This is a genomic window from Streptomyces sp. MS19, from assembly GCF_047200595.1.
Classification (GTDB): domain Bacteria; phylum Actinomycetota; class Actinomycetes; order Streptomycetales; family Streptomycetaceae; genus Streptomyces.
On sequence record NZ_JBJZOH010000012.1, the window covers coordinates 1 to 57,671 of the forward strand.

General features: G+C 72.8%; 45 protein-coding genes (1 of these 45 running past the window's edge). 33 read left to right on the top strand and 12 right to left on the bottom strand.

Going from position 1 to position 57,671, the window contains the following annotated elements:
- Positions 1-16 precede the first annotated feature (16 nt).
- Together ACL02R_RS14490 and ACL02R_RS14495 are read right to left on the bottom strand one after the other, a co-directional pair.
- The gene (locus tag ACL02R_RS14490; protein WP_412797298.1) at positions 17-868 is read right to left on the bottom strand and encodes a glutamate ABC transporter substrate-binding protein; all 852 of its coding nucleotides are present in this window, start codon (positions 866-868) and stop codon (positions 17-19) included.
- A gap of 62 nt (positions 869-930) precedes the next feature.
- Complete coding sequence (locus ACL02R_RS14495) at positions 931-1,716, bottom strand: amino acid ABC transporter ATP-binding protein (protein WP_412797299.1); 786 nt, start codon at positions 1,714-1,716, stop codon at positions 931-933.
- 258 nt (positions 1,717-1,974) lie between these two features.
- Here ACL02R_RS14495 and ACL02R_RS14500 point away from each other — a divergent pair, with 258 nt between their 5' ends.
- Complete coding sequence (locus ACL02R_RS14500) at positions 1,975-2,664, top strand: response regulator transcription factor (RefSeq protein ID WP_412797300.1); 690 nt, start codon at positions 1,975-1,977, stop codon at positions 2,662-2,664.
- Positions 2,665-2,681: 17 nt separating this feature from the next.
- Positions 2,682-4,124: a sensor histidine kinase gene (locus ACL02R_RS14505; RefSeq protein ID WP_412797301.1), complete on the top strand. Its 1,443-nt coding sequence runs from the start codon at positions 2,682-2,684 to the stop codon at positions 4,122-4,124.
- On the opposite strand, the gene ACL02R_RS14510 is transcribed toward ACL02R_RS14505, so the two are convergent.
- Both ACL02R_RS14510 and ACL02R_RS14515 read right to left on the bottom strand, forming a co-directional pair.
- Entirely contained in the window at positions 4,104-7,136 is a 3,033-nt protein-coding gene (locus ACL02R_RS14510; protein WP_412797302.1) for an alpha-mannosidase, read from the bottom strand. The genes ACL02R_RS14505 and ACL02R_RS14510 overlap by 21 nt on opposite strands.
- A 210-nt stretch (positions 7,137-7,346) precedes the next feature.
- Positions 7,347-8,303 carry a TAXI family TRAP transporter solute-binding subunit gene (locus ACL02R_RS14515; protein ID WP_412797303.1) on the bottom strand — a complete coding sequence of 319 codons (957 nt, stop codon included), beginning with the start codon at positions 8,301-8,303 and terminating at the stop codon, positions 7,347-7,349.
- Positions 8,304-8,470: 167 nt separating this feature from the next.
- Between ACL02R_RS14515 and miaB the strand changes: the two genes are divergently transcribed.
- Both miaB and ACL02R_RS14525 read left to right on the top strand, forming a co-directional pair.
- Positions 8,471-9,964, top strand: coding sequence for a tRNA (N6-isopentenyl adenosine(37)-C2)-methylthiotransferase MiaB (gene miaB / locus ACL02R_RS14520; RefSeq protein WP_412797304.1), 1,494 nt, complete (start codon positions 8,471-8,473; stop codon positions 9,962-9,964).
- 13 nt (positions 9,965-9,977) lie between these two features.
- Entirely contained in the window at positions 9,978-10,688 is a 711-nt protein-coding gene (locus ACL02R_RS14525; RefSeq protein WP_412797305.1) for a class III extradiol dioxygenase subunit B-like domain-containing protein, read from the top strand.
- On the opposite strand, the gene ACL02R_RS14530 is transcribed toward ACL02R_RS14525, so the two are convergent.
- A complete protein-coding gene (locus ACL02R_RS14530; protein ID WP_412797306.1) occupies positions 10,664-10,834 on the bottom strand; it encodes a hypothetical protein in 171 nt (56 codons plus the stop codon). The genes ACL02R_RS14525 and ACL02R_RS14530 overlap by 25 nt on opposite strands.
- A gap of 170 nt (positions 10,835-11,004) precedes the next feature.
- Between ACL02R_RS14530 and miaA the strand changes: the two genes are divergently transcribed.
- The 7 genes from miaA to panD all read left to right on the top strand — a co-directional run bounded on the left by miaA (position 11,005) and on the right by panD (position 19,021).
- Positions 11,005-11,952: a tRNA (adenosine(37)-N6)-dimethylallyltransferase MiaA gene (miaA, locus tag ACL02R_RS14535; protein ID WP_412797307.1), complete on the top strand. Its 948-nt coding sequence runs from the start codon at positions 11,005-11,007 to the stop codon at positions 11,950-11,952.
- Positions 11,953-12,062: 110 nt separating this feature from the next.
- On the top strand, positions 12,063-12,608 hold the full coding sequence (locus ACL02R_RS14540; protein WP_412797423.1) for a hypothetical protein: 546 nt from the start codon (positions 12,063-12,065) through the stop codon (positions 12,606-12,608).
- A 28-nt stretch (positions 12,609-12,636) separates the two neighbouring features.
- Entirely contained in the window at positions 12,637-13,545 is a 909-nt protein-coding gene (gene dapF, locus ACL02R_RS14545) for a diaminopimelate epimerase (RefSeq protein ID WP_412797308.1), read from the top strand.
- Positions 13,546-13,780: 235 nt separating this feature from the next.
- Positions 13,781-15,925, top strand: a complete 2,145-nt coding sequence (locus tag ACL02R_RS14550) for a RelA/SpoT family protein (protein WP_412797309.1) — start codon at positions 13,781-13,783, stop codon at positions 15,923-15,925.
- 191 nt (positions 15,926-16,116) lie between these two features.
- Positions 16,117-17,601 carry a GTPase HflX gene (hflX, locus tag ACL02R_RS14555; RefSeq protein ID WP_412797310.1) on the top strand — a complete coding sequence of 495 codons (1,485 nt, stop codon included), beginning with the start codon at positions 16,117-16,119 and terminating at the stop codon, positions 17,599-17,601.
- Positions 17,602-17,774: 173 nt separating this feature from the next.
- The gene (locus tag ACL02R_RS14560) at positions 17,775-18,206 is read left to right on the top strand and encodes a cold-shock protein (RefSeq protein ID WP_412797311.1); all 432 of its coding nucleotides are present in this window, start codon (positions 17,775-17,777) and stop codon (positions 18,204-18,206) included.
- Positions 18,207-18,598: 392 nt separating this feature from the next.
- On the top strand, positions 18,599-19,021 hold the full coding sequence (panD, locus tag ACL02R_RS14565) for an aspartate 1-decarboxylase (protein WP_412797312.1): 423 nt from the start codon (positions 18,599-18,601) through the stop codon (positions 19,019-19,021).
- Positions 19,022-19,099: 78 nt separating this feature from the next.
- On the opposite strand, the gene ACL02R_RS14570 is transcribed toward panD, so the two are convergent.
- On the bottom strand, positions 19,100-20,353 hold the full coding sequence (locus ACL02R_RS14570) for a trypsin-like serine peptidase (RefSeq protein ID WP_412797313.1): 1,254 nt from the start codon (positions 20,351-20,353) through the stop codon (positions 19,100-19,102).
- A 282-nt stretch (positions 20,354-20,635) separates the two neighbouring features.
- Between ACL02R_RS14570 and ACL02R_RS14575 the strand changes: the two genes are divergently transcribed.
- The 4 genes from ACL02R_RS14575 to ACL02R_RS14590 all read left to right on the top strand — a co-directional run bounded on the left by ACL02R_RS14575 (position 20,636) and on the right by ACL02R_RS14590 (position 27,065).
- Positions 20,636-22,567, top strand: coding sequence for an IucA/IucC family protein (locus ACL02R_RS14575; protein ID WP_412797314.1), 1,932 nt, complete (start codon positions 20,636-20,638; stop codon positions 22,565-22,567).
- A gap of 25 nt (positions 22,568-22,592) precedes the next feature.
- Positions 22,593-23,180, top strand: coding sequence for a GNAT family N-acetyltransferase (locus ACL02R_RS14580; RefSeq protein ID WP_412797424.1), 588 nt, complete (start codon positions 22,593-22,595; stop codon positions 23,178-23,180).
- Positions 23,181-23,216: 36 nt separating this feature from the next.
- Positions 23,217-24,980 carry an IucA/IucC family protein gene (locus tag ACL02R_RS14585; RefSeq protein WP_412797315.1) on the top strand — a complete coding sequence of 588 codons (1,764 nt, stop codon included), beginning with the start codon at positions 23,217-23,219 and terminating at the stop codon, positions 24,978-24,980.
- Positions 24,981-25,067: 87 nt separating this feature from the next.
- Positions 25,068-27,065, top strand: coding sequence for an ATP-dependent DNA helicase (locus tag ACL02R_RS14590; protein WP_412797316.1), 1,998 nt, complete (start codon positions 25,068-25,070; stop codon positions 27,063-27,065).
- A gap of 20 nt (positions 27,066-27,085) precedes the next feature.
- On the opposite strand, the gene lexA is transcribed toward ACL02R_RS14590, so the two are convergent.
- The gene (lexA, locus tag ACL02R_RS14595; RefSeq protein ID WP_362960556.1) at positions 27,086-27,847 is read right to left on the bottom strand and encodes a transcriptional repressor LexA; all 762 of its coding nucleotides are present in this window, start codon (positions 27,845-27,847) and stop codon (positions 27,086-27,088) included.
- Positions 27,848-28,328: 481 nt separating this feature from the next.
- Between lexA and nrdR the strand changes: the two genes are divergently transcribed.
- The 6 genes from nrdR (at position 28,329) to ACL02R_RS14625 (ending at position 34,918) form a co-directional block, all read left to right on the top strand.
- Positions 28,329-28,835 carry a transcriptional regulator NrdR gene (gene nrdR / locus ACL02R_RS14600; protein WP_412797317.1) on the top strand — a complete coding sequence of 169 codons (507 nt, stop codon included), beginning with the start codon at positions 28,329-28,331 and terminating at the stop codon, positions 28,833-28,835.
- A gap of 177 nt (positions 28,836-29,012) precedes the next feature.
- Positions 29,013-31,913: a vitamin B12-dependent ribonucleotide reductase gene (locus tag ACL02R_RS14605; protein WP_412797318.1), complete on the top strand. Its 2,901-nt coding sequence runs from the start codon at positions 29,013-29,015 to the stop codon at positions 31,911-31,913.
- Positions 31,914-32,061: 148 nt separating this feature from the next.
- Entirely contained in the window at positions 32,062-32,847 is a 786-nt protein-coding gene (locus tag ACL02R_RS14610) for an SDR family oxidoreductase (protein ID WP_412797425.1), read from the top strand.
- Positions 32,848-32,881: 34 nt separating this feature from the next.
- A complete protein-coding gene (locus ACL02R_RS14615; RefSeq protein ID WP_412797319.1) occupies positions 32,882-33,490 on the top strand; it encodes a YdbC family protein in 609 nt (202 codons plus the stop codon).
- A gap of 44 nt (positions 33,491-33,534) precedes the next feature.
- Positions 33,535-34,200: a histidine phosphatase family protein gene (locus ACL02R_RS14620; protein ID WP_412797320.1), complete on the top strand. Its 666-nt coding sequence runs from the start codon at positions 33,535-33,537 to the stop codon at positions 34,198-34,200.
- Positions 34,201-34,213: 13 nt separating this feature from the next.
- Positions 34,214-34,918, top strand: a complete 705-nt coding sequence (locus ACL02R_RS14625; RefSeq protein WP_412797321.1) for a ribonuclease HII — start codon at positions 34,214-34,216, stop codon at positions 34,916-34,918.
- A 53-nt stretch (positions 34,919-34,971) separates the two neighbouring features.
- Here ACL02R_RS14625 and ACL02R_RS14630 read toward each other — a convergent pair whose 3' ends face one another.
- Positions 34,972-37,158, bottom strand: coding sequence for a RecQ family ATP-dependent DNA helicase (locus ACL02R_RS14630; protein ID WP_412797322.1), 2,187 nt, complete (start codon positions 37,156-37,158; stop codon positions 34,972-34,974).
- Positions 37,159-37,300: 142 nt separating this feature from the next.
- Here ACL02R_RS14630 and ACL02R_RS14635 point away from each other — a divergent pair, with 142 nt between their 5' ends.
- From ACL02R_RS14635 to ACL02R_RS14655, 5 genes are all read left to right on the top strand, one after another.
- Entirely contained in the window at positions 37,301-38,482 is a 1,182-nt protein-coding gene (locus tag ACL02R_RS14635; protein ID WP_412797323.1) for a DUF4192 domain-containing protein, read from the top strand.
- A 7-nt stretch (positions 38,483-38,489) separates the two neighbouring features.
- Positions 38,490-39,347, top strand: coding sequence for an NUDIX hydrolase (locus ACL02R_RS14640; RefSeq protein ID WP_412797324.1), 858 nt, complete (start codon positions 38,490-38,492; stop codon positions 39,345-39,347).
- Between the two features lie 96 nt (positions 39,348-39,443).
- Positions 39,444-41,375: an ATP-binding cassette domain-containing protein gene (locus ACL02R_RS14645; RefSeq protein ID WP_412797325.1), complete on the top strand. Its 1,932-nt coding sequence runs from the start codon at positions 39,444-39,446 to the stop codon at positions 41,373-41,375.
- A gap of 143 nt (positions 41,376-41,518) precedes the next feature.
- A complete protein-coding gene (locus tag ACL02R_RS14650; RefSeq protein WP_412797326.1) occupies positions 41,519-42,502 on the top strand; it encodes a FadR/GntR family transcriptional regulator in 984 nt (327 codons plus the stop codon).
- 299 nt (positions 42,503-42,801) lie between these two features.
- On the top strand, positions 42,802-44,427 hold the full coding sequence (locus tag ACL02R_RS14655; RefSeq protein WP_412797327.1) for an RNA polymerase sigma factor: 1,626 nt from the start codon (positions 42,802-42,804) through the stop codon (positions 44,425-44,427).
- Positions 44,428-45,010: 583 nt separating this feature from the next.
- Here ACL02R_RS14655 and ACL02R_RS14660 read toward each other — a convergent pair.
- Complete coding sequence (locus ACL02R_RS14660; protein WP_362960520.1) at positions 45,011-45,241, bottom strand: hypothetical protein; 231 nt, start codon at positions 45,239-45,241, stop codon at positions 45,011-45,013.
- 424 nt (positions 45,242-45,665) lie between these two features.
- Between ACL02R_RS14660 and ACL02R_RS14665 the strand changes: the two genes are divergently transcribed.
- The 7 genes from ACL02R_RS14665 (at position 45,666) to ACL02R_RS14695 (ending at position 56,131) form a co-directional block, all read left to right on the top strand.
- Positions 45,666-47,783, top strand: a complete 2,118-nt coding sequence (locus ACL02R_RS14665) for a DNA gyrase/topoisomerase IV subunit B (protein ID WP_412797328.1) — start codon at positions 45,666-45,668, stop codon at positions 47,781-47,783.
- Between the two features lie 151 nt (positions 47,784-47,934).
- Positions 47,935-48,945, top strand: a complete 1,011-nt coding sequence (locus ACL02R_RS14670; RefSeq protein ID WP_412797329.1) for a LacI family DNA-binding transcriptional regulator — start codon at positions 47,935-47,937, stop codon at positions 48,943-48,945.
- Positions 48,946-49,075: 130 nt separating this feature from the next.
- Positions 49,076-50,443 carry an ABC transporter substrate-binding protein gene (locus ACL02R_RS14675; protein WP_412797330.1) on the top strand — a complete coding sequence of 456 codons (1,368 nt, stop codon included), beginning with the start codon at positions 49,076-49,078 and terminating at the stop codon, positions 50,441-50,443.
- Between the two features lies 1 nt (position 50,444).
- Complete coding sequence (locus ACL02R_RS14680) at positions 50,445-51,329, top strand: carbohydrate ABC transporter permease (protein ID WP_412797331.1); 885 nt, start codon at positions 50,445-50,447, stop codon at positions 51,327-51,329.
- A gap of 10 nt (positions 51,330-51,339) precedes the next feature.
- The gene (locus ACL02R_RS14685) at positions 51,340-52,209 is read left to right on the top strand and encodes a carbohydrate ABC transporter permease (RefSeq protein ID WP_412797332.1); all 870 of its coding nucleotides are present in this window, start codon (positions 51,340-51,342) and stop codon (positions 52,207-52,209) included.
- Between the two features lie 19 nt (positions 52,210-52,228).
- Positions 52,229-53,845: a glycoside hydrolase family 13 protein gene (locus tag ACL02R_RS14690; RefSeq protein ID WP_412797333.1), complete on the top strand. Its 1,617-nt coding sequence runs from the start codon at positions 52,229-52,231 to the stop codon at positions 53,843-53,845.
- 54 nt (positions 53,846-53,899) lie between these two features.
- Entirely contained in the window at positions 53,900-56,131 is a 2,232-nt protein-coding gene (locus ACL02R_RS14695; protein ID WP_412797334.1) for a discoidin domain-containing protein, read from the top strand.
- Between the two features lie 275 nt (positions 56,132-56,406).
- Here the strand turns inward: ACL02R_RS14695 and ACL02R_RS14700 are convergent, their stop codons facing one another.
- The 3 genes in view from ACL02R_RS14700 to ACL02R_RS14710 are tightly spaced (at most 12 nt apart) and all read right to left on the bottom strand, a layout consistent with a single transcriptional unit that may run on beyond the window.
- On the bottom strand, positions 56,407-56,889 hold the full coding sequence (locus ACL02R_RS14700) for a hypothetical protein (RefSeq protein WP_412797335.1): 483 nt from the start codon (positions 56,887-56,889) through the stop codon (positions 56,407-56,409).
- Between the two features lie 12 nt (positions 56,890-56,901).
- On the bottom strand, positions 56,902-57,270 hold the full coding sequence (locus ACL02R_RS14705) for an ArsR/SmtB family transcription factor (protein WP_412797336.1): 369 nt from the start codon (positions 57,268-57,270) through the stop codon (positions 56,902-56,904).
- A protein-coding gene (locus ACL02R_RS14710; protein ID WP_412797337.1) for an SRPBCC domain-containing protein crosses the window boundary here: on the bottom strand, positions 57,267-57,671 show its 3' portion. 42 nt of this gene lie beyond the right edge of the window; the window shows 405 of its 447 coding nt (coding positions 43-447); the start codon falls outside the window, past its right edge; its stop codon occupies positions 57,267-57,269. The genes ACL02R_RS14705 and ACL02R_RS14710 overlap by 4 nt, the downstream gene beginning before the upstream one ends.

The following is a 57,671-nucleotide window of genomic DNA, read 5'->3' on the forward strand; positions in this document are numbered from 1 at the left end:
GGGGGACCTGGATGGGTCAGCTGGCCGCGGCGATCTCCGGCGCCGGCTCGGCGTCGTAGTTGGCCGGGCCGAAGTTGTCCTCCACGGCCTGGTCCCAGGAGCCGTCCTCCACCATCTGCTGGAGCGCGTCGTTGATCTGCGACTGCAGCTCGGTGTCGTCCTTCGCGACACCGATGCCGTAGTTCTCGTCGCTCAGCTCAAGGCCGGCCAGCTCGAACTTGCCCACGTTCTGGTCCTGCGCGGCGTAACCGGCCAGGATGGAGTCGTCCGTGGTCAGGGCGTCCACCTGCTCGTTCTCCAGGCCGGTCAGGCACTCGGAGTAGGTGCCGCGCTCCAGCAGCTGGGCGTCGGGAGCCAGTTCGTCCTTGACCCGCTGGGCCGAGGTCGAGCCGGTGACCGAACACAGGGTGAGGTCGTTGATCTCCTCCGGGGTGGAGACGGCCTCACCGGCGCGCATCAGCAGGTCCTGGTGCGCCAGGAAGTACGGGCCGGCGAAGGAGACGCTCTCCTCGCGCTCGGGGGTGATCGAGTAGCTGGCGACGATGAAGTCCACGTCACCGCGGGAGAGCATGTTCTCGCGCTCGGCGCTGGGGGACTCGACGAACTCGATGTTCTCGGGCTCGTAGCCCAGCACACCGGCGACATACGTGGCCACGTCCACGTCGAAGCCGGTGAAGTCGCCGTCCGGGGTCTTCAGGCCCAGGCCCGGCTGGTCGAACTTGATGCCGACGGTGATGGTGTCGCCACCGCCGCTGCCACTGCCCCCACCGCTGCTGCCGCCCTCGTCGTCATCGGAGCCGCACGCCGTGGCGGTCAGGGAGATGGCGAGGATGGAAGCGGCCAGCGCGCTTGCCTTGCGGAAGTTCATGAGTGATGTGTCCTTTTTGTGTCTGAAAGGTCGTGCATAAGAAAGTGCGAGCGGGTGCCGGCTCAGTGAGCGAGGATCTTCGAGAGGAAGTCCCGGGCCCGGTCGCTCTGCGGGTTGTCGAAGAACTGGTGGGGGTCGGCCTCTTCGACGATCCGCCCGTCAGCCATGAAGACCACGCGGTTGGCCGCGGACCGGGCGAAGCCCATCTCATGGGTGACGACAACCATGGTCATGCCCTCTTCGGCCAGCTGCTTCATGACCTCAAGGACCTCGTTGATCATCTCCGGGTCCAGCGCGGAGGTGGGCTCGTCGAAGAGCATCACCTTCGGCTTCATCGCCAGCGCGCGGGCGATGGCCACACGCTGCTGCTGCCCGCCGGAGAGCTGTGCGGGGTACTTCTCGCACTGGTTGCCGACGCCGACCCGCGCGAGCAGGTCGCGCGCCCGCTTCTCGACCTCGGCCTTGTTCTCCCTGCGGACCTTGATCGGGCCCAGCATGACGTTCTCAAGAACCGTCTTGTGCGCGAAGAGGTTGAACGACTGGAACACCATGCCGACCTCGGCGCGCAGCCGCGCCAGACCGCGGCCCTCCTCCGGGAGGGGCTGCTTGTCGATCGTGATGGTGCCGGAGTCGATCGTCTCCAGGCGGTTGATGGTCCTGCACAGCGTCGACTTGCCAGAACCGGAAGGACCGATCACGACGACGACCTCGCCGCGCTTGATGGTCAGGTTGATGTCCTGGAGGACGTGCAGCGCACCGTAGTGCTTGTTCACATCGCTCAGGACGACCAGGTCTTCCGCCAGGGGTGCGACATCCTGCGGTTTCTTGATCAGCGCCGCGTCGCTCATCGTGCGTTGCTCCGTCCTCGTCGGTTGGGACGGGACACTAGCCAGCGCGCCGACACAGCGTCAGCAGATCTGAGCGGAACTTGAGCATCACGATGTGATCGCGGTCTCGTAGCTCCGCGTGATCAAGAAGGGCCCTCGGGTGAGCACCGCATAACGGAAGCGTTCCCCTCCTCCTACCCCCCTTGACGCGGACCATGAACATCCGCGTGGATGCGTCTTACGGGAGCCGTGTACCAGGAAGAGGAGGGCACGGGGGAGATGAGACTGCTACTGGTCGAGGACGACGAGCACGTCGCAGCCGCCCTGGTCGCGGTACTGACGCGGCACGGTTTCGACGTGACCCGGGCCAGGGGCGGCGAGGAGGCCATCACCCACCTGCGCACCCGTACGTTCGGCGTCGTCCTGCTCGACCTCGGCCTGCCCGATCTGGACGGCTTCGAGGTGTGCGGACGCATCAGGCGCATCGCGGCCGTCCCCATCATCATGGTCACCGCGCGTGCCGACATCCGCTCCCGCATCCACGGCCTCAACCTCGGCGCGGACGACTACGTCGTGAAGCCCTACGACACCGGCGAACTGCTCGCGCGCATCCACGCCGTCGCCCGCCGCACCGGCCCCGAGGAGGAGCCGGCGGCTCCCGAGGCGCGGGAGGGCGTACTCTCACTCGGACCGATCACCGTCGAGCTGGCCACCCGCCAGGTGTCCGTGGACGGCCGGCAGGTCGCGCTCACACGCAAGGAGTTCGACCTGCTCGCCCTGCTCGCCCAGCGCCCCGGGGTCGTCTTCCGCCGTGAGCAGATCATCAGCGACGTGTGGCAGACGAACTGGAAGGGCACCGGCCGTACCCTGGAGGTGCACGTCGCCTCACTGCGGTCGAAGCTGCGGCGGCCCGAGCTCGTCGAGACCGTACGCGGCGTCGGCTACCGCCTGGCCGTTCCCGCCGCCTGACCCCGGGCCCTCACTCCATGCGCTCACGCCTCCTCCCGCTGCTCATCGTCCTGCTGGCCGGTGTCATGCTCGCCCTCGGCATCCCGCTGGCCGCCAGCCAGGCACGCGACGAGCAGCAGCGCGTCGTCGTCGACCGGATCGACGACACCGCCCGCTTCGCCTCGCTGGCCCAGTCCGTGACGGACCCCGACCCCGAGGACCCGTCGCCGCGGTCCACGCTGGCGGAGGAGCTGGCGATCTACCACGACGTCTACGGGATCAGGGCCGGGGTCTTCCAGCGCGACGGGAAGCCGCTGGCCACCGCGCCCGGCGACTGGGAGCCGCCCGGCGGCGGCACCGGCGCGGAGTTCTCCGAGGCCCTGGCCGGCCGCCGCAGCGAGGGCCCGAGCCAGGTCTGGCCCTGGGATCTCGACCGCACCCTCGTCGTCGCCTCCCCGGTGATCAGGGACGGCGACGTGATCGCGGTCGTCGTCACCGAGTCGCCCACCGGGCCGCTGCGCTCCCGCATCCTCGCGGGCTGGCTGCCCATCGCGCTCGGCGAGGCGGCGGCGATGCTGCTCGCCGTGCTGGCCGCCGTCCGCCTGACCGGCTGGGTCCTGCGGCCCGTCCGCGTCCTGGACAAGGCCACCCACGAGATCGCCACCGGCCGCCTCACCGCCCGCGTCGCCGCGGCGGGCGGGCCGCCCGAGCTGCGGCGGCTCGCCGACTCGTTCAACGAGATGGCCGACAACGTCGAGGAGGTCCTCGAACAGCAGCGCGCCTTCGTCGCCGACGCCTCCCACCAGCTGCGCAACCCGCTCGCCGCCCTCCTCCTGCGGATCGACCTGCTGGGCCTTGAGCTGCCCGAGGGCAACGAGGAGATCGCGTCCGTCAAGGCCGAGGGCAAGCGCCTGGCGAAGGTACTCGACGGGCTGCTCGACCTCGCCCTCGCCGAGCACACCCCGGCCGACGTGCGCGTGACCGACGTGGCCGCGCTGGTCGCGGAACGGGTCGCGTCCTGGCGGCCGGTCGCCGACCAGAAGGACGTGGACCTGATGCTCGCCGGCCCGGTCGCCGTCACCGGCTGGGCCGACCCCGTCGGGCTGTCGAGCGCGCTCGACGCGGTGGTGGACAACGCGCTGAAGTTCACGCCGGCGGGCGGCCAGGTCACCGTGACGGTCTCCTCGCCCGGCGAGTTCGCCGAGTACGTGCGCATAGAGACCACCGACACGGGACCCGGCCTCGACGAATCCGAGCTGGACCGCATAGGCCGCCGCTTCTGGCGCAGCGGACGGCACCAGAACGTCGGCGGCTCCGGGCTCGGCCTGTCCATCGTCGCCGCCCTGCTGGCCGCGGGCGGCGCGCGCATCCACTACGGGCACGCCGAGCCCCGCGGCCTCAAGGTCACCGTGGACGTGCCGCGGGACCGGCCCGAGCGGGGGCCGGTCCCGCCGGCACCGTCAGCGGCCGGCGGCAGATGACAGACGCAAGGTGAGGATCTCGAACGGCCGCAGCGCCAGCGTCACGCCGCCGTCCGCGCCCACCTCGTACGCAGGGGCGTCCTCCAGCGGGCGCTCCAGCAGGTCCGTCGCCATGACCGACGCCAGGGGCAGGCCCGCGCGGAGCGTCCCCGCGGCCCGGCCGCCCGACGCCTCGTAGAGCCGCAGCACGACGTCGCCGCTGCGGTCGTCCGCCAGCTTCACCGCCTCGATCACGATGTCCCCCGCCGCCGTCTCCACCGCGGCCAGCGGTGCGACGGCCTGCGAGCCCGTGACGGAACGCTCCGGCAGGTTGATCCAGTGGCCCTCGCGCACGGCGTCCGCGACGGTCGCGCCCGGCACCAGCGCGTACCGCAGGCGGTGGGTGCCCTGGTCGGTCTCCGGGTCCGGGTAGCGTGGCGCGCGCAGCAGCGACAGCCGTACGGTGGTCGTCTGCCCGCCGTCCGCCCGCACGTCGCGCGTGACGTCGTGCCCGTACGTCGAGTCGTTGACCACCGCCGCGCCCCAGCCGGGCTCGCCCACGCGCAGCCAGCGGTGCGCGCAGATCTCGAACTTGGCCGACTCCCACGTCGTGTTGGTGTGCGTGGCCCGCTCCACGTGCCCGAACTGCGTCTCCGCCGCCGACACGTCCGCCTTCACGTCCAGCGGGAACGCCGCCTTGAGGATCTTCTCCCGCTCGTGCCAGTCGATCTCGGTGTCGATCTCCAGCGCCCGCGCCCCCGGCCGCAGCGTCAGCCGCTGCGTGACCCGGGACGAGCCGAACGCGCGCGTCACCTCGACCGTGTCCGGCGCCGCGAGCGTCAGCGACTCGACGGCGACGAGGTCCGTCACCCGGTTCCGGTAGAACTCGTCCACGTCCCAGGCGTCCCACAGGTTCGGCAGGTCGGGGTGGAGCTGGAGCAGGTTGCCCGCCCCGCCCGGGGCGATCGCGTCGCGACCCGCCGCCAGGTCCACCGCCGAGACGACGAGCCCGCGCCCGTCGACCGCGACCCGCAGCAGCCCGTTGTCCAGCGTGAAGCCGCCGTCCTCGCGCCGCGTGGACGTCACGGGCGCGCCGGGCGCCGCACCGCGGACCGCCGCGCCGCCGCCCTCGACGCCGTCCCGCGCGTGCGGCGCCGCGTTGAACACCACGGTGTCCGCGCCCTCGCCCGCCAGCGCGCGCTGCGCCGCGCCGACGATCGCCAGCAGCTCGTCCCGCACCCGCGCGTACGTCTCCCGCGCCTCGCGGTGCACCCAGGCGATCGACGAGCCGGGCAGGATGTCGTGGAACTGGTGCAGCAGCACCGTCTTCCACAGCCGGTCCAGGTCCTCGTACGGGTACGCGTAGCCCGGCACCCGCACCGCCGCCGTGGCCGCCCACAGCTCGGCCTCGCGCAGCAGCGACTCGCTCCGCCGGTTGCCCTGCTTGGTCTTGGCCTGCGACGTGTACGTGCCCCGGTGCAGCTCCAGGTACAGCTCGCCGACCCACACGGGCGCGTCCTCGCCGTACTCCTCGTGCGCCGCCCGGAAGAACGCCTCGGGCGGTTCGATCTCCAGCCGCGGCGAGCCCTCCAGGTCCCGCACCCGCCGCGCGCGCCCGAGCATCTCGCGGGTCGGGCCGCCCCCGCCGTCACCGAAGCCGAAGGGCACCAGCGAACGCGTGCCCCGGCCCTTCTCGCGGTAGTTGCGCGCGGCGTGCGCCAGCTCGTCGCCGGTCACCTCCGCGTTGTACGTGTCGATCGGCGGGAAGTGCGTGAAGATCCGCGTGCCGTCGATGCCCTCCCACCAGAACGTGTGGTGCGGGAACGCGTTGACCTGGCTCCAGGAGATCTTCTGCGTGAGGAACCACCGCGAGCCCGACAGCTTGACCAGCTGCGGCAGCGCCCCGGTGTAGCCGAACGAGTCGGGCAGCCACACCTCGCGCGTCTCGACGCCGAACTCGTCCAGGAAGAACCGCTTGCCGTGCACGAACTGCCGCGCCATCGCCTCGCCGCCCACCATGTTGGTGTCCGACTCGACCCACATGCCGCCGACCGGGACGAACGTTCCCTCCGCCACCTTCTCCTTCACCCGCCGGAAGATCTCCGGCCGGTGCTCCTTCAGCCAGGCGAGCTGCTGCGCCTGCGACATCGCGAAGACGAAGCCGGGGTCGTCGTCCATCAGCGCCACGACGTTCGCCGTCGTCCTGGCGACCTTCCGCACGGTCTCCCGCAGCGGCCACAGCCACGCCGAGTCGATGTGCGCGTGGCCCACGGCGCTCAGCCGGTGCGCGGAGGCGTGCGCCGGGGCGGCGAGCACACCCGCCAGCTCGGCACGCGCCGCCGCGGCGCTGCCCGGCACGTCCTCCAGGTCCACGGCGTCCAGCGCGCGGCCGATCGCCCGCAGCAGCGTCCAGCGGCGCGCGTCGTCCCCGGGCAGCTCGGCCATCAGCCCGCCGAGCACCTCGAAGTCGCGCACCAGCTCCCACACCTCGGCGTGGAAGACGGCCAGGTCGAGGCGCGCCGTCCGGTAGAGCGGGGCGTCCCCCGCGGTGAGGCGGTCGCCGAGGGGGGTGGGCGGGCCCGCGTTCAGCACGGGGTTCGCGGCGGCCTCCACGTACAGCAGGACGTCCTCGCCGCCCGCGGCGCTGTCGGCCACGCGCACCCAGTCGTTGCGCGGGTGGATGCCCTTGACCGCCTCGCCGTCCTCCCGGTAGACGAGCCCCTCGCACTGGAAGCCCGCCTGCACGCGGTCGAAGCCGAGGTCGAGCACGGCCTCCACCGTCCGCCCCGCCCACTCGGCGGGTACCTGGCCCGTCAGCCGGAACCAGGTCGTTCCCCATGCCGGGCCCCACGGCTCCCCGACCGAGGCGGGGCGGTAGCCGGCGGCGAGGCCCTCGGCGACCGGCACCGGTTCGCCGGGCGCGTCCCAGCGTTCGACGGCGAGGGGCACGGGGGTGCCGTGGACGGCAGGTCTGACGCGCTCGTCGAGGACGCGGCGCAGGCGCTGTTCGACGAGGTGGCGGTCATCGTGCATGGCTGGACTCCATCGGAAGATCCTTTGGAACAGGGATGACGGCGGGGACGGGCGCGGCGGGCGCGCGGACGGACAGGAGAGAGGGGACAGGGGGGACAGAGGAGACAAGAGGTAAAGGGGTGCTGGCGTGAGGGACCGGCGTACGCGGCCGGGCATGCGCCGGCCCGCCGCGCCCGCCGTGGCGGGCCGGGCGTTCCGAGGTGCGGGAGCTCAGGACTTGGCCGACCGGTAGTAGGCGCGCGCTCCGTCGGCGAGGTCGAGCGGCTGCGTGTAGATCGCCGTCCGCAGGTCGACGCGCTGCGCGGCGTGGACCTCAAGGCCGATGCGGTCGCGGCCGTTGATCACCGAGCGCGTCATCTGCTCGACCACCGCGTCGTCCACGGCGTCGGTCGTCACCAGCAGGTTGGCCACCGCGACGGTGTCCACGACGCTGTCGCTCCCCATCTCCGGATAGGCGTCGGGCGGCAGCACGGCGGAGCGGTAGTACGCGTTCTGCCTGCCGCCCGCGACCAGCGGGTCCATCAGATTGCCGAGCGGGACGAGCCGGATGTCGGAGTAGTCCGCCAGCCGCTCGATCGCCGAGGTCGGCAGCCCGCCCGACCAGAAGAACGCGTCGAGCCGCCCGGCCTCCAGCATGCGCGGCATCGTGTCGATGCCCTCCCTGACCGCCTCGACGTCCTCCGCCATGTCGAGCCCGCCGGCCGCCAGCAGCTCACGGGCCGCCGGCTGCACACCCGACGCGTCCTGGCCCACGCCGACGCGCAGACCGCGCAGGTCGGCGACCGACTCCACCGGGGAGTCGGCGGGCACGACGAGCTGGATGTAGTCGTCGTAAAGGCGGGCGCACGCACGCAGCCGCTCGGCGCCCTCGCCGTGCGCGGCGATGTACGCGGCGATCGCGTCCGCCGTGGCGATGGCGAAGTCCGCCTCGCCCGCGACGAGCCGTTCGATGTTCTCCACCGATCCCTGGCTCGGGCGCGGCACGAGTTCGAGGCCGGGCGAGTCCCGTTCGAGCTGGCCGCTCAGCAGCTGTCCGTACCGGGCGTAGACGCCGCTGGCGACGCCCGTGCTGATGCGCACCTGGCCGTGCGGCCTGGTCTCCCCGCCGAACAGCGGCCCCCACAGCAGCCCCGCCGCCAGCACCAGCGTCACCACGGCCCCGATCACGGCGGGGAGCGGACCGCGGCGGAGGAACGCCGGGAGCGCCGGGGAACGGGAGGGACGCGGGCCGCGTTCAGGGGTGCTGGGAGCCACCCGAGCAAGCTACCAGCGGAACGTAGACTTGGGGACTGCCAGTTTTGTGGTCACCGCAGGGACAGGGATCGGGTTCTCGCATGCCGGAAGTCACGCGCACGTACGAAGTCAGGACCTTCGGCTGCCAGATGAACGTCCACGACTCCGAGCGGATGGCCGGCCTGCTGGAGGAGGCCGGCTACGTACCGGCCGACCCCGGCGCCGACGCCGCCGACGTCGTCGTCTTCAACACGTGCGCCGTCCGCGAGAACGCCGACAACCGCCTCTACGGCAACCTCGGCCAGCTCGCCCCCCGCAAGGCCACCACCCCCGGCATGCAGATCGCCGTCGGCGGCTGCCTGGCGCAGAAGGACCGCGACACCATCGTCCGCCGCGCGCCCTGGGTGGACGTCGTCTTCGGCACGCACAACGTCGGCCGCCTCCCCGTCCTGCTGGAGCGCGCCCGCGTCCAGCGCGAGGCGCAGGTGGAGATCGCCGAGGCCCTGGAGGCGTTCCCCTCCACCCTGCCCACGCGCCGCGAGAGCGCGTACGCGGCCTGGGTCGCCATCTCCGTCGGCTGCAACAACACGTGCACCTTCTGCATCGTCCCCGCCCTGCGCGGCAAGGAGAAGGACCGCAGGCCGGGCGACATCCTCGCCGAGATCGAGGCCCTGGTCGCCGAGGGCGTCAGCGAGATCACCCTGCTCGGCCAGAACGTCAACGCGTACGGCTCCGACATCGGCGACCGCGGCGCGTTCGCCAAGCTCCTGCGGGCCTGCGGCGGCGTCGAGGGCCTGGAGCGCGTCCGCTTCACCTCGCCCCACCCGCGCGACTTCACCGACGACGTCATCGAGGCCATGGCCGAGACGCCGAACGTCATGCCGCAGCTCCACATGCCGCTCCAGTCCGGCTCCTCGCGCGTCCTGCGGGCGATGCGCCGCTCGTACCGGCAGGAGCGGTACCTCGGCATCATCGACAGCGTCCGCGCCGCCATCCCCGACGCCGCCATCACGACCGACATCATCGTGGGCTTCCCCGGCGAGACCGAGGAGGACTTCCAGGAGACGCTGCACGTGGTGCGGGAGGCCAGGTTCGCCCAGGCGTTCACCTTCCAGTACTCCAAGCGCCCCGGCACCCCGGCCGCCGAGATGGACGGGCAGGTGCCGAAGGAGGTCGTGCAGGAGCGGTACGAGCGGCTCGTCGCGCTCCAGGAGGAGATCTCCTGGGCCGAGAACAAGAAGCAGCTCGGCCGCACCGTCGAGGTCCTCGTCGCCGAGGGCGAGGGGCGCAAGGACGACGCCACGCGCCGCCTGTCGGGCCGCGCCCCCGACAACCGGCTCGTCCACTTCACCCGCCCCGCCGAGCCCGTCAGGCCGGGCGACACGGCGACCGTCGAGATCACCTACGCCGCCCCCCACCACCTGCTCGCCGAGGGCCCCGTCAAGGCCGTACGCCGCACCCGCGCGGGCGACGCCTGGGAACTGCGCTCGGCCGCCCCCGCCGAGGCGGAGGGCAAGGGCGTCATGCTCGGCCTGCCGCGCGTCGGCGCCCCCGCGCCCGCCGCCGAGCCCGCGGGCGGCTGCACCGTCTGCTGAGTAGGCTGCGCCCATGCTTGCCGCCGCCGCCGTCTGCCCCTGCCCGCCGCTGCTCGTCCCCGAGGTGGCGGGCGGCGCGGCCCACGAGATGGACCCCGCCCGCGCCGCCTGCGCCGACGCCATCGGCGTCCTCGCCGCCGCCCGGCCCGACCGGCTCGTCGTCGTCGGACCGGCGGGGGAGCGGCAGCGGGGCGCGTTCCCGGCCGGTGCGCGCGGCTCGCTGCGCGGCTTCGGCGTCGACATCGACGTGACGCTCGGGAACGCCCCCGGCGCGGACGGCGAACGGGCCCTCCCGCCGTCCCTCACCCTCGGCGCCTGGCTCCTCGCCCGCACCGGCTACGCCGGGGACGTCACCGCCCTCGGCCTCGACGAGACCCTCGACCCCGGCCACTGCGCCACCGCCGGGCGCGACCTGGTGGCCGGGGACGAGCGGATCGCGCTCCTCGTGATGGGCGACGGGAGCGCCTGCCGTTCCGCCAAGGCGCCCGGCGCGTACGACGAGCGCGCCGCCGGATTCGACGCCGGGGTCGCACGCGCCCTCGGCGCGGCCGACACCGACGCACTCGCCGCCGTCGACCCCGCCGCGGCGGCCGCCCTGCGCGCCTCGGGCCGCGCCTGCTGGCAGCTGCTGGCCGGTGCCGCGGCGGGCGCGGGCCTCGGGGGGCGGCTGCTGTACGACGAGGCGCCGTACGGCGTGGGCTACTTCGTCGCCTCCTGGTCCTGACTGTCCGCGGCCTCCGCCGCCACCGTCTGCCGGGGGATGCCGACGCCCTCGCCCGGCTCGTCCGCCGCGCCGTCAGCCGCCGCGCCCGGCCCGGCCACCTGCCCGGCGTCCGCGTCCCGCCGCCGGAACCAGCCGAAGATCCTCATGACCCACTCCTCTTTCTCGGTTCTTCTCTGTTTTCTCGGTGTTCGTCGGTGCTTCTCGTCCCGCGCGCCTCGCGCGCGGAGGGCTCGGCCCTGCACCGCAAACGACCCGCGCCCTGCCGCGTAACGTCGCTCGTTCGAGCACCGCGCGCCCGGTCTGCGAGACTTCCGCCGTGAACACCGCAGCCCGCGCCCCGCAGGTCATCGCCGTCGTCGGCCCCACCGCAGCCGGGAAGTCGGACCTCGGCACCGACCTCGCGCTGCGGCTCGGCGGCGAGGTGGTCAACGCGGACTCGATGCAGCTCTACCGGGGCATGGACATCGGCACCGCCAAGCTCACCCCCGCCGAACGCCGCGGCGTCCCCCACCACCTGCTCGACGTGTGGGACGTGACCGTCACCGCGAGCGTCGCCGAGTACCAGCGGCTCGCCCGCGCCGAGATCGACCGCCTCCTCGCGGCGGGCCGTACGCCGGTGCTGGTCGGCGGCTCCGGGCTGTACGTCCGGGGCGCGCTCGACGCGTTCCACTTCCCCGGCACGGACCCCGGCGTCCGCGCCCGCCTGGAGGACGAGCTGTCCCGCCTCGGCCCCGGCGCCCTCCACGAGCGGCTCGCCGCGGCCGACCCCGCCGCCGCCCACGCCATCCTGGCGAGCAACGGCCGCCGCGTCGTCCGCGCTCTGGAGGTCATCGAGATCACCGGACGCCCCTTCACCGCCCAGCTCCCCGGACCGGACGACGACCCCGGCGTCTACCGGACACTCCAGATCGGCCTCGCCGTCGACCGCCCCGAGCTGGACGCGCGGATCGCCACCCGCGTGGACCGCATGTGGAAGGCGGGCCTCGTCGCCGAGGTCCGCTCCCTGGCGGGCGCCGGTCTGCGGGAGGGCCGTACGGCGTCGCGCGCGCTCGGCTACCAGCAGGTGCTCGCCGCCCTGGCCGGGGAGTGCACCGAGGAGGAGGCGCGGGAGGAGACCGTACGCGCCACCCGGCGCTTCGCGCGCCGGCAGGAGAGCTGGTTCCGGCGCGACACGCGCGTGCGCTGGCTGAGCGGGGCGCGCGAGGCGCGCGGGGCGCTGGCGGACAGGGCATGGGAGCTGGTCGAACGGGCGGTCACATCCTGATCACGTGATGGCATCGGGACGCTCCGAGGGCCCGGTCGCGGCCGACCCGCGTGCCATCATCGACCCAGGCTGATACAGCGTGGACCGTGGAGCAGGGAGGGCACGTGGTGATGGAGGCCGGCCCTCGCGAGCACACCGGAGAGACGGCACCGCCAGCCGTCGGCGGACCCCCGCCCCTGCCGGACCTCCCGGCGATGCCGCCCCCGCTCCCGGACGACCCCGAGCCCGACCTCGCCGACGGCTACGACGAGGTCCCGCCCGACGCCGGCGCCGACGCGCCGGACGGCACCGACCCCGCGGACGGGCCGGACGGCACGGACGTCTCCTACGCCGACCTCCGCCCGCCCCGGCGGCTGCGGCTCGCGCTCTTCGCGCCCATCGTGCTGCTGAGCCTGCTCGGCTCGCTGATGTTCGCGTTCCCGCTCGCCTTCGCCTTCGACGACGCGGGCGCCGTGGTCGCGATGCTCGGCCTGCTCATCGGTTGCAGCGCGGCGGGCTGGGGCATGATGGCCGCCCGGCGCGCCGGGTACACCTGGCCGGGGCTGCCGCCGCGCGGCTCGGGCCGCCGCCCGGACTGGCGGCTCCTCGCGCTGTACGTCGCGGGCCTCGGCGTCTTCGCCGTGCTGGCCGTCTGGCGGGTGGCCGGGCTGCGCTGACCGCGCGCGGCCCCGTTACGATCGACGCGTGAGCACCGCACCGCCCCCGGCAGTCCCCTTCTTCAAGGGCCACGGCACCGAGAACGACTTCGTGATCGTCCCCGACCCGGACGGCCGGCTCACCCTGACCCCCGAGGCGGTCGCCCGGATCTGCGACCGCCGCGCCGGCGTGGGCGGCGACGGGCTGCTGCGGGTCGTGCGGTCCGCCGCCGATCCCGAGGCGCGTGGCATGGCCGACCGCGCCGAGTGGTTCATGGACTACCGGAACGCGGACGGCAGCGTCGCCGAGATGTGCGGCAACGGGGTGCGTGTCTTCGCCCGCCACCTGCGGCGCGCCGGGCTCGTCAAGGCGGACGGACTGGCCGTCGCGACGCGTGGCGGGATCAAGCGGGTCAGGTTCGCCGACGACACCCGGGACGGGGAGATCGAGGTGGACATGGGCCGGGCGGTCCTGCCGTCGGGGTCCGACCCGTCCGTCACCGTCTCCGTCGGCGGGCGCGAGTGGCCCGCGCGCCACGTGGACATGGGCAATCCGCACGCCGTCGCGTTCGTGGACCGGCTCGACGAGGCAGGAGAGCTGTACGAGGCGCCGGGCGTCGCGCCCGCCGCCGCGTACCCGCGGGGGACGAACGTCGAGTTCGTCGTGGACCGGGCGCCGGGCCACGTCGCGCTGCGCGTGCACGAGCGCGGCTCGGGGGAGACCCGTTCCTGCGGCACCGGTGCCTGCGCCGTGGCCGTCGCGGCCGCCCGCCGCGACGGCGTCGATCCCGCCGCGACCGGACGGGCCGTCACGTACGTGGTGGACGTCCCGGGCGGTACCCTGCGTGTCACCGAGGCGCCGGACGGCGGGGTGACCCTCGCCGGACCGGCCGTCATCGTCGCCGAGGGGACGCTCGACGCGGCGCTCCTCGGCGGACCCGCGGCCGGGCGGCGCTGACGTTCCGTACGCCGACGCTGACGCGACCTCACCCGTCTCGGCCGCAAACCCACTGCTTTCGGCCAGCTTTCGCCGGACATAAGTCACTCGGACGGGTGATCCGGGGCGGTGGGGAACCGTGTCACGTGGTGGGCTCGGTAGCATCAAGCACCGGCGCCGCTGCGGGATCAAGGGTCACGGGGATCACAAGGAACGAGCCGCGGTCCGGTCAACAGACCGCGGAGGTGCCCACCCGATGAGCGCAGAGGCCACCACACCCGGCGGCATGGCCCGCGAACGAGGCCAGCGCCGGAACGTCCTCGGGCTCCGCCGCCTCGGCCGCGCCGCCGTGTTCGGCCCCGCGGACCGCCCGCACCGCCTCCCCGACGCCATCGAGCACGTCGCCCAGGCCCACCGCCGCCACCATCCGGGCGCCGACCTGGCCACGCTCTGCCGCGCCTACCTGCTCGCCGAGTCCGCGCACCGCGGGCAGTACCGCAAGAGCGGCGACCCGTACATCACGCACCCCCTGGCCGTCACGCTGATCCTTGCCGAACTGGGCGCCGAGACCACGACGCTGACGGCCTCGCTGCTCCACGACACCGTCGAGGACACGGACGTGACGCTCGACCAGGTCCGCGCCGCCTTCGGCGACGAGGTGGGCCACCTGGTCGACGGCGTCACCAAGCTGGAGAAGGTCGACTACGGGGCGGCGGCCGAGTCCGAGACGTTCCGCAAGATGCTCGTCGCCACCGGCAGCGACGTCCGCGTGATGTCCATCAAGCTCGCCGACCGGCTGCACAACATGCGCACCCTCGGCGTGATGCGCCCGGAGAAGCAGGCGCGGATCGCCCGCGTCACCCGCGACGTCCTCATCCCCCTCGCCGAACGGCTCGGCGTGCAGACCGTCAAGACCGAGCTGGAGGACCTGGTCTTCGCCGTCCTCCACCCCGAGGACCACGCCCGCGCCCGCGACCTGCTGCGCGCCCACGCCGGGCGCCCCGACCCGCTGGCCGACGTCGCCGAGGCCGTGCGCGGCGTGCTGCGCGAGGCGGGGATCGCCGCCGAGGTCCACATCCGGCCGCGGCACCTCTTCTCCCTCCACCGCGCGCGGCTCAAGCGGGGCGGCGAGCCGGGGCCGAGCGACTTCGCGCGGCTGCTGATCCTGGTCGCCGAGGACGCCGACTGCTACGCGGTGCTGGGCGAACTGCACACGTGCTTCACGCCGTTCGTCTCCGAGTTCAAGGACTTCATCGCCGCGCCGAAGTTCAACCTGTACCAGTCGCTGCACACGGCGGTCGCCGACGCGTCCGGGCACGCCGCCGAGGTCCTGGTCCGCACCCACCGCATGCACCGCGTCGCCGAGGCGGGCGTCGTCGCCCTCGGTGACCCGCACCGCGCCGCCGAGGGGGAGCCCGGCGCCGCCGAGGACGGCGAGCGCGCCGACCCGACCAGGCCCGGCTGGCTCTCACGGCTGCTGGAGTGGCAGCGCCAGGCGCCCGACTCCGACACGTTCTGGACCGCGCTGCGCGACGAACTCGCCCGCGACCGCGAGATCACCGTCTTCGCCGAGTCGCCGGGGCCCTCGCCGGGGCCGGAGGGACCGCTCCAGCTGCCCGCCGGCGCCACCTGCCTCGACGCCGCCTACGCCCGGCACGGCCAGGACGCGCACGCGTGCGTCGGCGCCCGCGTCAACGGGCGGCTCGTCCGGCTGCGGACCGTCCTCGCGGACGGCGACACCGTACGGCTCCTGCTGGCCCCGGAGGGCACCTCCGGCCCGTCCGCCGACTGGCTCGACCACGCCGTCACCCCCGCCGCCCGCATCGCCATCCAGCGCTGGCTGGCGGGGCGGCCCGGCGGCGCCGAGCAGGCCCCGCCGCCGCCCGCAGCCGTCCCGGACCACCCGCCGCTGCCCGCCCCGGGCCCGCCCGAGCCCGCGGAGGCGGCGGAGGAGCCCGTCGCCGAGGTCCAGGGGGCACCGGGCGCCGCAGTACGCCTCGCCCGCTGCTGCACGCCCGTGCCGCCGGACCGCGCGATCGGCTTCCAGGTGCGCGGCGGCGCGGTGACCGTGCACCGGGACGACTGTCCCGAGGCCGCCCGGATGACCGGCGACGGGCGGCCGCCCCTGCCGGTGACCTGGCGGTCCGCGTCGATCGGCTGCCGCGTCACCCTCCGCGCAGAGGCCCTGGGACGGCCCGAACTGCTCGCCGACCTCACCGAGGCCCTCGCGTCCCACGGCGCCGCCGTCCTCCAGGCCGAGGTCGAACCGCCGCGCCAGCAGCGCGTACGGCACACCTACACCCTGCGTCTGCCCGACGCCTCAGGCCTGCCGGGGCTGATGCGGGCGATGCGCCGCGTACCCGGCGTGTACGACGTGTCGCGCGCCGCGCACGCGCGCTGACGTCCACCGCCTGGCGTGGCGTGGCGCGCCTTATCCGGATGACGCCTCCGGGAGGCCCGTGCGACGATGGAAGCCGGTCCGCGGGCGCCGTCCCGCGGGGAATCTTCCGAGCCTCCCGGGCGTTCTCCCGACCGAACACCCGCCGGCGGCGGCAGCCAGCTCCACCGGCATCACCCGACCTAAGGATCGCATTGACCTTCTCTTCCCTTCCACAGGACAACCAGCGCCGCACGGGCGAGCGCCGGGCCGACGCCCTGATGGATGAGGACGTCGCCTGGAACGACAACGAGGCGCGGGACGGTGAGCAGTTCGACCGCGAGGAGCGTGCCGCGCTCCGCCGCGTCGCCGGTCTGTCCACCGAATTGCAGGACGTCACCGAGGTCGAGTACCGGCAGCTGCGCCTTGAGCGCGTCGTGCTCGTCGGCGTCTGGACCTCCGGCACCATGCGCGACGCGGAGAACTCGCTGGCCGAGCTGGCCGCACTCGCCGAGACGGCGGGCGCGCTCGTGCTCGACGGCGTCATCCAGCGCCGGGACAAGCCCGACCCGGCGACCTACATTGGCTCGGGCAAGGCCATCGAGCTACGGGACCTCGTCCTGGAGACCGGCGCCGACACCGTCGTGTGCGACGGTGAGCTGAGCCCCGGCCAGCTGATCCACCTGGAGGACGTCGTCAAGGTCAAGGTGGTGGACAGGACCGCCCTGATCCTCGACATCTTCGCCCAGCACGCCAAGTCCCGTGAGGGCAAGGCGCAGGTGTCGCTGGCGCAGATGCAGTACATGCTGCCGAGGCTGCGCGGCTGGGGCCAGTCGCTGTCGCGCCAGATGGGCGGCGGCGGGTCGAGCAGCGGTGGCGGCGGCATGGCCACCCGCGGTCCCGGTGAGACCAAGATCGAGACCGACCGGCGCCGTATCCGCGAGAAGATGGCGAAGATGCGCCGGGAGATCGCCGAGATGCGGACCGGCCGTGAGGTGAAGCGGCAGGAGCGCAAGCGCAACAAGGTGCCCTCCGTCGCCATCGCGGGCTACACCAACGCGGGCAAGTCCTCGCTGCTCAACCAGCTCACGGGCGCCGGTGTCCTGGTGGAGAACGCCCTGTTCGCCACCCTGGACCCGACGGTCCGCAGGGCCGAGACGCCCGGCGGGCGCGCGTACACCCTGACCGACACCGTCGGATTCGTACGGCACCTGCCGCACGACCTGGTCGAGGCCTTCCGCTCCACGATGGAGGAGGTCGGCGACGCCGACCTGATCCTCCATGTCGTGGACGGCTCGCACCCGGTGCCAGAGGAGCAGCTCGCGGCGGTCCGCTCGGTCATCAGCGAGGTCGGGGCGCACGACATCCCGGAGATCGTCGTCGTCAACAAGACGGACATCGCCGACGAGTTGGTGCTCCAGCGGCTCATGCGCGCCGAGAAGGACGCCATCGCCGTCTCCGCGCACTCCGGCGCGGGGATCGACGAGCTGCTCGCCCTCATCGACGAGCGGCTGCCGCGTCCCGCGGTGGAGCTGACGGCGCTCGTCCCGTACACGGAGGGCGCGCTCGTCGCCCGGGTGCACGCCGAGGGCGAGATCCTCTCCCAGGAGCACACGGACGAGGGCACGCTGCTCAGCGCCCAGGTGCACGAGGAACTGGCGGCACTGCTCGAACCGTACGCCCCCGCGTCACGCGGCTGACCACTCCGCACCCGAAGGCCCCGGCGCCCGCCTCCCGGCGGGGGCCGGGGCCTTCCCGTTCGCCCTGTCGCGAGCCCCCGCGTACCATCCGGCAGGGTGTGGCGACCGCGCCGGGAGAACTTCCCGGGCGGCCCTGCGCACCGAGATGTCTGCGGTAGAGGTGGAGGTTCGCCGTGTTGGCGACAGGAAAGATCCTGCGGTTCGACGAGACCCGCGGTTACGGGTTCATCGTCCCGGACGAGGGCGACGAGGACGTGTTCATGCACGCCAACGACCTGGTGGAGGAGGAGCACCTCTACCAGGCCGGGCGGCGCGTCGAGTACTTCCTCGAAGAGGGCGACAAGGGTCCGAAGGCGGGGAAGGTCCGGCTGCTCCGCCCGTCGCCGCCCCCGGAGGTGGCCACCGGCCACCGGAGCGCCCCGGCGCAGCGCCCCGTACCGGACATCGACGCGGAATACGACGTCCTCACCGCCGCCGAGTTCAGGAACGAGGTGACCGAGGCCCTGATCGAGTCGGACCCGACGCTCACCGCCGGGCAGCTCCGGCACGTACGGCAGCGCCTGCTCCGCCTGGCCGAGGCCCACGGCTGGGTGGACCCCGTCTGACGCGCTCGGCCGGTCCCTCGGCGGACTGTCCGCCCTGGTCTGGAACGGCCCCGGGCTGATCGGGGCGATGTCCGTCTGCGCCGAGTTCTTCGCCGTCCTCGGCGCACCGGCTCGGCTCAGCGGTGCCGGTGTCTGCTCTCCCTGCTCCGGACCGGGAGTGGCGGCGAGTCGATGGGCCGGGTGCTCGGCGCGGCGCGCCGGGCCGCGGGTACGCAGGTGGCGGGCGCGCTGGCCGGGACGGTGCCCTTGACCGGCCTCCTCGACGTCCAGGCGGCGCTGTACCTGCTGGCGGGCGCCCTGGCCCTCGGCTGGGCCGGCCGTCGATGTACGCTGGAGAAACCGCCCTTGACCTGCGTTGACCAGGCAGGGAGCCGAGATCCGGGAGCATTCCAATGATGCGCACCATGTTCAAGTCCAAGATCCACCGCGCCACGGTGACCGAGTCGGACCTGCACTATGTCGGGTCGGTCACCGTGGACGCCGACCTGATGGACGCCGCCGACCTGCTGCCGGGCGAGCAGGTCCACATCGTTGACATCGACAACGGCAACCGGCTGGAGACGTACGTCATCGAGGGCGCGCGCGGGTCGGGCGTCATCGGCATCAACGGCGCCGCCGCCCACCTCGTGTCGCCCGGCGACCTGGTCATCCTGATCAGCTATGCCCAGGTCGAGGACGCCGAGGCGCGCGCCCTGCGGCCGGCGGTCGTCCACGTCGATGCGGCCAACCGCGTCGTCCGCCTCGGCGACGACCCCTCCGAGCCGGTGCCCGGTGGCCGGACGGAGCGCAGCCCGTACGCCGTCCCGCGCGCCTGACCGTACGCCGGAGGCCCGGTACCCGTTCCCCGGAAGGGAAGGACGGGCACCGGGCCTCCGGCGTGTGCGCGGGTGGGCTCAGCCGACCTGCGCGCTGACGTGCTCCAGGACGCCCTGCGCCTCGTCGTCGAGCCGCGGCCCGGCGAGCCAGGTGCTCTCCATCGGGCCGATCGAGTTGACCGAGACCAGTTCCGCCTGGCCGTCCCCGTTGGTCCGCAGCCAGGGGCCGCCGGAGGCGCCGCTGGTCATCGTGCAGCCGGCCCAGTACATGACGGGCATCGAGGAGTCCAGCGACAGGCGGCCGGGCTGGGCGGTGCAGCGGTACATGGCCACGCCGTCGTACGGGGCGGCCTCGGGGAAGCCGTAGAGGGTGACCGTGCCCAGGCCGGAGACGGCGGGGGCGTCGAAGTTGACGGGCACCGCGGCGCCGACCGTCTCCTCCAGCGACAGGCCCGTGTCCTCCATGGGCTGGACGGACATGACGGCGAAGTCGCCGTGCGCGCCGTCGCCGCCGGTCTCGGTGCCGTTGTCGATCCAGTACTGGGTGGTCGAGACGTAGTCGGCCCAGAAGGCGCCGTACGGGGCGACCTGCTCGTAGGCCACCGACTCCGAGTAGACCTGGTCGGCCGGGAGGCCGCCGTTGTTGAACGCCGGGATGAACTGGATGTTCCGGTACCAGCCGCCGCCCGCGCCCGCGTGCACGCAGTGGCCCGCGGTGGCGACGAGGTTGGACTGCCCCGGGTGCGCCGGGTCCTGGATCACCGTGCCGGAGCAGACCATCGGCCCGTCGGGGCTGTCGAAGAACACCTTGCCGACCGGCGCGCCGTTCTCCGTGTACGGCATCGGCACGGCCTCGGCGTCGATCGCGGCGGGCTCGGGGTCGGTGACGCCGCGGTCGCCCATCGGGTCGTTCTCGGCGGGCGTCTCGGGGTTCGGGTCCTCCTCGATCTCGCCCTCGTCGATGGACTGGCCCGGGTCCTCGGCCTCGCCCATGCGCTCGGTGTCCCAGAGGCCCTCGATGATCGGGTTGACGAACTCGCCGATGTCGCGCAGCCAGTTGTCGCTGTCCCAGTTCTCCCAGCCGCCGTCGAGCCAGGCCTGGAGGTCGAAGTCGAACGGCAGGTTGTCGATCAGGTCCTGCAATTCGTCGCCCGACCCGCCGTCCGCGCCCTGCTCCGGGTCGTCGGCCGCCGACGTCTCCCCGGACGGCTGCGCCAGCCCGTTGCCCTCGTCGTCACCGCCGCAGGCCGTGGCGGTCAGCGCGAGACATGCGGCCAGGGAGGTGGCCGCGAGAGCGGCGCGGCGGCGCGACCGTCTGCGTATGGATGACATGGGTGGTATCCCCCTGTGTTGCTCGGGCAGCTGGTGCTCGTCCGTCGTCCGTCGTCCGGCACGGTGACGTCCGCGGGCCGGGACGCCCCCACTATGCCGTTGACCATGTGGACGGCCGCAGCCGGGTCCCCGGTTCCCCCGCGCGCCGGCGGGCCGGGGCGGATGGCTGGTGGGGAAGCCTGAACGATCTTCGTTCCGGCCGTGATCAGGCGGGCGGACGGTCGTTGGTACGGATGGAGGACCCCCGCTGATACCACCGGTATGACAGACAAGGTGACAAGGATGAACCCACGCTCCCGTCCCGACAGCGTCCCGGGCCGTGAGCGCCGGGCGCTCCATCCCCGGTCGTCCCGGCCCAGGGAAGCCGCCGTGCCGCGCCAGTCCGGGCCCGGCGGCGCCCAGCCCGCCGCCGCGGGCGCCCCCCGGCCGTGGCCCACCGGCGCCGACCCGCTGGAGCACCCCGACCCGGCGCTCGCCGCCGACGCCGCCGCCGTCGAGAGCCTGCTGCGCTGCTGGGTGCGCGAGACCGCCGTGGAACGCCCGGCCGACGACGTCCTGCGGCTGCCGCTCACCGCATCCGGGGCCGTCCTGCGCGTACCGGTCCGCTACTGGTCGGCGACCGGGATGCACCGCTTCGGCCCGGCCGTCCTCGACACCGCGCCGCCGGGCGCCGCGTCCGCCGACGCCGTCACCGTCGCCGCCCTCCTCGGCCGCGAGGCCGCGTACGCGCTCGGCGGCGCGCGGGCGGCCGAGACGACGGACCTGGTCGGCCGCGTCGCCGACTCCGCCGCCCGCACCGCCGTCTTCCTCGCCGACCGGCGCGCCGCACCCGGACCGGCCGCGCACGGCGACCCGTTCCTTGAGGCCGAGCAGTCCATGCTCCTCGGGCACGCGCTCCACCCGACGCCCAAGAGCCGCGAGGGCCTGGCCGGGGACGACGCGCGTCGCTGCTCGCCGGAGCTGCGGGGCTCGTTCCGGCTGCACTGGTTCGCCGTGCACCGGTCGGTGCTCGCCGCCGACTCGGCGTGGACCGAACGGGGCGCGGCCGTCCGTGCCGAGGTCCTGGCCGCGCGGCTCGCCGCCGACGCCTTCAGCACGGCGCCGCCCGCCGACACCGTCCCGCTGCCGCTGCACCCCTGGCAGGCGCGCGAGATCGCGCACCGCCCGCCCGTCGCCGCCCTGCTGTCCGCCGGGCTGCTCCACGACCTCGGCGAGGGCGGCCCGCACTGGTACCCCACGTCGTCCGTGCGCACCGTCCACCGGCCCGGCGGGCCCGCGATGCTCAAGCTGTCGCTCGCCCTGCGCATCACCAACTCCCGCCGCGAGAACCTGCGCAAGGAGATGCACCGCGGCGTCGAGGTGCACCGGCTGCTCCGCTCCGGTCTCGCGCAGGAGTGGCACGCCGCCTTCCCCGACGGCGCGGGCTTCGACATCGTGCGCGACCCGGCGTGGCTCGCCGTGGACGACACGGACGGCAGGCCCGTTCCCGGGCTGGACACGCTGCTGCGCCACAACCCCTTCGGGGCGCGGGACGACGTGACGTGCCTGGCGGCCCTGACGGCGGCGCGGCCCTGGCCCGGCCGGCCCGAGACGCAGCTGCGCTCCCGGCTCGCGCGGATCGTCGACGCCCTGGCCGCGCGTACCGGGCGGGGGCGCCGCGCCGTCGCGGCGGAGTGGCTGCTGCGCTACCTGCGGGCCGTCGTCCGCCCGCTGCTGTGGCTGGACGCGCATGCCGGGATCGCCCTGGAGGCGCACCAGCAGAACACCCTGGTCGTGCTCGACGCGGACGGCTGGCCCGTGGGCGGCCGGTTCCGCGACAACCAGGGCTACTACTTCCGCGAGTCCCACCGCGAGGCGCTCCAGCGGCGGCTGCCCGGCATCGGCGCGCGTTCCGACACGTTCGTCACCGACCAGGTCACCGACGAGCGGTTCGCGTACTACCTCGGCGTCAACAACGTCCTCGGCCTTGTCGGCGCGCTGGGCGCCGAACGCCTGGCGGACGAGGCGCTGCTGCTGGCCGCCCTGCGCGGCTTCCTCACCGAGGAGGCACGGGGCGGGGCGGTCTCGCCGCTGGTCACGCACCTCCTCACGTCCCGCACGCTCCGCTGCAAGGCCAACCTCCTGACGCGACTGCACGGTCTGGACGAGCTGGTCGGGCCGGTGGACGGACAGTCCCATTACGTGACGCTGGACAACCCCCTGGCCGTCCTCTGAAGGAGCCGCCGTGTCCCACCCCGCCATACGCCCCGGCGGTGTCCCCGGCCGCGCTTCGGCGGAGGACATCGCCCGCTGGGCCCCGGCCGGTACGCCGGCCGGGGACTTCCGCCTGGTGCCTGTCAGGCCGGCGGCCGACCTGCCCCTGATCGCGGCATGGATGAACGACCCGGTGGTGGACGCGTTCTGGCAGCTCGCCGGACCCGAGGACCGCACCGCCACGCACATCGCCGCCCAGCTCGGCGGTGACGGCGACAGCGTCCCCTGCCTCGGGCTGCTGGACGGCACGCCCATGAGCTACTGGGAGGTCTACCGCGCCGACCTCGACCCGCTCGCCGCGCACTACGCCGCCCGCCCCCACGACATCGGGCTGCACCTGCTGATCGGCCCCGCGCGGTACCGCGGGCGCGGTCTCGGCACTGCTCTGCTGCGCGCCACCGCCGGGCTGGTCCTCGCGCACCGGCCGCGTTGTCCCCGGGTCGTCGCCGAACCCGACGTGCGCAACGCCGCCTCCGTCGCCGCCTTCCGCGCCGCCGGGTTCCGCCGGGCGGGCGAGATCGAACTGCCGGACAAACGCGCCGCGCTCATGATCCGGGACCGTCGTTCCCGGTGACCGTTCACCCGTCCCTGACCGAGGAGGACCAGCGGAATGCCACCGTCACCGACCCACCCCGAGCCCGGCGCCCGGTGGCGCCGCGCCGCCCGCGCGCTGCTCGCGAAGACGCTCGGCGAGTTCGCGTACGAGGGGATCATCGAGCCGCGGCCCGACGCCCCAGGCGCAGAAACGTACCGGCTGCCCGTCCCGGCAGGGCCCACGTACCGCTTCCGCGCCCGCCGCGGCGCGTACGGGCACTGGCGCATCGACCCGGACTCCATCGAACCGTCCGCCGACCCCCTGGAGTTCGTCGCCCAGGCGCACGACACCCTCCTCGGCATGCAGGGCGACACCACCGGCCACCTCCTGCGCGAACTGACCGCCACGCTCAGCGCCGACGTCCGGCTGGCCGCCGACGCGCCGACCGCCGCCGCCCTCGCCGACCTCGACCACACCGCGCTCGAAGGCCACCAGACCGGCCACCCCTGGCTCGTCGCCAGCAAGGGCCGCGTCGGCTTCTCCGCGTCCGACGCCGCCCGCTGGGCGCCCGAGGCCCGCGTGCCCGGCCCCCTGCCGTGGCTCGCCGTCCACCGCGACCTGGCCCGTTACCGGGGCGTGCCGGGCCTGGACACCCCCGAACTGCTCTACGCCGACGAACTGTCCGACGCCACCCGCGCCGCCTTCGCCGCCACCGTCGCCGACCGCGGACGCGACCCGGACCGCTACCTGTGGCTGCCCGTGCACCCCTGGCAGTGGGACGAGACCATCGCGCCGCTCTACGCCCCGCAGATCGCCGACGACGGGCTGATACCCCTGCCCACCGACGGCGACCTGCGGCTGCCGCAGCAGTCGATCCGCACGTTCCTCAACGTCAGCCGCCCGCACGCCCGTACGGTCAAGCTCCCGCTGTCCATCCTCAACACCCTCGTCTACCGCGGCCTGCCGACCCGGCGCACCGTCGCCGCGCCCGCCGTCACGGCCTGGGTGCACGGGCTGCGCGACGCCGACCCGTACCTCGCCGAGGAGACGCGCCCCGTCCTGCTGGGGGAGACCGCCTCCGTCTCCGTCGAGCACCCGCTGTACGACCGGCTGCCGACCGTGCCGTACCAGTACCGGGAACTGCTCGGCTGCATCTGGCGCGAGCCGATCGGCCCGTTCCTCACCCCGGGGGAACGGCCGCGCACGCTCGCCGCGCTGCTGTGGACCGACCCCGCGGGGCGGGCGCTCACCACCGAACTCGTCGCCCGCTCCGGACTGCCCGCGCGCGACTGGCTGCGCCACCTCTGCCACGCCCTGCTGCCGCCGCTGCTGCACTTCCTGTACCGCTACGGCACGGTCTTCTCGCCCCACGGGGAGAACGCCCTGGTGGTCTTCGACGAGGGGGAGGTGCCCGTGCGGCTGGCGGTCAAGGACTTCGTGGACGACGTGAACCTGAGCGCCGTCCCGCTGCCGGAGCTGGAGGGCGTGCCGGAGCCGGTGCGTGAGGTGCTGCTGACGGAGCCGCCCGCGTTCCTCACGCAGTTCATCCACTCCGGGCTCTTCGTGGGGGTCTTCCGCTATCTGGCGCCGCTCTGCGAGGAGCAGCTGGGCGTCCCCGAGGGGGAGTTCTGGTCACTCGTCCGGGCGGAAATCCTTGCCTACCAGGCGCGGTTCCCCGAGTTGAAGAACCGCTTCGAGACGTTCGACCTGCTGACGCCGCGCATCGACCGGCTCTGCCTGAACCGCAACCGGCTCCACCTCGACGGCTACCGTGACCGCGCCGAACGGCCGCACGCCGCCGTGCACGGCACCGTCGCCAACCCGCTGCACGCCCTCTGACAGGGCCGCCGCGCCCGTGCCACCCGGATGGCCGGAAGTGCTCGGGCGTCGGCGGCTGTCAGTGCCGCCGCGTAAGGTGACTGCCCTATGACTGCGACATCGGGGAAGCCCGCCCTCCGCGACCTGCTGCACGCCGCCGTGACCGCCGTCGGCGGCACGGAACGCCCAGGTCAGGTCGCCATGGCCGAGGCCGTCGCCGAGGCGATCGAAGGCGGCACACACCTGCTGGTCCAGGCCGGGACGGGCACCGGCAAGTCCCTCGGCTACCTGGTGCCGGCCATCGCCCAGGGCGACCGCGTCGTGATCGCCACGGCGACGCTCGCCCTCCAGCGGCAGCTGGTCGAACGGGACCTGCCCCGCACCGTCGAGGCGCTGCACCCGGTCCTGCGCCGCCGCCCCGAGTTCGCCACGCTCAAGGGCCGCTCGAACTACCTCTGCCTCCACCGCCTCCACGAGGGCGTCCCGCAGGACGAACAGGACGGGCTCTTCGACCAGTTCGAGGCCGTCCAGGCCGCGGGGCCGCCCAGCAGCAGGCTCGGCAAGGACCTGCTGCGACTGCGCGACTGGGCGGACGAGACGGAGAGCGGCGACCGCGACGAGCTGAGCCCCGGCGTCTCCGACCGCGCCTGGGCGCAGGTGTCCGTCTCGTCCCGCGAATGCCTCGGGGCGAGCCGCTGTGCGTACGGCGCGGAGTGCTTCGCCGAGGCCGCGCGCGAGCAGGCGAAGCTGGCCGAGGTCATCGTCACGAACCACGCGCTGCTCGCCATCGACGCGATCGAGGGCGCCCCTGTCCTGCCGGGGCACGACGTGCTGGTCGTGGACGAGGCGCACGAGCTGGTGTCCCGTGTCACGGGAGTGGCGACGGGGGAGCTGACGCCCGGCTCGGTCAACCGCGCGGTGCGCCGCGCCGCGAAGCTCGTGGACGAGAAGGTCGCGGACCAGCTCCAGACCGCGTCCGAGACGTTCGAGCGGCTGATGGAACTGGCGCTGCCCGGCCGCCTGGAGAAGCTTCCCGAGGACCTGGGGTACGCGCTGGCCGCCCTGCGCGACGCGTCCCGCGCGGTCATCTCGGCCCTCGGGAACACGCGGGACACCTCCGTGGCCGACGAGGACGCGGTGCGCAAGCAGGCGCTCGCCTCGATCGAGACCGTGCAGGACGTGGCGGAGCGGATCGTCCAGCAGTCGGAGTACGACGTCGTGTGGTGCGAGCGGCACGACCGGTACGGCGCGTCTCTGCGCGTCGCGCCGCTGTCCGTCTCGGGGCTGCTGCGGGACAAGCTCTTCACCGAGCGCTCGGTGGTCCTCACCTCGGCGACCCTCAAGCTGGGCGGCGACTTCAACGGCGTCGGGGCGTCGCTCGGCCTCGCCCCCGAGGGGCAGCACGGGGACGAGGCGCCGGAGTGGAAGGGCCTGGACGTCGGGTCGCCGTTCGACTACCGCAGGCAGGGCATCCTCTATGTCGCGGGGCACCTGTCGCCGCCCGGCCGGGACGCCGGACGCCCTGACATGCTGGACGAGCTGGCGGAGCTGGTCGAGGCGGCCGGCGGGCGGACGCTGGGCCTGTTCTCCTCGATGCGGGGCGCGCAGGCCGCCGCCGAGGAGATCCGGGGGCGGCTGGACGTGCCCGTGCTGCTCCAGGGCGAGGAGACGCTGGGCGAGCTGATCAGGAACTTCGCCGAGGACGAGCGGACCTGCCTGTTCGGCACGCTGTCCCTGTGGCAGGGCGTGGACGTGCCGGGCCCGAGCTGCCAGCTGGTGGTGATGGACCGCATCCCGTTCCCCCGGCCGGACGATCCGCTGGTCACCGCGCGGCAGAGGGCCGTGGAGGAGGCGGGGGGCAATGGCTTCATGGCCGTCGCGGCCACGCACGCGGCGCTGCTGATGGCCCAGGGCGCCGGGCGGCTGGTGCGGGCGACGGGGGACCGCGGGGTGGTCGCGGTCCTGGACCCGCGGCTCGCCAAGGCGAGGTACGGCAGCTTCCTGCGGGCCTCGATGCCGGACTTCTGGTACACGACGGACCGCAATCAGGTCCGGCGCTCCCTGGCGGCGATCGACGCGGCAGCCCGGGGCACCGCCGCGTCGTGAGGGACGGCGTGCGGGGGTGGTCAGACGCGGCGCATCACGGCGACGACCTTGCCGAGGATCGTCGCCTCGTCGCCGGGGATCGGCTGGTAGGCGGCGTTGTGCGGGAGCAGCCAGATCTGCCCGTCCTCGCGCTTGAAGCGCTTCACGGTCGCCTCGCCGTCCAGCATGGCGGCGACGATGTCGCCGTTCTCGGCGACGGGCTGGCGGCGGACGGTCACCCAGTCGCCGTCGCAGATCGCGGCCTCGATCATCGAGTCGCCGACGACCTTGAGGACGAACAGCTCGCCGTCGCCCACGAGCTGGCGGGGCAGCGGGAAGACGTCCTCGACGGACTCCTCGGCCAGGATCGGGCCACCGGCGGCGATCCGGCCGACGAGCGGCACGTAGGAGGCGGCGGGCTTGCCCGCGGTGTCGGCGGCCTGCGGCGCGGGCGTCTCGGCGCCGCGCACCTCGTAGGCGCGGGGGCGGTGGGGGTCGCGGCGCAGGAAGCCCTTGCGCTCCAGGGCCATCAGCTGGTGGGCGACGGAGGAGGTGCTCGACAGGCCGACGGCCTGGCCGATCTCCCGCATGGACGGGGGGTAGCCGCGGCGCTGCACGGAGTCGCGGATCACCTCGATGACCCGGCGCTGCCGGTCGGTGAGGCCGGAGCTGTCTGCCCTGATGCCGGGGGGGCGGCCGGGCATCGCGCGGGGGGGCGCGGTGAGCGGCGCGGCCACGGGACCGGCGGGCCTGTCCTGGCGGCGCTCGGCGGCGGTGATGGCGTCGTCTGCTGCGGTGGTCACTGTCGGCCCCTTCTCAGGCTGGTACTCCCTAGTCACACAACGGTAGTTGGTATCGAAAGGTTGCGCCAAACACACGTTCGAGTGAAAAATCGCTGATCAGTACACGTGATCAAGGATCTGGGTGTATTGCGATCACACAGTAACGGGGGGCCGGGTGCGAACGGTGACCACCCCCCGTGCGATAGCCTCCCGTGCGACGCCCTCCAGAGCGGGCCCCCGGCACGCCGCACCGTCCCGCGGTGACTGCGACACGCGCGACCGGCTGATGGCAGCCTAACCCTAGATCTAGTGGTTTGATGTCTCGCGGCTCCCCACAAATTGTGGTCCCCCTGCGCCACCCGCGCCACGGATCGCCTATGCTGGGAACCACTCGACGGGCGTGCCGAACGCCCGCCGGGGACGGCGCGGACGCGTACCCGCACACCGCGCCGGACACGCTGGGTAACCGATGTCGCGTCAGTCGCGAGAAGGGACGGAAACCGTGCACTGCCCCTTCTGCCGCCATCCCGACAGCCGTGTCGTGGACAGCAGGACGGCCGACGACGGCACCACGATCCGCCGCCGCCGCCAGTGCCCGACCTGCTCGCGGCGCTTCACCACGGTCGAGACGGCGTCGCTCATGGTGATCAAGCGCAGCGGTGTCACCGAGCCCTTCAGCAGGAACAAGGTCATCGCCGGCGTCCGGAAGGCGTGCCAGGGCAGGCCCGTCACCGAGGACGCCCTCGCCCAGCTCGGCCAGCGCGTCGAGGAGGCCGTGCGTGCCACGGGCAGCGCGGAGCTGTCCACGCACGACGTCGGACTCGCCATACTCGGCCCGCTCCGGGAACTCGACGTCGTCGCCTACCTGCGCTTCGCGTCGGTCTACCGCGCGTTCGACACGCTTGAGGACTTCGAGGCGGCCATCGTCGAACTGCGCGGACGCGAGCGACCACCCGCCGGCGCGGGCGAGGCGCCCGTGCCCGCCGGACGCCCGGCCCCGCCCGGCTGAGTTCCGGTTCCCCGTCCGTCCCGCCGCCCGCACCGGTGGCAAGGAGCGGGGCATGCCCTTCACCACCCACAAACTCGGCCGGGGCGCTCCCGCGCGCGCCGGCCGCCACCATCACAGACGCGCGGACCGGTCCGAGCCGGTGCGCAACAGGGCGTCATGCCCTCACAGGGAGGCGGAATGACTGAGACGGCGAGCGGCCCGGCACGAGGTTCCCGTGCCAGGGGCGGCAAGGGAGTCAAGGGTCTGCGGATCGAACGCGTCCACACCACCCCGGGGGTGCACCCGTACGACGAGGTGGTCTGGGAGCGTCGGGACGTCGTCATGACCAACTGGCGCGACGGCTCGATCAACTTCGAGCAGCGCGGCGTGGAGTTCCCCGACTTCTGGTCGGTGAACGCGGTCAACATCGTCACGAGCAAGTACTTCCGCGGCGCCCTGGGCACCCCGCAGCGCGAGACCGGCCTCAAGCAGCTGATCGACCGCGTCGTGCGCACGTACCGGGCGGCCGGTGAGGAGCACGGCTACTTCGCGGAGCCGGGCGACGCGGAGATCTTCGAGCACGAGCTGGCGTACGCCCTGCTGCACCAGATCTTCAGCTTCAACTCGCCGGTGTGGTTCAACGTCGGGACGACGCAGCCCCAGCAGGTCAGCGCCTGTTTCATCCTGTCCGTCGACGACTCGATGGAGTCGATCCTCGACTGGTACAAGGAAGAGGGCATGATCTTCAAGGGCGGCTCCGGAGCCGGCCTGAACCTCTCCCGCATCCGCTCCTCGAAGGAGCTGCTCACCTCGGGCGGCAACGCCTCGGGACCCGTGTCGTTCATGCGCGGCGCGGACGCCTCGGCCGGGACCATCAAGTCGGGCGGCGCCACCCGCCGCGCGGCCAAGATGGTCGTCCTCGACGTCGACCACCCCGACATCGAGGCGTTCATCGAGACGAAGGTCAAGGAGGAGGAGAAGATCCGCGCCCTGCGCGACGCGGGCTTCGACATGGACCTGGGCGGCGACGACATCACGTCCGTCCAGTACCAGAACGCCAACAACTCGGTCCGTGTCAACGACGAGTTCATGCGGGCCGTGGAGTCCGGCAGCCGGTTCGGGCTGCGGGCGCGCACCACCGGCGAGATCATCGAGGAGGTCGATGCGCGGGCGCTGTTCCGCAGGATGGCGGAGGCCGCCCACGCGTGCGCCGACCCGGGCATCCAGTACGACGACGTGATCAACCACTGGCACACGTCGCCGGAGAGCGGCCGGATCTCGGCCTCCAACCCGTGCAGCGAGTACATGCACCTGGACAACTCCTCGTGCAACCTCGCCTCCCTCAACCTGATGAAGTTCCTCCGGGACGACGGCGAGGGCAACCAGTCGTTCGACGCGGTGCGCTTCGCCAAGGTCGTCGAGCTGGTCATCACGGCGATGGACATCTCCATCTGCTTCGCCGACTTCCCGACGCAGAAGATCGGCGAGACGACCCGCGCGTTCCGCCAGCTCGGCATCGGCTACGCCAACCTCGGCGCCCTGCTGATGGCGACCGGCCACGCGTACGACTCGGACGGCGGGCGCGCGCTCGCCGGCGCGATCACCTCGCTGATGACGGGTACGTCCTACCGCAGGTCCGCCGAACTGGCGGCGGTCGTCGGCCCGTACGACGGCTACGCCCGCAACGCCGACGCCCACAACCGCGTCATGCGCCAGCACGCGGACGCCAACACCGCGGCCGCCCGCATGGACGACCTGGACACGCCGGTGTGGGCCGCCGCCACGGAGGCGTGGCAGGACGTCCTGCGGCTGGGCAAGAAGAACGGTTACCGCAACGCGCAGGCGTCCGTGCTGGCCCCGACCGGCACGATCGGCCTGATGATGGACTGCGACACGACCGGCGTGGAGCCTGACCTGGCCCTGGTGAAGTTCAAGAAGCTCGTGGGCGGCGGCTCCATGCAGATCGTGAACAACACCGTCCCCAAGGCGCTCAAGCGGCTCGGCTACCAGCCGGAGCAGGTCGAGGCGATCGTGGCGCACATCGCCGAGCACGGCAACGTGGTCGACGCCCCCGGCCTCAAGCAGGAGCACTACGAGGTCTTCGACTGCGCGATGGGGGAGCGGTCCATCGCCCCGATGGGCCACGTCCGCATGATGGCGGCGGCCCAGCCGTTCCTCAGCGGCGCGATCTCCAAGACGGTCAACATGCCGAGCACCAGCACGGCGGACGATGTCGCCCAGATCTACCTGGAGGGCTGGAAGCTCGGCGTCAAGGCGCTGGCCGTCTACGTCGAGAACAGCAAGGTCGGCCAGCCGCTGTCCGCCAAGAAGAAGGACGAGGCGAAGGCGGAGGAGCCCGCCGCCGTGGCCGCCGAGCCGGAGCGGGTCGTGGAGTACCGCCCGGTGCGCAAGCGGCTCCCGAAGGGGCGGCCCGGCATCACCACCTCGTTCGAGGTCGGCGGCGCCGAGGGCTACATGACGGCCAACTCGTACCCGGACGACGGCCTCGGCGAGGTCTTCCTGAAGATGTCCAAGCAGGGCTCGACCCTCGCGGGCATGATGGACGCGTTCTCGATCGCGGTCTCGGTCGGCCTCCAGTACGGCGTGCCGCTGGAGACGTACGTCTCGAAGTTCACCAACATGCGCTTCGAGCCGGCCGGTATGACGGACGACCCGGACGTGCGGATGGCGCAGTCGATCGTCGACTACATCTTCCGGCGGCTGGCGCTCGACTTCCTGCCGTTCGAGACGCGGTCGGCGCTCGGCATCCACACGGCGGCCGAGCGGCAGCGGCACCTGGACACGGGGTCGTACGAGCCGTCCGGCATGGACGAGGACGTGGACGTGGAGGGGCTGTCCCAGTCGGCGCCCGTGCAGAGCGAGCCGGTGCGCCCGGCGGCGTCCGCCGAGCCCACGGCGCCGCAGCCCGCCGTCGAGCGCCCCGCCCCGCGTGAGGCGCACAGCTCGACGGAGCTGCTGGAGATGCAGCTCGGCCTGAACGCCGACGCGCCGCTGTGCCTCTCCTGCGGCACCAAGATGCGCCGCGCGGGCAGCTGCTACCTCTGCGAGGGCTGCGGCTCCACCAGCGGGTGCAGCTGACGGCGTGCGCCGTCAGGGCGTGAACGCGTGACGAGGGCGGTGGGGCCGGTTCCGGCTCCGCCGCCCTCGGCGTGCGTGTGTCACCCCGGTGGGCGGTCCCGGGCTGCTGACCTGCCGGAACGGGCGCAGGCTGGTCCGTGTGAGCGACATGATCCTGGTCACCGGTGGCACCGGGGTGCTCGGCCGCGAGGTGGTGCGCAGGCTGGGCCACGGCGGGAGCGCCGTCCGCCTGCTCAGCCGCCGCCCCCGGCCGGCGGGGACGGACGCGGCGGTGGAGTGGCGCGTCGGCGACCTCGTGACGGGTGCGGGGCTGGACGAGGCGCTGGCGGACGCCGCCGCCGTGGTGCACTGCGCCACTTCCGGCGGGCGGCGTGACGTCGTCGCGACGGAGCGGCTGGTGGCGGCGGCCCGGCGCGCCCGTACGCCGCACTTCCTGTACGTCTCGATCGTCGGTGTCCAGCGGACGCCCTCCATCCCCTACTACCGGGCCAAGCTGGCGTGCGAGCGGGCCGTGCGCGGCAGTGGGCTGCCGTGGACGGTGCTGCGGGCCACGCAGTTCCACAGCCTGGTGGCCCGCGCCGTGCGGGCGCAGCGCCGTTCGCCCGTGGTGGTCACGGCGGGCGGGGGCGTGCGGCTCCAGCCGGTCGACGCGGGCGAGGTGGCGGAGCGGCTCGCGGAGCTGGCCCTGGGCGCGCCCGCCGGGCAGGCGCCGGACGTCGGGGGGCCCGAGATCCGCACGATGCTGGAGCTGACGCGCGAGGTCCTGGCGGCCGACGGCGAGCGGCGGCCGGTGCTGCCGCTGCGGCTGCCGGGGAAGGCGTTCCGGGCGCTGCGGGGCGGTGCGCTGCTCGCGCCGGGCCGGGCGGTGGGGCGGGTGACGTTCGAGGACTACCTCGCCGGTGCGCGTGCCGGAGGGGTCTCCGGACGCCCGTAGGCCCGCCCGGAGGCGATGGCCGTACGATGGCGCGGTGCTGGTCAAGTGGATGCGGTGCACCGTGACCGACCGGGTCGGGTTCGAGCGGGGGCAGCGGAAGTGGGCGGGGTTGCTCGGTGAGCCGGGGTTCCGGGCGCAGGGCGGTGGCTGGAGCAGGACGCGTGAGGGGGTCGTGCACCTCTTCGGCTTCTGGGAGAGCCGCGCGTTCTACGACTCGTTCATGGCGCGCTCGCACGACCGGCTGGCGCAGGCGCAGTCCGGTACGTACCAGGACATGCGGGTGCGGCTGTTCCAGTACCGCTTCGACGTGAAGACGGGCTTCGAGCCGCGTTTCGGCGAGGCGGACCTGCTGCGGGTGGCGCACTGCCAGGTGCACCGCGAGCGTGCCGAGCATTTCGCGCTGATGCAGGAGAAGGTGTGGAATCCGGCGATGGCCGGATCGCCCGGCATGCTGCGTGGGCTGTTCGCCGAGGCGGAGCCGGACAGTGAGTTCCTGGTCCTGTCGATGTGGAACTCGGCGGCCGAGCGCGCCAAGTACCGGACCGAGCGCGTCGAGCGGCTCGCGCTGCGCGCCCAGACCGGCGCCGATGTCGCGGCCATAGCCGGGGACGTCATCGACATGGAGCCGTCCTGGACCGTCTGAGCGGCGATGTGTCGCCTGCGGCCGGTTCGCATAGGCTGCATCCCATGGCACAGCCCCGGCGTATCGTCCTCCTGCGGCACGGAGAGTCGCAGGGGAACCACGACGATTCCGTGTACGCCCATGTCCCCGACCACGCGCTGGAACTGACGGCGAAGGGGCGGCAGCAGGCCGGGACGGCGGGGGAGCGGCTGCGCGAGGTCTTCGGCGACGAGCGGGTGTCCGCGTACGTGTCGCCCTACCGGCGCACGCATCAGACGTTCCAGCTGCTCGGTCTGGACCCCACCCGGGTGCGGGCGCGGGAGGAGCCGCGGCTTCGGGAACAGGACTGGGGCAACTGGCAGGACCGCGAGGACGTGCTGCGGCAGAAGCGGTCGCGGGACGCGTACGGCCACTTCTTCTACCGGTTCGCCCAGGGGGAGTCGGGCGCCGACGTGTACGACCGGGTCGGGGCGTTCCTGGAGAGCCTGTGGCGCAGCTTCGAGGAGCGGGACCACCCGCCCAACGTACTGCTGGTGACGCACGGCCTGACGATGCGCCTGTTCTGCATGCGCTGGCTGCACTGGACGGTCGCCGAGTTCGAGTCGCTGTCCAACCCGGGGAACGGCGAGACGCGTGAGCTGGTGCTCGGCCGGGACGGGCGCTACCACCTCGACCGGCCCTTCGAGCACTGGTACACACCCGAGCGGCCCTTCCAGGGCTGGTGCGCATAGAGTGGTCGCCGCCATGGCGTACGAACCTCCCACCCACCGCGTCGAACGGTCCCTCCGTGCCACCACCGGGGCCCGGGTCGTCGCCGGTGTGGACGAGGTGGGCCGCGGTGCCTGGGCCGGCCCGGTCACGGTGTGCGCCGCGGTCACGGGGCTGCGCAGGCCCCCGGAGGGGCTGACCGACTCGAAGCTGCTGACCCCCCTGCGCCGCACCGCGCTCGCCGGTGTCCTCACCGGCTGGGTGACCTCGTACGCGCTGGGGCACGCGTCGCCGCGGGAGATCGACGCCCTCGGCATGACGGCGGCGCTCCGGCTGGCCGCGTGCCGCGCCCTGGACGGGCTCCCGGAACGGCCGGACGCGGTGATCCTCGACGGCAAGCACGACTACCTCGGCGCGCCCTGGCGCGTGCGGACGGTCGTCAAGGGCGACCAGTCGTGCGTGGCGGTCGCCGCGGCCTCGGTCATCGCCAAGGTGCACCGTGATGCGATGATCGCCGAACTGGCGCCGGAGCACCCGCACTTCGGCTTCGACAGCAACGCGGGCTACCCCTCTCCCGTGCACCGTGCCGCCCTGGAGACGTACGGGCCGACGCCGCACCACCGCCTGTCCTGGTCGTACCTCGACGCCCTGCCGCGCTGGCGGCACCTCAGGCTGCCGTCGCACCGCGACGCGCTCGCGGCCGAGTCCCTGGAGGACGCGGGACAGCTCGGCATCTTCTGACCCCTTTCCCGTCCCAGGGGCGTCCGGCGGTGGTGCCGCGCCAGGCCGCCGCCTCATCCCTGCACCGCCAGGACGAGCGGCAGCACGACGTCCGCCCCGGCGCGCCGCAGGGCGCGGGCCGCGAGGGCCAGTGTCCAGCCCGTCTCGGTGAAGTCGTCCACGAGGAGGACCCCGCCCGGGTTCGCCCGGACGAGGGCGGCGGTCTCCTCCGGCAGGCCCAGTGACTCGTACAGCGCGCGCACGCGGCGGGCGCCGTTGCTCCGGGAAGGCGCAGGTTCCGCCGACGCGACCGCTCCGAGCAGGGGCATGCGTCCGACGCGGGCGATGTGTTCGCCGAGGGAGTGGACCAGCTGGGGCCGCGACCGGGAGGCGACGGTCACCACGCCCACCGGGCGCCGAGCCGCGTCGGGAGCGCCCGTCGCCCAGCCGCCCGGTCCACGTGACCAGTCGGCGAGCAGGGTGACGACGGCGTCCAGCACGTCCGCCGGCAGCGGGGCGTCCGGCGTGCCCGGGGCGAAGAGGGGACGGAGCCGGTTGCCCCAGCCGATGTCGGACAGGCGTCCGAGCGCCCGGCCGGGCCCGGCCTGTTCGCCCGCCGGGATGCGGCCCTTGAGTTCGATGCCGGTGGCGGGCAGACCCGTGGGCCACATCCTGCGCGGCTCCACGGCGGTGCCCGTCCTGACGAGTTCGCCCCGCGCGGCATCGAGCGCGGCCTGGGACACGTCGGCCGGGAAGCGGTGGCCCGTGCAGTTGTCGCAGCGGCCGCAGGGCACGGCCTGTTCGTCGTCCAGTTGCCCGCGCAGGTACTCCATGCGGCAGCCGGTGAGCGTGACATAGGCGCGCATGGCCTGCTGCTCGGCCTCCCGCTGCCGTGCCACCCACGCGTACCGCTCGGTGTCGTAGGACCAGGGGCGGCCGGTGGCGGTCCAGCCCCCGCGTTCGCGGCGTACGGCGCCGTCCACGTCGAGCACCTTCAGCATGGTCTCCAGGCGCGACCGGCGCAGTTCCACCTGGGGTTCGAGGGCGGGCAGGGACAGGGGGCGGCCCGCCGCCGCCAAGATGTCGAGCGTCTGCCGCACCTGTGCCTCCGGGGGGAATGCCAGGGAGGCGAAGTACCGCCAGATCGCCTCGTCCTCGGCGCCGGGCAACAGGAGCACCTCCGCGTGCTCCACGCCGCGCCCCGCGCGGCCCACCTGCTGGTAGTAGGCGATGGGCGAGGAGGGCGAGCCCAGGTGGACGACGAAGCCGAGATCGGGTTTGTCGAATCCCATGCCGAGCGCCGAGGTGGCGACCAGCGCCTTGACGCGGTTCGCGAGGAGGTCGGCCTCCGCCGCCTGCCGGTCCGCGCCCTCGGTTCGCCCGGTGTAGGCGGTGACGCGGTGCCCGCGTGCCGACAGGTGGGCTGCCACCTCCTCGGCCATGGCGACGGTCAGGGTGTAGATGATCCCCGACCCCGGCAGCTCGTCCAGGTGGTCGTCGAGCCAGGCGAGCCGGTGGGCCGCGTCCGGCAGGCGCAGCGCCGCAAGGCGCAGGCTCTGGCGGTCCAGCGTCCCGCGCAGCACGAGGGCTTCCGCCGAGTCGGTGCCGGTGCCGAGCTGTTCGGCGACGTCGGCGGTGACGCGGGCGTTGGCCGTCGCCGTCGTGGCCAGCACGGGGACGCCCGCGGGCAGTTCGGCGAGCACGGTCCGCAGCCGACGGTAGTCGGGCCTGAAGTCGTGCCCCCAGTCGGAGATGCAGTGCGCCTCGTCCACGACGAGCAGGCCCGTCGTGGCGGCGAGACTCGGCAGCACCGTGTCCCGGAACTCCGGGTTGTTGAGGCGCTCGGGGGAGACGAGCAGGACGTCCACGTCCCCGGCGGCCACCTCGGCGCGCACCGTCTCCCACTCCTCCGCGTTCGCCGAGTTGATGCTCCTGGCGCGGATGCCGGCCTTGCCGGCGGCGTCGATCTGGTTGCGCATGAGCGCCAGCAGCGGGGAGATGATGACCGTCGGTCCGCTCCCCGCGGTCCGCAGCAGGGCCGTCGCGACGAAGTACACGGCCGACTTGCCCCAGCCGGTCCGCTGGACGACCAGGGCCCGGCGCCGCTCCGCCACCAGCGCCTCGATGGCGCGCCACTGGTCGGTCCGCAGCCGCGCGCCCTCCACGCCGACGAGGCGCGCGAGCACGGCGTCCGCTGCCTCGCGGAGGCCGGGACCGGTGGAATCCTGCTGTGCGGGGGAGCCCGCGGGTGAGTGCCGCATGGACCCATGCAAGCCGACGCGGGCCCCCGGCCGCCAATCACCCTGGGGAAAACCGATCGGTCGATCCGATGGTCCGATCGGCTAGCGGTGCTTGTGGACAACGGGCGACGCCGGACCCCGTGTCTGCCGCAAGCTCCTCGGCATGACTCGACACAGCGACGCGACACCCAGGGCGACCGTCACCGGCGAAAGCGGCGTCACGCTCCGCGGACCGGCCGACCTCGCCGATGCCCTGCCCCACCTCCTCGGTTTCCGTCCGGACGACTCCATCGTGCTCATCGGGCTCCACGGGCCGCGCGGCCGCGTGGGCGGGAGGGTCAGGACGGGCATCCCCGACGACCCGGCCTGCTGGTCGGAGGCCGCCGACCAGATGGCGGCCTCCCTGGCCGAGAACAGCGCGCGACGCGGAACCCGCCCCGACGCCGCCGTCGCCTACCTGTGCCAGGAACCGCCACCCGGCACCGACGCCCGTGCCTTCATGGAACGGCTCCGGCCGCTCGCCCAGCGTCTCCGGACCGCCTGCGGCTCCCTCGACATCCCCGTGCACGAGGCGCTCTACATGGCGGCCGGCCGCTTCTGGTCCTACTGCTGCACCGGGACCGACCGCTGCTGCCCCGAGGACGGCGGTGAACTGCCCGCCGAGGGCACTTCACCGATGGCGGCGGCCTCGGCGTACGCCGGAGTTCCCCGGCGCGGCTCGCTCCGCGAGATCGAGCAGCGTCTCCTGCCGGCCGAGGGCCGTGCCGTCCCGCCCCAGCTGCGCGCCTTCGACGACGCGGCCCGCGTGCTCCTCCCCCGGATGCTCGGCGCCCCGGCGGATGTCGAGGCGGTGCGCGACGAGACGCTCGGCCTCGCGGAGCGGCTGCTCCTCCGGTTCCGGCGGGCGGCCGTCCGGGGCGAGGGCGGTCCGTCGGCCGCCGACAAGGGCGACGACGCGCTGATCACCTCCGCCGAGGCGGCCCGCCTGGTGATCGGCCTCCAGGACCGGATCGCCCGGGACCGGGCGGCGGAGTGGATGGAAGGCGGCGACGGCCCGCCCGCGCTGCGTCTGTGGTCCGCGCTCGCCAGGCGGTGCGTCGCCGCGTACGCGGGCCACGCCGCGGCGCCGCTGACCCTGGCCGGGTGGGTCGCCTGGTCCACCGGGGACGGGATCGGCGCCCGCGTCGCGCTCGGCCGCGCCCTCCGGGCCGACCCCGACTACGTCTTCGCCCGGCTGCTTCACCAGGCGTGCAACGAGGGCGTCGATCCCGAGCCGTTGCGCCGCTCGATGAGGCAGCAGCGGGCCGATCGCAGGCGGCGGGGAGGGGGTTCGGGCGCCCTATGATCACGGCATGCCCTACGACCCGTCGGACTTCCCGCCGTTCGCCGTCACCGTCGATCTGGTCGTGCTCACCGTCCGCAGGCACGCCTTGTGCGCGCTCACCGTGCGCCGTGGGGAGGAGCCCTACCGGGGCCAGTGGGCACTGCCGGGCGGATTCGTCCGCACGAACGAGGACCTGGCCACGGCCGCGGCACGCGAACTGGCAGAGGAGACGGGCCTGCGGACGAACGAGCCGGGCAGCCGCCACGCGGCGGCCCACCTCGAACAGCTCGCCACCTACGGCGATCCCGGCCGGGACCCGAGGATGCGCGTGGTCAGCGTCGCCCACCTGGTGCTGGCCCCCGACCTGCCCGCGCCCACCCCCGGAGGCGACGCGGGCGGGGCGCAGTGGACACCTGTCGGCGCCTTGCTGGACGAGGGCGGCGCACGCGGCGCCGGGGGCGGCGCCGGGACCGGCTCGTCCGCGGACACCACTTCCGACTCCGCCGCCTCCGTGGCGCCCGAGGCCGGTGACATGGGTGGCGGACAGGACGAGGACGGTCCGGGCGGGCCGCGGAGGCTGGCCTTCGACCACGGGCGCATCCTCGCCGACGGGGTGGAGCGCGCGCGTTCGAAGATCGAATACTCGTCCCTCGCCGCCGCGTTCTGCCCGCCCGAGTTCACCGTCGGGGAGCTGCGCCGTGTGTACGAGGCGGTGTGGGGCGTCGTGCTCGATCCGCGCAACTTCCACCGCAAGGTGACCGGCACGCCCGGCTTCCTCGTGCCGGTCGGCGGGACGACGACCCGGCAGGGGGGCCGCCCCGCCCAGCTGTTCAGGGCGGGCGGTGCCACGGTGCTCAACCCTCCCATGCTCAGGCCCGAGGTGTGAGGCCCGGAGGCGCGAAGCGCTGACCTCCGCGCGTCGCCCGGAAAATACCTTTCGTCCCGTTAAGGTGCCTCACGTGCGCGCTCAACGGGAGAATCGATGATCCAGGCCATCGGACTCACCAGTGTGTCCCGGCGCGGTAGGCCACCCGCCGTCGACGACCTCACGTTCGAGGCGCGTCCCGGCGACGTCACGGCGCTGCTCGGGCCGCCGGATTCCGGCAAGTCCACCGCCCTGCGGCTCATGCTCCATCTGACGCCGGGGCGCGGGGTCGCCCTCTTCAGGGGGCGCGGCCTCGTCCAGATCCCGCACCCCGCACGGGAGATCGGCACGCTCCTCGGCGACGTCCCCGGCCACCCCCGCCGCACCGCGCTCGGCCACCTCCGCATGCTGGCGGCCGCCGCCGGAGTACCGGCCGCCCGCGCCGAGGAGGTCCTCGACGTCGTCGGACTCAGTGGGCTCGCGGGGCAGCGCCTCGGCCGCTTCTCGCGGGGCATGGACCGCCGCCTCGGACTCGCGGCCGCCCTGCTCGGCGACCCCCACACCCTGATCCTGGACGAACCGTCCCATGGCCTCTCGCCCCGCGAGACCGCCTGGATGCGCGGACTCCTGCGCGGATACGCCGACCAGGGCGGCGCCGTCCTGGTCACCGCGCGCGACGCGGCGGAGACCGCGCGGTTCGCGGACCGCGTGGTCACCCTCGACTCGGGCCGCCTCGTGGCCGACCAGGCCGTCCAGGACTTCGCGCGCACCCGGCTCCGCCCCCGCGTCGCCGTCCACACCCCGCACGCCGAGCGCCTCGCCGCCGCGCTCGCCCAGGAGTTCAGGACCGCGGACCCGGGGCCCGAGGGCCCGCCCGAGGTCGTGCGCGAGTCCGGAACCCGCATCTCGGTGTACGGCAGCAGCCGCGCGGTCGTCGGCGAGGTCGCCTACCGCCACCACATCGTGATGCACCAACTCGCCGACGAGATCGGCGACTCCGGCGACCGCGGGGCGGCCGCCCCCCTGGACCGCGCCGACGGCCGGACCCCCGAGGCCGCCCGGAGACAAGCCGTGCTCCGCCGCGCGCTCCCCTCCGCCCCGCCCACGGACGAGCCGTCCCCGGCGCAGACCCTGGCCCTCCCCGTCGCCCCGCCGCTCGACCCCACGCCCGGCGCCGCCCCCGAGTCCGGCCCCGAGTCCGGCTCCGAGTCCGGCTCCGACAACGCCGGTCACGACGGCGCCGTCACGGTCGCCCCGCTGCCCCGGCTCCTCACGCTCTCGCCCCCCGGCCCCACTTGGCCGCTCCGCTATGAACTGCGCCGCTGGGCAGGTGTCCACTCCGGCTGGTGGATCATGGCCGCCGCCCTCGTCGCCGGACTCGTCACCGCGCTCTACCTCACGATGTCCGGGACCCGGCCCGTGGAACGCGCCCTCACCGGCTGGGCCGAACCCCTCCCGCTGCCCCCCGTCGCGATGGCGGCGGGCCTGCTGGGCGCCCTGGCGTTCGGCCAGGAATTCCGCTACCCCGCGCTCGCGCCCGCCAGCGTGCCCGTCGCCCGGCGGATCTCACTCCTCACGGGCAAGCTCGCCGTCGCGGGCTGCGCCGCCCTCCTGCTGTGCTGCGCCACGGTCGCCGCCAACTCCGTGACCCTCCACCTCGCGCTCGCCCACCGCGCGCCCGGCGCCGACGCGTGGATCGCCGCCGTGGAAAGCATCGCCCTGCTCACCGTCGGCTGCGCATGGGCCGGTGTCCTGGCCGCCGGGATCTTCCGCTCCACCTTCGCCGGCCTGGCAGCGGTCGCCGCCGTACCGCTCGCGGCCGCCCCCGCGCTCCGCGCGCTGCTCGACAGCCCGGCGGGTGCCTCGCTCAGCGGGCTGCCCGGCCGTTTCCAGGCCCTCACCACGCTTCCGATCCCGTCCGGAGTCGATCGTTGGCTGTCCGCTTCCGCGCATCTCGCATCTCAGCCGATCGGCTGGGCACTCGCCCTCTCCCTCACCGTCATGCTCGGCGGATACGCCCTGATCAGCCTGCGCAACAGCCTGCGCTGACCGCCCGGTCGGCGCCGCACGCGGACAGGCCGTGATCGGGCCACAGCCCCCAACTTCCCGCTGATTGCCCGCGATGCGCGCGCGAAGTCCATTTTCTTCCGGTTAGACGTCAATTATGCGGGAGTCGCCGATCACCCTTTCGTGTGCTTTTCACCAAAGACCTCAAGGTGCCAACGGACGCCGCCGACAAAGGAGGCGTGACTACCCTTGCGCACTCGATGATGACCGCCTCCCGCTCCGCCGACTCCGGCGCCACCGGCTCGGGAGACCTCGACCGCTACTCCTACGCCGAGTCAAGCGGCGCCGCCCGCACCACCAACGCCCTCGCCTGGGACGGCGCCGACCCCGACATGGGCCGCATCGGCCGCCGCGCCGCCGGCAGCCGCGGCCGCGGCCTGCACGGCCAACTCGTCCAGCAGCTCGGCCAGATGATCGTCTCCGGCGACCTGGGCGCCGACCGGCCCCTCGTCCCCGAGGAGATCGGCCAGCGGTTCGAGGTCTCCCGCACCGTCGTCCGGGAGTCCCTCCGCGTCCTGGAGGCCAAGGGCCTCGTCAGCGCCCGCCCCAACGTCGGCACCCGCGTCCGCCCGGTCGGCGACTGGAACCTGCTCGACCCCGACATCATCGAGTGGCGCGCCTTCGGCCCCCAGCGTGAGGACCAGCGCCGCGAGCTGAGCGAGCTGCGCCTCACCATCGAGCCGCTCGCCGCCCGCCTCGCCGCCGGTGACGCGCGGGACGAGGTGCGACAGCGCCTCGGCGACATGGTCGAGATCATGACGCACGCCCTCGGCCAGGGCGACGCCCTCACCTTCTCCCGGGCCGACGCCGAGTTCCACGCGCTGCTGCTCCAGGCCGCGGGCAACCGGATGCTCGAACACCTGTCGGGCATCGTCGCCGCCGCCCTCCAGGTCTCCGGCGGCATCGCATCCGGCTGTGAGCAGCCGTCCGAGACCTCCGTCACCACGCACCAGCGCATCCTGGAGGCCGTCGCGGCCGGGGAGGCGAACGCCGCCGAGAGCGCCATGCGCCAGCTGCTCACCGTGTCCCACGAGGTGCCCGCGCCCACGGCGCCGGGGCAGCCCGCCGCCGGTGCCGACCACGTCGTGCCCGCCCCGCGCGAGCACTGACGCGGACACCGACCGGGGAGCGCGGCACTCGGCGTCACGGTGCGTCGTCGGGGCCGGCCCTCACCGGACTCCGGCGGCGCGTTTGCACCGGCCCGTTACAGTCGAGTGTGGCGGTGTGACTCGCGCCACGCGAGAGCTGCGTAACGCTTCGGGGAGCAGTGCGATGTCCCAAGAGGTGGCCGCGGCGGCCGGAGCGATCCGGCCCCACGCCTGCCGAAGCCGTCGGCGCACCCACGCCGGCGGTCACGGTTCCGCTTCCATCGAGCGGGCCTTAAGCCGTTCCCAGAGTTTCCGAGAGGTTGTTCGTGTCGGCCAGCACTTCCCGTACTCTCCCCGCGGAGATCGCCGAGTCCAATTCTGTGATGGCGCTCATCGAACGGGGAAAGGCTGAGGGGCAGATCGCCGGCGACGACGTGCGCCGGGCCTTCGAAGCTGACCAGATCCCGTCAACCCAGTGGAAGAACGTTCTGCGCAGCCTCAACCAGATCCTCGACGAGGAGGGCGTGACGCTGATGGTGAGTGCCGCCGAGGCGCCCAAGCGCACCCGGAAGAGTGTCGCCGCGAAGACGACGGCCAAGCGCACCGCGACAAAGACCGTCGCGGCCAAGACCGCCCCGGCGAAGAAGGCCACCGCCGTGGCCAGGCCCGAGGCACCCGCCACCGCGGACGGGGGCGCCGTGATCGAGGGCGGCTCCGTCTCGCAGAAGACCGGAACCGCGAAGAAGACCGCCGCGAAGAAGGCGGCCCCCGCCAAGAAGACCGCGGCGCGCAAGACCGCCGCGAAGAAGGCCGCCCCGGCCAAGAAGGCGGCCGCGGGCAAGGACGACGCGGGCAAGAAGGAGATCGTCGACGAGTTCCTTGAGGGTGATGAGGAGACCCTGGAGGAGCCGGCCGAAGGCGCGGTACCCGCTGGCGCCCCGGGCGAGGGCGCGGGGGTGAAGACCGAGAACGAGGGCTTCGTCCTGTCCGACGACGACGAGGACGACGCCCCCGCGCAGCAGGTCGCGGCCGCCGGCGCCACGGCCGACCCGGTCAAGGACTACCTCAAGCAGATCGGCAAGGTCCCGCTGCTCAACGCCGAGCAGGAGGTCGAGCTGGCCAAGCGCATCGAGGCGGGCCTGTTCGCCGAGGACAAGCTGGCGGGCTCCGACAAGATCGCCCCCAAGCTCCGCCGTGAGCTGGAGATCATCTCCGAGGACGGCCGCCGGGCGAAGAACCACCTGCTGGAGGCGAACCTCCGCCTCGTCGTCTCGCTGGCCAAGCGCTACACCGGCCGCGGCATGCTCTTCCTCGACCTCATCCAGGAAGGCAACCTCGGTCTGATCCGCGCGGTCGAGAAGTTCGACTACACCAAGGGCTACAAGTTCTCCACCTACGCCACGTGGTGGATCCGGCAGGCGATCACCCGCGCCATGGCCGACCAGGCACGCACCATCCGCATCCCGGTGCACATGGTCGAGGTGATCAACAAGCTCGCCCGCGTCCAGCGCCAGATGCTCCAGGACCTGGGCCGCGAGCCCACCCCGGAGGAGCTGGCCAAGGAACTGGACATGACGCCCGAGAAGGTCGTCGAGGTCCAGAAGTACGGTCGCGAGCCGATCTCCCTGCACACCCCGCTGGGCGAGGACGGCGACAGTGAGTTCGGTGACCTCATCGAGGACTCCGAGGCCGTGGTCCCGGCCGACGCGGTCAGCTTCACGCTCCTCCAGGAGCAGCTCCACTCCGTCCTGGACACCCTCAGCGAACGCGAGGCCGGTGTGGTCTCCATGCGCTTCGGTCTCACGGACGGCCAGCCGAAGACGCTGGACGAGATCGGCAAGGTCTACGGCGTGACGCGTGAGCGCATCCGGCAGATCGAGTCGAAGACCATGTCCAAGCTGCGTCACCCGTCCCGCTCGCAGGTCCTGCGCGACTACCTCGACTGACGAGGGCCGGGTCGGCACTGCCCCCGGATCAGCACGGCGAAACGGCCGGTACCCCGTACGGGGTACCGGCCGTTCGTGTGATGTCTGCGCTGTGATGACTGCTCGGAGTCCGGTGGGGCGCCGCGATGGCGGTGGGTCATCGAGGGTGGCCCGGGGGTGACGGTGGCCGGCGGTGGGCGGCCTGACGGGCGGGAGCACGCGTACGCGGGGGCGCCGAGGGGATGGCTGCGCGGCCGGGCGTGGCTCGTGGAGGGCCCTCAGCGCGTGTGTGCGCGTCTGGGGCGGCCCGGGGGCCCGAAGAGTCCGGAGAGGACCGGGGGAGCGCTCGTGGGCGCCGGGGCCTCGGGACGGGAGGGCAAGCTCCCGGCGGAGGACGGCGGGCTGGATCAGCCGAGCCACCCGTGGTCGGGGGCGCACGCGACGCTGCCGTGCGTGACGGTGATGCGGTCGGGGGGCATGGAGCCCGGGAGTCGGTGACGGGATCGCGGTGATCGGTCACCCATGGTCAGCGCCACGAGTGACCGACCCCGTCCGGATCAACCGGATACAGCCCGTCGGATGGGTGACGCGAGACGTCAGCGGATCAACGTTCGTCGTCGTTCGCGGTAGCGGGAGTCGCGGTGAGCTTCTCCGTCTCGTCCTGTATTTCCGCGGCGATCTTCTTGAGCTCCGGCTCGAACTTGCGCCCGTGGTGGGCGCAGAAGAGCAGCTCTCCGCCGGTGGTGAGGACCACGCGGAGGTACGCCTGGGCACCACAGCGATCGCAGCGGTCCCCAGCCGTCAGCGGGGTCGCGGGGGTCAGAACAGTAGTCACGTCGCCTCTTCTCTAGCTCGACGAGCTGTCGTACCAGGGACAACATCCAACCAGGCCGAGAACGTTCCCGCTCGCGGCTTTCCCAGGAAAAAAGTTCTCCCCCGAGGGCCGGACGCTGCCCGGTGGCGGCGAATGAGCCGTAGTAGCGGATGGTGCTTCGTTAACGCATGTCGAGTGGTGGTTGTTCCAGCTGCCTCGGGGTCCCGGGGCCGCTCCTTCGTTCAGAAGGACGTGCCCGGAGCCTAAAGGGTTCATGCCTCGTTGGGAACGTGATGTACACGTCACCCGGACGAGTTATCGAACGCGTGAGCGATGCTCGGCTACCCTGGATCTTCCCGGGGAGCCGCACAACCGCTCTACAAGGCCTCGGTACCCTCTGAGCGGCGACTGCCACCCGATTTGGATTCAGCGAGGAGCGAACTGCGTGACCGCCGACACGTCCGTGCCATCCACTGCACTGCTGAACGGGCCCGACGCCGACGGTAACTACACCGCGCGGCACCTGCTCGTCCTGGAGGGCCTGGAGGCGGTGCGGAAGCGGCCCGGTATGTACATCGGGTCCACCGACAGCCGCGGGCTCATGCACTGCCTCTGGGAGATCATCGACAACGCCGTGGACGAGGCACTCGGCGGCCACTGCGACACGATCGACGTCCTCCTCCACGGCGACGGCTCCGTGGAGGTCAGGGACAACGGGCGCGGCATCCCGGTGGACATCGAGCCGAAGACCGGCCTGTCCGGCGTCGAGGTCGTCATGACCAAGCTGCACGCGGGCGGCAAGTTCGGCGGTGGCTCGTACGCGGCCTCCGGCGGCCTGCACGGCGTCGGCGCGTCCGTCGTGAACGCGCTCTCGGCCCGCCTGGACGTGGAGGTGGACCGCGCCGGGCGCACGCACGCGATCAGCTTCCGGCGCGGCACCCCCGGCGTCTTCGCGCGGATCGGCGCGGACGCCCCGTTCGAACCGAAGGGCGGCCTCGTCGCGGGCCGGAAGCTCCCGAAGACGCGCACCGGCACCCGGGTCCGCTACTGGGCCGACCGGCAGATCTTCCTGCGGGACGCCCGGCTCTCGCTCGACACGCTGTACGCCCGCGCGCGGCAGACGGCGTTCCTCGTCCCCGGCCTCACCCTCACCGTGCGTGACGAACGGGGTCTGGACGGCGCCGAGCCGACCGAGGAGGTCTTCCGCTACGACGGGGGCATCAGCGAGTTCTGCGAGTTCCTCGCGCCCGACCGCCCGGTCTGCGACGTGCTGCGGCTGAGCGGGCAGGGCACCTTCAAGGAGACCGTCCCCGTCCTCGACGACCGCGGCCACATGATCCCGACCGAGGTGAGGCGCGACCTCGACGTGGACATCGCCCTGCGCTGGGGCACCGGCTACGACACGACGCTCAAGTCCTTCGTCAACATCATCGCCACCCCCAAGGGCGGCACCCACGTCACGGGCTTCGAGCGCGCCGTCACCAGGACCATGAACGAGGTGCTGCGCGCCGCCAAGCTGCTGCGTGTGGCCGAGGACGACATCGTCAAGGACGACGCCCTGGAGGGCCTCACGGCGGTGGTGACCGTCCGGCTGGCCGAGCCGCAGTTCGAGGGGCAGACGAAGGAGGTCCTGGGGACGTCGGCCGCGTCGCGGATCGTCGCGCAGGTCGTCTCCAAGGAGCTGAAGGCGTTCCTCACCTCCACCAGGCGCGACGCGAAGCAGCAGGCGCGCGCCGTGCTGGAGAAGGCGGTGGCCTCGGCGCGCACCCGCATCGCCGCGCGGCAGCACAAGGAGGCGCAGCGCCGCAAGACGGCCCTGGAGTCGTCCGCGCTGCCCGCGAAGCTGGCGGACTGCCGCAGCGACGACGTGGATCGCAGCGAGCTGTTCATCGTGGAGGGCGACAGCGCGCTCGGCACGGCCAAGCTCGCGCGGAACTCCGAGTTCCAGGCCCTGCTGCCCATCCGCGGCAAGATCCTCAACGTCCAGAAGTCGTCCGTCTCCGACATGCTGAAGAACGCCGAGTGCGGCGCCATCATCCAGGTGATAGGGGCCGGGTCGGGGCGGACGTTCGACATCGACCAGGCGCGGTACGGCCGGGTCATCTTCCTGGCGGACGCCGACGTGGACGGCGCGCACATCCGCTGTCTGCTGCTGACCCTCTTCCAGCGCTACATGCGGCCCATGGTCGAGCAGGGCCGGGTCTTCTCGGCCGTGCCGCCACTGCACCGGATCGAGCTGAGCAACCCGCGGAAGGGGCAGGACAAGTACGTCTACACCTACTCGGACGCCGAGCTGCGGGACACGCTGCTCGACCTCGAACGGCGCGGTGTGCGGTACAAGGACGCGATCCAGCGTTACAAGGGCCTCGGCGAGATGGACGCCGACCAGCTGGCGGAGACCACCATGGACCCGCGCCGGCGTACCCTGCGCCGGATCAACATCAGCGACCTGGAGGCGGCCGAGGAGGCGTTCAGCCTGCTGATGGGGAACGAGGTGGCGCCGCGCCGGGAGTTCATCGCCAGCTCGGCGGCCACGCTGGACCGCTCGCGGATCGACACGTGACGCAGGGGTCCCGGACGTAGGGCGGGCCGGACGCAGGGCGGGCCGGCGGTCTCCGCGGCCCGCCCGCACCGTTCGAACGGCCCGGCGGGGCAGGGGCGTTCCTGGACGACTCACGCAATTCACTTGCGTTAATTGCGTTAGAGTTGCAGTCATGACACGACGACTTGCCCAAGTAGCGCAAAAGGTGGGGGTCAGCGAGGCCACCGTCAGCCGGGTCCTGAACGGCAAGCCCGGCGTCTCGGAGGCCACCCGGCAGGCGGTGCTCACCGCGCTCGACGTGCTGGGGTACGAGCGGCCGACCCAACTGCGGGGCGAGCGCGGCCGGCTGGTCGGTCTCGTGCTCCCCGAATTGCAGAACCCGATCTTCCCCGCCTTCGCGGAGGTCCTGGGCGGCGTGCTGGCGCAGCGGGGGCTCGTCCCCGTGCTGTGCACCCAGACGCCCGGCGGCATCAAGGAGACGGACTACGTGGACCTCCTGCTCCAGCAGCAGGTGTCCGGCGTCGTCTTCGCCGGCGGCCTCTATGCCCAGGCCAACGCCTCGCACGACCACTACCGGCTGCTCGCCGAACGGCGGCTGCCCGTGGTGCTGATCAACGCGTCGGTGCCGGGGCTGCCCTTCCCCCGGGTCTCGTGCGACGACGCGGTGGCCGTCGAGCAGGCGTGGCGGCACCTCGTCTCGCTGGGGCACGAGCGCATCGGCATCGTGCTCGGTCCCGAGGACCACATCCCCTCCCAGCGCAAGCTCGCGGCGGCGCACGCCGCGGCGGCCGCGGCCGGCACCGAACTGCCGGAGGAGCGCGTGGCGCGGGCCATGTACACGCTGGAAGGCGGGCAGGCGGCGACGACCACGCTGCTGGAACGCGGGGTCACCGGCGTGATCTGCGCCAGCGACGTCATCGCCCTGGGCGCGGTGCGGGCGGCGCGGCGGCGCGGGCTGTCCGTGCCCGAGGACCTCTCGGTGGTCGGTTTCGACGACTCCGCCCTGATGACCAGCACTTCTCCGCCGCTCAGCACCGTGCGCCAGCCCATCGAGGCCATGGGCAGGGCGGCGGTGGAGGTGCTGGTGGCGCAGTTCGGCGGGCGCGACGTGCCGCGGGACGAGCTGCTGTTCGAGCCCGAACTGGTCGTACGGGAATCAACGGGTCCCGCCCTCGTCAAGTGACACGTCTCCTCCTGCCTTAGGTGACAACTCGGCGTCGATATTTTTCAATCTACACGCAGGATCTTGCGCATCGGTGATCCCGGTGGTTGAGTGTGCGCCACTCCAGGCCATGCTGACGAAGGGGTCATCCATGACACGCAGCGCGCACCGTCGCCGCGTCGCTCTCGCCACCACGGCCGTTCTCGCTCTCACGCTCGCCGCCTGTTCCTCGGACGACGACAGCGGTGAGAGCGAGGACGGCAGAATCCAGCTCGACATCAACGGCCAGCCTCCCGGCACCGACGCACGGGAGCTCGCCATCTTCGAGGCGGAGGTCGCCGCTTTCGAGGACGCCCACCCCGATATCGACATCGTCCCCCACGAGGGCTTCATGGAGCCCGAGACGTTCAACACCAAAATCGCCAGCGGCCAGCTGGAGGACGTCTTCTATGTCTACTTCACCGACCCGGCCCGTCTGATCGAGCAGGGTTACGCCGCCGACATCACCGACTACCTCGGCGACGTCGAATACCTCGACCAGGTCAAGCCCGAGCTGAACGAGGTCTTCCAGGACGCGGAAGGCCGCCAGTACGGCATACCCACCGCCAACTACTCCATGGGCCTCCTCTACAACCGCGACCTCTTCGAGCAGGCGGGTCTCGACCCGAACGCGCCTCCCACCACCTGGGAGGAGGTCCGCGAGGCCTCCGCCGCCATCTCCGAACTCGGCGGCGGCGTCACCGGATACGGCGAGTGCGCCATCGAGAACACCGGTGGCTGGCACCTCACCAGCGAGATCTACTCCACCGGCGGCGAGGTCGCCACGCAGGAGGGCGACAGCTGGCGCGCCGCGTTCAACACCCCCGAGACCACCGCGCTCCTCGAAAACCTCCAGGCCATGCGCTGGGAGGACGACTCGATGGGCGGCGACCAGATGCGGTCCTGCGAGGACCTGATGATCTCGATGGGCGCCGGCCAGCTCGGCATGTACGTCGCCGCCCCCGACAACATCCCCAGCATCGTGCGCCAGTACGAGGGGACGTACGAGAACCTGGGCCTCGGCCCGATCCCCGGCGGTCAGGGCACCCTCATCGGCGGCGAGGGCTACATGATCAACGCCGAGGCGTCGCCCGAGCAGATCGAGGCCGCGCTGACCTGGCTCCAGTGGCGGTTCGTCAACCCGGACGAGACCGAGCGCCGTATCCAGGACCGCGTCGAGGACGACCAGCCGGTCGGCCTGCCGATGCCCCCCACCCCGGACATCTGGGTCGAGGGTGCCACCCGTGACGCGGTCGAGGCGCTGAAGGAAGCGCACGCCAACGTCCCGATCGAGAACGTCGCCCCCTTCATGGACGCCGCGCCCACCATCCCGGGCCGCATCGAGCCGCCGTCGGCCCAGGAGGTCTACGCGCTCCTCGACAACGTCGTCCAGGGTGTGCTGACCGACGAGTCCGCCGACATCGGGTCCCTCCTCGACGAGGCCGAGACGGCGGTCAACCGGATCTACGACGCCCTCTGACATGGCCACCCCCGCATCGCGCCGCCGGTTGACGGAGAACGTCACCGCCTACGGGTTCCTCTGCGCGGCCCTCGTCGTCTTCGCCTTCTTCGCCTGGTGGCCGGCCATCCGCAACGTGGTCCTGAGCTTCCAGGAGGTGAATTTCGTCCGCGGGTCCAGCTGGGTGGGTCTGGAGAACTTCGAGTTCATCTTCGACGACCCGCTGTTCGCCACCGCGTGGCGCAACAGCGCCATCTTCTCGCTGTACGCGCTGGTCCTCGGATTCGGTGTCCCCTTCGTCACCGCGGTCCTCATCAACGAGTTCCGTCACGCGCGGGCGTACTTCCGCGTCCTGGTGTACCTGCCGGTGATGCTGCCGCCCGTCGTGGTCGCGCTGATGTGGCGATGGTTCTACCAGCCGGAAGGTGGGCTGATCAACGAGGTGCTCGGCACCGTCGGTCTGCCCGCCTCCGACTGGATCAACTCCCCGAGCACCTCCCTGATCTCGCTCGTCATCGTCTCCACCTGGGCCAACATGGGCAGCGCGACCCTGATCTACCTCGCCGCGCTCCAGACCATCCCGGGCGAGCTGTACGAGTCGGCGGAACTGGACGGCGCGGGCATCTTCAAACGGTTGTGGCACGTGACGATCCCGCAGACGCGCTTCGTCATCCTCATGCTGCTGCTGATGCAGGTGATCGCGACGATGCAGGTGTTCACGGAACCGTTCGTGATGACCGGGGGCGGTCCGCAGGACTCCACCGTCACGGTGATGCTCCTCGTCTACCGCTACGCCTTCCAGTACAACAACTTCGGCGCCGCCAGCGCCATGAGCCTCCTGCTCCTGCTGGTCCTCGCCGTCTTCTCCGCCGCCTACCTGCGGGTCACCCGCAGCCGGCAGATCTGAGGGAGCCGACATGCGTACTCTCGTGCGGCCCGCGGTTCTCCGGACCACCCGCGGCAGGATCGTCTACTGGTCCGTCCTCGCCGTCGCCCTGCTCGCGTTCACGGTCGCCTTCATCATCCCGCTCTACTGGATGTTCACCGGCGGCATGAAGAGCTCGCCCGAGCTGGCGAGGACGCCTCCCACCTACATACCCGAGGAGTGGCACCCGCAGAACTACGGCGACGCCTGGTCCGAACTGGACCTCGCCAAGTACTTCGGCAACACCCTCGTCCTCATCGGCGGCGCCTGGCTGCTCAGCCTCGCCGTGCAGCTGCCCGCCGCCTACGCCCTGTCCAAGCTGCGCCCGCGCTTCGGCAACGTCGTCCTCGGCCTGATGCTCGTCACGCTGATGATGCCGGCGACGGCCCTGCTCGTACCGAGCTACCTCACCGTCTCCGACTTGCCGATCTTCGGTACCAGCCTGATCAACAACCCGGCGGCCGTCTGGCTGCCGGCCGCGGCGAACGCGTTCAACATCTACGTCCTGAAGAACTTCTTCGACCAGATACCGGACGAACTGCTCGACGCTGCGCGCATCGACGGCGCGAGCGCGTTCACCACGTTCCGCCGCATCATCCTCCCGCTGTCCCGCCCGATCGTCGCCGTGGTGTCCATCCTGTCCATCACCGCGCTCTGGCGTGACTTCATCTGGCCGCTCGTCGTGCTGCCCGACCCGGCCAAACAGCCCATCACCGTCTACTTGCAGCGGATCGCCGACACCACGTCCCTGAACCTGCTGACCGCGGGGCTCGTCCTCGCCAGCATTCCCCTCGTGGTGATCTTCCTGATCTTCCAGCGCCATATTCTCGCCGGCCTCACCGCGGGCAGCCTCAAGGGCTGAGTTCCGGAAAGGACCTCTCGTGCCGCACAACCCCACCGCATGGTGGCGGAACGCCGCCATCTACCAGGTGTATCCACGAAGCTTCGCCGACGGGGACGGCGACGGCACCGGCGACCTCGCCGGCGTCAGGGCCCGGCTGCCGTACCTGGCCGGGCTCGGCGTCGAGGCGCTGTGGTTCACGCCCTGGTACGTCTCACCGCTCGTGGACGGCGGCTACGACGTGGCGGACTACCGCGCCATCGACCCCGCCTTCGGGACGCTGGCCGAGGCCGAGAAGCTGATCGCCGAGGCGCGCCAGCTCGGCCTGCGCACGATCGTGGACGTCGTGCCCAACCACATCTCCGACGAGCACCCGTGGTTCAAGGCGGCACTCGCCGCGCCCCCCGGCAGCCCCGAGCGCGAGCTGTTCCACTTCCGCCCGGGGCGCGGTCCCGGGGGCGAGGAGCCGCCGAACAACTGGCGCGGCGAGTTCGGCGGCGTCCCGTGGACCCGCACCACCAATGCGGACGGGACACCGGGGGACTGGTACCTCCACCTCTTCACACCGGGCCAGCCGGACGTCAACTGGGCCCACCCGCGGGTCCGACAGGAGCACGAGGACATCCTCCGCTTCTGGTTCGACCGCGGCGCGGCCGGCGTACGCATCGACTCGGCCGCCCTGCTGGCCAAGGACCCCGACCTGCCGGACTTCGAGGTCGGCAAGGACCCGCACCCCTTCGTGGACCGGGACGAGCTGCACGACATCTACCGGTCCTGGCGCGCCATCGCCGACGAGTACGACGGCGTGCTGATCGGCGAGCTGTGGCTGCCGGACGCCGAGCGCTTCGCCCGCTACCTGCGCAACGACGAGCTGCACACCGCGTTCAACTTCAGCCTGATGTCCTGCCCCTGGGACCCGGCGCTGCTGCGCGAGTCGATCGACACCACCCTCGCCTCGCACGCGGACGTCGGCGCGCCCGCGACCTGGGTGCTGTGCAACCACGACATCACCCGCACCGTCACCCGTTACGGCCGCGCCGGGGACACCGGCTTCTCCTTCGCCGGCAAGCGGTTCGGCACCCCCAGCGACATCGCGCTCGGCACCCGCCGCGCCCGCGCCGCCGCCCTGCTGACGCTTGCCCTGCCCGGCGCCGTCTACCTCTACCAGGGAGAGGAACGCGGCCTGCCCGAGGCCGACGTCCCGCGCGACCGCATCACCGACCCGATGCACGAGCGGTCCGGCGGCGTCGACCCGGGCCGCGACGGCTGCCGCGTCCCCCTGCCGTGGGAGGGCACCGAACCCCCCTACGGCTTCGGCGGCGCGGACACCTGGCTGCCCCAGCCCGCGGACTGGGCGCCGTACACCGTCGAGCAGCAGGACGCGGACCCCGCGTCCATGCTCAACCTCTACCGGACCGCGCTGCGCCTGCGCCGCGAGCTGCTCGACGCCGGCCCCACTGGCCTGACCTGGCTCGAAGCGCCGGCGGGCGTCCTGGCGTTCACCCGGTCCGACGGCCTGGTGTGCGCCGTCAACCTGGCGGCGGAGCCCGTTCCGCTCCCCGCCCACACAGCCGTCCTGCTCAGCAGCGCCCCCGTCGAGTCCGCTGACGAGGGAGGTCTGCTGCCGCCGGACACGGCGGTCTGGCTGCGGAACTGATCCTTCCGACGCCGGAGCGCCTGCCCTTCCCCCACCCCCATAGAAGGGAACGACATGGGCGCAACACGAGCGTGGCCGCGCAAGCGGCTGCGCGCGGCGCTCGCCGTCTCCGCCTGCGCGGCCGTCCTGAGCACGCTCGGGATCGCCGCGCCGGCGTACGGCGACGAGTCACAGGAGCCGGCCGCCGAGGCGGCGGACGTCTCGCCCCTGGCCGGTGCGAGCCTGCCGTTCACCACCCAGGAAGCCGAATCCGCCAGTCACACGGGCACGGTCGTCGGCCCGGACTACACGCAGGGCACCGTCGCCTCCGAGGCGTCGGGCCGCCGGGCCGTGCGGATCACGTCAGGACAGCGCGTCCAGTTCACGCTGACGGCCCCGGCCAACGCCGTGACCGTCGCCTACAACGTCCCCGACGGCGCCGACGGCACCCTGTCCGTGTACGCCAACGGCCAGCGCGTCAGCCAGCGCCTCCAGACCACCTCCCGTTACTCCTACTTCGACGCCCCGTGGATCGCGGGCGCGCGCACGCACCACTTCTTCGCGCACGCCCGGCTGCTCCTGGGCCAGAACCTGCCCGCGGGCGCGACCGTCACCGTCCAGGCCGACTCGGGTGACAACGCCGGTCCGTACGTCATCGACACCGCGTCGTTCGAGCAGGTGGCGGGCCCGGCGCAGCAGCCGGCCGGTTCCCTGAGCGTCACGAGCAGGGGCGCCGACCCGACCGGCCAGGCCGACTCGACCCAGGCGTTCATGCAGGCCGTCGCCGAGGGGCGCGGCGGCACCGTGTGGATTCCGCCGGGCACGTACCGGCTGACGCAGCCGGTCTACGTGGAGAACGTCACCCTGCGCGGCGCCGGCGCGTGGCACTCGGTGGTGCGCTCGTCACGCTTCATCAACCAGGGCAGTTCGCCCGGGAACGTCCACATCCGCGACTTCGCCGTCATCGGGGACGTCACCGAGCGCGTGGACAGCAACCCGGACAACTTCGTCAACGGCACGCTCGGCGCGGGCTCGTCGGTCTCCGGCATGTGGCTCCAGCACCTGAAGGTCGGCCTGTGGCTGACCGGCGCCAACGACGGCCTCGTCGTGGAGAACAACCGCATCCTCGACATGGCCGCCGACGGCCTCAACCTCAACGGCAGCGCCAACGGCATCGTCGTACGCAACAACTACCTGCGCAACACCGGTGACGACGCCCTCGCCATGTGGTCGCTGCCCGCGGTCAACCGCAACTCGACGTTCGAGAACAACACCGTCGTCCAGCCCAACCTCGCCAACGGCATCGCCATCTACGGCGGCGAGAACATCACCGTGCGCGGCAACCACATCCAGGACACCAACGCCCTCGGCAGCGGCATCGCCATCTCCAACCAGGCGTTCATGCAGCCGTTCTTCCCCCTGGCGGGGACGACCCGCGTGGACGGCAACACCCTGGTCCGCACGGGCGCGATGAATCCCAACTGGAACCACCCGATGTCCGCCATCCGCGTGGACGCCTACAACCACGCCGTCACCTCCAGCGTCCAGATCACGAACACCACGATCCAGGACAGCCCGTACAGCGCCTTCCAGTTCGTCTCCGGCAGCGGCCAGGGCCTCGGGGCGAGCAACGTGACGGTCGACGGCGCCACGGTCCGCAACGTGGGCACCGTCGTCGTGCAGGCGGAGACGACCGGCTCGGCGACGTTCCGCAACGTCACCGCGACCGGCGTCGGGGCCGCGGGCCGCTACAACTGCCCGTACCCGGCGAACATCCCGCCGTTCCAGATCAACGACGGCGGCGGCAACTCCGGCTGGAGCAGCACGTGGAACGACTGCGGCAGCTGGCCGCAGCCGGGCCGGCAGCCCGAGCCGCCGGACCCGGACCGCAACCTCGCGCTGCACCGCCCGGTCACCGTCAGCAGCCACACCGAGGTGTACGACGGCTCGCGCGCGGTGGACGGCAACGCGTCGACGTACTGGGAGAGCCGCAACAACGCGTTCCCGCAGACGCTGACCGTCGATCTCGGCGCGTCCACGCAGGTGGGACGGGTCGCGCTGCGGCTGCCCCCGTCCGCCGACTGGGGGACCCGCACGCAGACCGTGACCATACGCGGCGGCGACTCCACCGGCAGCCTGCGCGACCTGGTCACGCAGCGCGGCTACACGTTCGACCCGGCGAGCGGGAACCAGATCTCCCAGGCCCTGCCGGGCGGCACGTCCGTGCGCTACGTCCAGCTCACGTTCACCGGCAACACGGGATGGCCCGCCGGCCAGCTGGGCGAGATCGAGGTCTACCGCTCCTGACCGGCTGAGACACCCCTGCACCACCCCCGATGGCAGCACCCCCGGCGGCGCCCTCCTCCCGCGCCGCCGGGGGTGCCGCCTGTGCGCCGAGGACGGAGGAAGCCCCGTGCGCCAGGCCGTCCGCCGGTCTCGGCGGACACCTCTCGCCCGCGGCGCATACGCGGCGGGCTGTGCCCGCAGGGCGCGTTACGGCGGCGGGGCGGCCCGGTCCACGCAGTCGGTCCTCGGGGGAGAGCGGGGGACCGGGCGGCCGATGCCCGACTCGGACGCCGCCCTCAGGCGTGCCCGGGGACGGCGGCGCGAAGATCGAGGAGCTGTCGCGTGTGCACGGGCACGTGGTCCTCGGCGAGGCCATCGACGAGGCGTGCCAGCGGAATCGGCTGGTCCAGCACGAGTACGCCGTTGGACAGGAGGAGCGACGGCACCGGAACCGAGGCGGCTTTCTCGTCGAGCCGATCGGCGATGTCGCACAGGACGGTGGCCTGGCTCCTCACATGATCACTCAGGTCCGCCCGCCCCGCGTGCTCGGTGATGATCCGGTCAAGATTCCAGGTGTCGAGGGAGACCCGGTTGTCGAAGGTGGGCCGCGAGCCGGCGACGACGCTGAGAGCGACCGCCGCGATCGAGGCGTCGACGCTGAGGAGATGGGCCAGTATCTGGTCGGCGTTCCATCCCCCGTCGTCCGCGTCGCCGAGGCCCGGGGTGGCCGCCGCGTCGAGCAGCCTGTCGTAGGCGCGGCGAAGTGCTGTCGTATCCATGGCGTGTTTCCTTCATTCGGGGCGTGTCGGACTCGAATCCCGCTCCGCCGCCTCGGCGACGCGCTTGATGTCCGCCAACCGCCGGTCCCAGCGGGCCGCGAGCGTGGCCATCCACCGTGCCGTCGTGTCCAGCGCCGCGGGCCGCACCGCGTACCGCACCTCGCGTCCGACCCGGACGCCGGAAACCAGCCCGGCGGCCTCCAGGACGGCGAGGTGCTTGACCACCGCCTGCCGTGAGACGGGAAGTCGTCCGGCGAGCGTCGTGGCAGTGCCCTCGCCCTGTGTGGCGAGCAGATCGAGCAGTCGGCGTCGCGTCGGGTCGGCCAGCGCACCGAGGACGCTGTCGACGGCCTCGGCGGCGCCGGGACGTTCTTCCGTCACGTGGAGGACTGTTCGGCGCGTGTCCTGAGCGCGTCGAGCTCCATGGGCCAGCCCCCGGCGTGGTCCTTCAAATTCTGACTGCGCAGCTCCTCGGACCCGGCCAGTGCCGCGAACCCGCTCTCGACGACGCGCAGCCGCGTCTGCCCGCCTTCCGGGGTCAACGTGAACTCCACAAGCGTGCTGTTGTCCTCGCGCAGCTCTTCTCCGGGGAACGCGCTGGTCCAGCGGTACGCCAGATACGTGGGCGGCTCGACCTTCTCCACGCGCACCGGGAAGTCCCCGTGCTCGGCGTTCCGCGCCGTCATCGACTCGCCTTCCCTTGCCACGGTGCCGGGCAGGCTCGCCTTGTCGGCCACCCAGAACCCGGGCTGGGCCACCAGCGACCAGACCCGTTCCAGGGG

What these genes read in the sequence shown, in the direction of transcription:
- ACL02R_RS14525 (WP_412797305.1), top strand. Translation starts at nt 9,978, where the DNA reads ATGCTTGCCGCCGCCGCCGTCTGCCCCTGCCCGCCGCTGCTCGTCCCC.
- ACL02R_RS14550 (WP_412797309.1), top strand. Translation starts at nt 13,781, where the DNA reads ATGAGCGCAGAGGCCACCACACCCGGCGGCATGGCCCGCGAACGAGGC.
- ACL02R_RS14700 (WP_412797335.1), bottom strand. Translation starts at nt 56,889, where the DNA reads ATGGATACGACAGCACTTCGCCGCGCCTACGACAGGCTGCTCGACGCG.
- ACL02R_RS14630 (WP_412797322.1), bottom strand. Translation starts at nt 37,158, where the DNA reads ATGCGGCACTCACCCGCGGGCTCCCCCGCACAGCAGGATTCCACCGGT.
- ACL02R_RS14540 (WP_412797423.1), top strand. Translation starts at nt 12,063, where the DNA reads ATGGAGGCCGGCCCTCGCGAGCACACCGGAGAGACGGCACCGCCAGCC.
- ACL02R_RS14680 (WP_412797331.1), top strand. Translation starts at nt 50,445, where the DNA reads ATGGCCACCCCCGCATCGCGCCGCCGGTTGACGGAGAACGTCACCGCC.
- ACL02R_RS14490 (WP_412797298.1), bottom strand. Translation starts at nt 868, where the DNA reads ATGAACTTCCGCAAGGCAAGCGCGCTGGCCGCTTCCATCCTCGCCATC.
- ACL02R_RS14610 (WP_412797425.1), top strand. Translation starts at nt 32,062, where the DNA reads ATGATCCTGGTCACCGGTGGCACCGGGGTGCTCGGCCGCGAGGTGGTG.
- ACL02R_RS14640 (WP_412797324.1), top strand. Translation starts at nt 38,490, where the DNA reads ATGCCCTACGACCCGTCGGACTTCCCGCCGTTCGCCGTCACCGTCGAT.
- ACL02R_RS14585 (WP_412797315.1), top strand. Translation starts at nt 23,217, where the DNA reads ATGCCACCGTCACCGACCCACCCCGAGCCCGGCGCCCGGTGGCGCCGC.
- ACL02R_RS14645 (WP_412797325.1), top strand. Translation starts at nt 39,444, where the DNA reads ATGATCCAGGCCATCGGACTCACCAGTGTGTCCCGGCGCGGTAGGCCA.
- ACL02R_RS14575 (WP_412797314.1), top strand. Translation starts at nt 20,636, where the DNA reads ATGAACCCACGCTCCCGTCCCGACAGCGTCCCGGGCCGTGAGCGCCGG.
- ACL02R_RS14505 (WP_412797301.1), top strand. Translation starts at nt 2,682, where the DNA reads ATGCGCTCACGCCTCCTCCCGCTGCTCATCGTCCTGCTGGCCGGTGTC.
- ACL02R_RS14570 (WP_412797313.1), bottom strand. Translation starts at nt 20,353, where the DNA reads ATGTCATCCATACGCAGACGGTCGCGCCGCCGCGCCGCTCTCGCGGCC.
- ACL02R_RS14620 (WP_412797320.1), top strand. Translation starts at nt 33,535, where the DNA reads ATGGCACAGCCCCGGCGTATCGTCCTCCTGCGGCACGGAGAGTCGCAG.
- panD (WP_412797312.1), top strand. Translation starts at nt 18,599, where the DNA reads ATGATGCGCACCATGTTCAAGTCCAAGATCCACCGCGCCACGGTGACC.
- ACL02R_RS14510 (WP_412797302.1), bottom strand. Translation starts at nt 7,136, where the DNA reads ATGCACGATGACCGCCACCTCGTCGAACAGCGCCTGCGCCGCGTCCTC.
- ACL02R_RS14590 (WP_412797316.1), top strand. Translation starts at nt 25,068, where the DNA reads ATGACTGCGACATCGGGGAAGCCCGCCCTCCGCGACCTGCTGCACGCC.
- ACL02R_RS14605 (WP_412797318.1), top strand. Translation starts at nt 29,013, where the DNA reads ATGACTGAGACGGCGAGCGGCCCGGCACGAGGTTCCCGTGCCAGGGGC.
- miaB (WP_412797304.1), top strand. Translation starts at nt 8,471, where the DNA reads ATGCCGGAAGTCACGCGCACGTACGAAGTCAGGACCTTCGGCTGCCAG.
- ACL02R_RS14670 (WP_412797329.1), top strand. Translation starts at nt 47,935, where the DNA reads ATGACACGACGACTTGCCCAAGTAGCGCAAAAGGTGGGGGTCAGCGAG.
- ACL02R_RS14695 (WP_412797334.1), top strand. Translation starts at nt 53,900, where the DNA reads ATGGGCGCAACACGAGCGTGGCCGCGCAAGCGGCTGCGCGCGGCGCTC.
- ACL02R_RS14675 (WP_412797330.1), top strand. Translation starts at nt 49,076, where the DNA reads ATGACACGCAGCGCGCACCGTCGCCGCGTCGCTCTCGCCACCACGGCC.
- ACL02R_RS14685 (WP_412797332.1), top strand. Translation starts at nt 51,340, where the DNA reads ATGCGTACTCTCGTGCGGCCCGCGGTTCTCCGGACCACCCGCGGCAGG.
- ACL02R_RS14625 (WP_412797321.1), top strand. Translation starts at nt 34,214, where the DNA reads ATGGCGTACGAACCTCCCACCCACCGCGTCGAACGGTCCCTCCGTGCC.
- ACL02R_RS14500 (WP_412797300.1), top strand. Translation starts at nt 1,975, where the DNA reads ATGAGACTGCTACTGGTCGAGGACGACGAGCACGTCGCAGCCGCCCTG.
- ACL02R_RS14530 (WP_412797306.1), bottom strand. Translation starts at nt 10,834, where the DNA reads ATGAGGATCTTCGGCTGGTTCCGGCGGCGGGACGCGGACGCCGGGCAG.
- ACL02R_RS14635 (WP_412797323.1), top strand. Translation starts at nt 37,301, where the DNA reads ATGACTCGACACAGCGACGCGACACCCAGGGCGACCGTCACCGGCGAA.
- ACL02R_RS14495 (WP_412797299.1), bottom strand. Translation starts at nt 1,716, where the DNA reads ATGAGCGACGCGGCGCTGATCAAGAAACCGCAGGATGTCGCACCCCTG.